This window comes from Streptomyces phaeolivaceus (assembly GCF_009184865.1).
Taxonomy (GTDB): domain Bacteria; phylum Actinomycetota; class Actinomycetes; order Streptomycetales; family Streptomycetaceae; genus Streptomyces; species Streptomyces phaeolivaceus.
Genome location: NZ_CP045096.1, coordinates 4,357,627 through 4,413,357, shown reverse-complemented (window position 1 = coordinate 4,413,357; position 55,731 = coordinate 4,357,627). Strand labels below are relative to the sequence as shown.

Sequence of the window (55,731 nt, the reverse complement as noted above, 5' to 3'; positions counted from 1 at the left end):
GCCCAGCCCGGCGGAGGCCAGCCCGTCGATCGCCGTCCGCTCCAGCCCCGCGTCGGCGAGCGCCCGGCGGGCGGCCTGCGCGTGCAGCGCGTACGGGGTCGAGTACGGGGTCGTGTCGTCCACCCGGCCGCAGTCGGAGAGCGCGGCTCCGACGATCGCCACCTTCCGGCCTCCAGTCATGAATCTGACGGTACATCAGATAGTGCTGCCGGTAACCCTGTTGGTCGCCCACTCGGTCGCCCTGTCGGTCGCCCTGTCGGTCGCCCTGTCGGTCGCCCTGTCGGTCATCCGGTCGGCAGCCCTGTGCTTCCGGTGGCTTCTTGCCTAATATGACGACCCGTCAGATCCCGGAATCGGGAGAGTAGCTGGGGGAGTAGAAGGGGGACCGGTCATGGATGCCCGCTTCACCGCCGAGCAGGAGGTAATTCGGCGCACGGTCAGGGAGTTGCTCGTCAAGCGCTGCGGTCCGGAGGACGTCCGGGCCGCCGTGCGGACCGGGGAGGGATACGACGGCGGGCTGTGGGCCGCCCTCTCCGAACAGCTCGGACTGCCGGGGCTCGCGCTGCCCGAGGCATACGGCGGCGTCGGTTGCTCGGTGACCGAACTCGCCCTGGCGGGAGAGGAGTTGGGGCGTGCCCTCGCCCCCTCCCCGCTGCTGTCCAGCGCCGTCCTCGTCGCCCCCCTGATCCTCGCCCTCGGCACCGAACGGCAGCGGGCCGACCTGCTGCCCCGTCTCGCCTCTGGCCGGCTCACCGCGGCCCTCGCCGTACCGGGCCCCGCCCTCGCCACCGCGCTGGCCCTGACCGGCGACAACGGCGGCGCGTGGGCCGGCGGCGGCCGTGCCGGGGGCGTACAGGCGCGCCGCGTCGGGGACGGGTGGCGGCTCTACGGGGAGGCCGCGCAGGTCCTCGACGGGCACAGTGCGGGGCTGCTGCTGGTCGCCGCGCACGCCGGAGGGTACGCCCGCTCGCGGACACTGCTGTTCCTGGTGCGGGCGGACGCGGGCGCCGGCCGGGGGCTCGTACGGGCACGGCAGACCTCCATCGACGAGACGCGGCCGGTGGGCCGAGTGCAACTACGGGATGTGGAAGGGGAGTTGCTGGGCAAGGAGGGTCAGGCGGGCGGGGTGGGCCAGGTGGGCCAGGTGGGCTCGGTCGACCCGGTGGGCCCGGTGGGCGCCCTCGCCCGTGTCGGGGATCTGGCCGCCGCCGTACTCGCCGCCGAGGCCGTGGGCGCCGCCGACCGGGCGCTGGAGCGGACGGTCGCGTACGCGCGGCAGCGGGAGCAGTTCGGGCGGCCCATCGGGTCGTTCCAGGCGGTGAAGCACCGGCTCGCGGATGTGTACGTGGGGGTGCGGGCGGCGCGGTCGGCGGCGTACTACGCGGCCTGGGCGGCTGCCGCCCCCGCGTCCGGCGGGGACACCGGGGACACCGGGGACGGCGCCGACGGTGGTGAGCGGGTCGGTGAGCGGGTCGGTGGGCTGGCGCTCGCTCAGGCGCTGGAGGCCCTGCGGGTGGCCGCCGGGGAGGCGATCCAGCTGCACGGCGGGATCGGGTTCACCTGGGAGCACGAGGCACAGCTCTACTTCAAGCGGGCGGCGGCCGACGAGGCGCTCTTCGGGCCGGTGCACCGGCTGCGGGGGCGCGCGGCCGACGCGGCGGGGATCTTCAGCGACGGACGACGGGACGTGCGTGGGGAGCGCGGCGATGGTTGAGCGACTGAAGCGCATGGGTGTGCGGCTGGTGCAGAAGGTGTCGTCGGCTCCGGCGTTCGCGCGGGTCGCGCCGCATGTCATTCCCGCGCTGGACCGGGCCGTGCACCGGGTCACCCGGGGGCGCGTGCTGCTCAGCGCGCAACTGCTGCCCGGGGTGGTCCTGACGGCGACCGGCGCGCGGAGCGGGGTGCCCCGGCGTACGCCGCTGGCCTGTATGCCCGAGGAGGGGCAGGGCAGTTGGGTGCTCGTCGGGTCGAACTTCGGCCGCCCCGGGCACCCCGCCTGGAGCGCCAACCTGCTGGCCCACCCCGACGCCGAGATCAACTGGAAGGGCCAGGACATCCCGGTGACCGCGCATCTGCTGGCGGGCGAGGAACGGGCCGCCGCGTGGAAGGAGTTGCTGCGGTTCTGGCCGCCGTACTCGACGTACCAGGGCCGGGTGGACCGGGAGATACGGGTGTTCCGGATCGTACGGCGGTGAGGTGTGCGGTGCGGGCGGCCCCGAGCCCGTTCGCCTCCCCCGAGTCCCCAAGTCCCCCAGTCCCTGAACGCGGCAGGCGGCACGCCTCGGTCGAGGGTGCCGTCTGCGTGACAGGAATCGCGTCCGGGGCGTGCCCGGGGGCTCCTGCGCTACTTCGTGGGTTTCTTGCCGGTGATGCCCAGGTGGACCAACAGGGCCAGATTGGGCTTCAGTTCGGCCTGCTTGACGCCCCAGGTCTGGAAACCCTTCTGGTGTCCGGAGACCGAGGCGAGCATGGCGACGAGGGAACCGGCGACGGCCCCCGGGTTCACGTCCTTGTCGACGCGGCCCTTGGCCTGGAGTTCGGCGACCGTCTCCGAGAGGGAGTTGGTGACCGAGTTCAGGATCTTCATACGGATCTTGTAGAAGCGTTTGTCGCCCTCGGCCGCGCCGAGGTCGACGACGCGGAGGATCGCGTCGTTCTTGCGCCAGAACTCCAGAAAACCGTCGACGAGTTCCTGGGCGGTCTGCCAGCCGGCCTTGCCGACCCAGGAGCGGCCTTCGAGGAGGCTCGTCAAGGTGGCGCCCTCGGCGGCCATTTGGTCGGCGATCTCCAGGACGGCGCCTTCGACGTCCGGGAAGTACTGGTAGAAGGTCGCGGGTGAAGTGCCCGCCTTCCGGGCGACATCAATGACTTTGACGTCCCGGTAGGGCGACGAGCTGAGCATCTCGCTGAGGCAGTCGAGCAGCTTCTGCCGGGTCGCCTGCCCTCGTCGGCCGGCCACGCGGCCGTCGACGGTACGCACTTGTCCTGTCATGCCGTCAGCTTACCGAGGGGTGATCGGAGCGCGATTCGGCCGACTGCAAATGGGGCGTGGGGGCTTCACCAAGGGGTTCGTGGGGTGACCGGTGGATGGCTTGGCGAGATTCTTTCGGCCGGGGGTGGGCTCTGGGTGGGTGCGTTGTCGGGTGCGGCTCCGGTGGGGCTTCTCGCGCAGTTCCCCGCGCCCCTAAAAGATCAGGCCCCTGCGGGCCTGAAAAGCATGGGGCGCAGCCCCTGCTTTTCAGGGGCGCGGGGAACTGCGCGAGCAACCCCCACGCACCCGCACCCGACAACGCACCCCCACCCCCCCGGCACCCCCCCCACCCCCCCGGCACCCCCCCACCCCCCCGGCACCCCCCCACCCCCCCGGCACCCCCCGCACCCTCCCCGACGCGCGCATCCCGGAGGCGCCCCTTAGCTTGGCCCTATGGCCGATGAGACGGGAGCGGACGGCGGGGTGGGGGGCGCCGTGTATGCCGAGGGCGTCCCCTGCTGGGTGGATGCCCAGTTGCCCGACGTGGAGGCGGGGAAGCGGTTCTACGGGGAACTCTTCGGGTGGACCTTCAAGGTCGCCCCCGGCGACGGCGCGCACGAGGTCTGGGCCCACATCGAGGGCGCCCCCGTCGCCGCGCTGGCCCCCAAGCCCGACGGCCGGCTTCCCACGGTGTGGACCGTGCACTTCGCGACCCCGGACGCGTTCGCGCTGACCGCCCGGATCACCGCGGCCGGCGGTCAGGTGATCACCCCGCCCACCCCGGTCGGCACGCTCGGCACGGCCGCGCTGGCCACCGACCCCGAGAACGCCGTCTTCGGCCTCTGGCAGGCCGATACGCACCACGGGTTCGCGCGGCGCCACGAGTCCGGCACGTTCGTATGGGCGGAGCTGTACACGCGGGACACCAAGGCGGCCAACTCCTTCTACGCGCACCTCTTCCACGACGCCCTCTTCGGCCCGGACGCGGCCCCGGACTTCGGCCGGGCCACGCTCACGGACATCTTCCCGGCGGAGATGCCACCGCACTTCCTGGTCCACTTCGGTACGGACGACTGCGAGGCCGCGCTCGGCACCGTCAGCCGGCTGGGGGGCCGGGTGCAGGTGCCGCCGTTCGACACGTCGTACGGAAGTGTGGCGGTCGTCACGGACAATCAAGGGGCGTCGTTCGCGCTGCTCCGACGGAGGGACGGAGACGGCTGGCGGGAGGCGCCGCAGGAGACGGAGCAGGCCGAACAGCGTCCGGAGGAGTTGCGGGAGCAGCGGGACGAGGAGGGGGAGAGCGAGGCCCCGGCCGCCGGTGCACGCGGGGCGCGCGGGGCGGAGGACGACGGCTGACCAGCGGGAAAGCCATGGGTGGCCGGGGGCGGGGGTGTCGGTCCGGCCGTTTTCTTCCGGGGGGCGTGACGGGGGAGTGACGAGGGCGTCGGGCGGGCAGACGTACGGGGTTGTGCGCCGGTGGTACGCGGCCCGCCGCGCTGTCCCACCATCCGGGCTCCCGCTTCCCGAGAGGCGGACAACGTGGTTTTGTCCTGAGACACCCCGATCCGCCCCCGGGTTCGCAACCTGCCCCCGGTACAGGAAGAATCGGGGTGCGTGCCGCCATGGCGGTGCGGTGGTGAGACGCTGCACGGGGTCGCGCGCACAACGTGGGTGACGCGGTCCGTACGGGGAGGTGGCAGGGCAAGTGGTGGATCAGCTGACGCAGCACGATCCGCGGCGGATCGGGCCGTTCGAGGTGCTGGGACGGCTGGGTGCCGGTGGCATGGGGCTGGTCTATCTGGCGCGCTCGGCGTCGGGCCGGCGGGTGGCGATCAAGACGGTGCGCACGGAACTGGCGGAGGACCAGCTCTTCCGGGTCCGTTTCACACGCGAGGTCGAGGCGGCCCGCGCGGTGTCCGGCTTCTACACGGCGGCGGTGGTCGACGCCGACCCCCGGGCCGCCGTGCCGTGGCTGGCGACCGCGTACGTCCCCGCGCCCTCCCTCGAAGAGATAGTGAACGACTGCGGACCGATGCCGGTCCAGGCCGTCCGCTGGTTCGCCGCGGGCGTGGCCGAGGCCCTGCAGTCCATCCACGGCGCCGGACTGGTCCACCGTGACCTGAAGCCGTCCAACGTGCTCGTCGTCGAGGACGGGCCGCGCGTGATCGACTTCGGTATCGCGTCCGGCGTATCGAACACGCGTTTGACGATGACGAATGTCGCCGTCGGGACGCCCGCCTACATGTCGCCCGAGCAGGCGAAGGACTCGCGGAGCGTCACCGGCGCCAGCGACGTCTTCTCGCTCGGCTCGATGCTCGTGTTCGCGGCCACCGGGCACGCGCCGTTCCACGGGGCCAACCCCGTCGAGACCGTGTTCATGCTGCTGCGGGAGGGACCGGACCTCTCCGGGCTCCCGGACGATCTGCGCCCGCTCATCGAGTCCTGTATGCAGATGGACCCGACCGCGCGCCCCAACCCGGCCGATCTCCAGGCCCAGTTGGCGCCGCATCTCTTCGGCTCCGGCTCGGACGACAGCGGTACGGCGTCGGCGTGGCTGCCCGAGAAGGCGGTCAGCCTGATCGAGACCCGCCGCGGCGGGCGCCCGGCGCCCAAACCCCAGCAGACCTCCGGCGGGCGCGGCGGCGGCGGTGTCGGCGTCGGCGTCGGGGCGGGTGCCGGTGTGCGCCCGCCCGCCCCCGTACCGGCGCTCCCGCTCCCGCCCCCGCCCTCGTACGATCCCGCGCCCCTCTCCCTCGGCGCCCCCGACACCGGGCCGGTACGGCTCGCCGGGGGCCAGGTGCCCATCGGGCCCGGCCCGCGGGTCGCCGACGCCCGCGCCGCCGCCGTGAAGGCGCCCCCTCCCGAGGCCGGCCTCGCCGCCTCCTGGTCCCGGCCGCGCGCCGGGGTGAACGGCGCCGACCCCGCGCCCTCCGTGACCGCCCCCGTCGCCCCCGAACCGGCCGCCTCCGGCTGGCGCCCCTGGCGTTTCCGCATGTCGAACGATGTCTGGGGCACCCCGTCCGTCGCCGACGACCTCGTCTACGTCACCTCCTTCGAGGTGCACGCCCTGGACGTGGGCACCGGCAGGCGGCGTTTCAAGACCCGGGACGTCGCCTGGTCGATGGCGGTCGCGGACGGCCGTATCCACGCCTCCGACGGCCCCACCCTCTTCGCGCTCGACGCCCGCGAGGGCGCCGACCTGTGGCGGCTGTCCACGGAGGCCTGGGTGTACTCCCTGCGGGCCGACCGGGGCACGGTCGTCACCGCGACCCGGGGCGGCGGCGTCCAGGGCTGGGAGGCGTCCAACGGGCAGAAGCTCTGGGAGCTGACCGGCGCGCAGACCGACTTCGAGTCCCCGGAGGCCGGGCCGGTCGTCCAGGACGGCACGGTCTACGTCTGGAAGGACGCCCGGCTGCGCGCGCTGGAGGCCCGTACGGGTGACGAGCGCTGGTCGTACCCCATCGGCGACGCGGCCTCCTGCGGCGGCGTCCCGGTCCGCCTGACCCCGGCCTCGGACGGATACGTCTACGTCTCCGCCGGCAGCCGTGTCCTCGCCATCGACATCGCGGGCGGCCATGTCCGCTGGCACTTCGAGGCACCGGCGGTGTTCCTGTCCGCCCCGACGTTCGCGCCGGGCCCGGCGGTCACCGGCGGCGGCGTCTACCTGGCCGACTACCTCGGCACGGTCTACGCCCTCGACGCGACGGACGGCCGCGACCGCTGGCGCATCGCGACGGAGTCCCGCTCCTCCCTGGAACCGGTGCTGGTGGCGGCGGGCCATGTCCACGTCGGCAGCGGCAAGGGGCTCTACACCCTCGACGCGGTCACGGGCACGCCGAAGTGGCGCTTCCAGGCGGGCGGCGAGATCGTCGGCTCGCCCTCGGTGGCCGAGGGCCGCATCCACTTCGGCTCGACGGACCACCTGTTGTACACGCTGAAGGCGGACGACGGCCGGCTCCGCTGGAAGCTCGCCACGGGCGGCGAGATCACCGGTTCCCCCGTCGTCAAGGACGGCGTCGTGTACGCGTGCAGCAAGGACCGGTGCGTGTACGCGCTGGACGCGGAGAAGGGGACGGGGACGGCGCGGACGTCGTAGGGGCGTCCGTGGTCGGCGGTGTTGCGAGCCGAGCGCCGGAACTCGGCTCGCTGGGCGGCGTAGAGCCGAGCAGGCAGTGGATCACACTGGATCACATGCCACCGTGCTTGTCCTCGGCGCGGCGTCGCTGCCGGCCTTCGTGGTCCCACTCCTGGGCGGCGCGGAAGTGCTCGGCCACGGGGCTCGCCCGCTCGTGGCGTTCCGCGTACTCGCGGAGGGCGGCGTTGACCACGTCCTTCTTGGTACCGCCACCGGCGACGCGCATGGCTTTGCTCAAGGGCGATGTCCACCTGTGCAAGCCGTACGTCGACACCGGGCGATCAGAGCCGTTGTCCCCGAGAGCGCGAGGCTCTCGCGGCCACCATGGCCTCGTGGTGCCGGTCGTCCAGTCGTGTCGCGTGGTAGCAGTGGCGGGCCGGGGTGCGGCGGCAGTCGTCGCAGACGAGGACGTGGTCGAGCCAGGCGTCGAAGGTGGCTCTGACCGGGGCCGGACCCGGGGGCGGGGCATGTGCTTCGTTCAGGCCCATTTCGGCGGCCTTTCTCCCAAGTGGGCCGCCACGTACGGCCGTACGAGGTCCCGTTCGGCGTGCTCGGGATGCTCGGCGCGTGGGTTCACGTGTGAACGGGGTGGATTCCAGCAGGGTTCGCGGGGGAGCAGCGGCAACCACCGGCCGTACATGGCCCGGTACCGCTCCGCGCGGGCGGCCCAGCGGCGCCACCGGGCCCGTTCGGGGTTGAGCCGGGGCAGCGTCAGCTGTCGCACGGTGACTGCTCCCCGGCCAGCACGAAGTAGGCCCACACGCACTTGGTGAACGGCCGTACGTCATGGCCCCACCGTTCCGACAGCGCGTCGACGAGTGCGAGGCCGTGCCCGCCGGCGCCCTCCCGGTCGCTGCCCGTGTGCGGCGCCGGAAGCCGCGTCCGGTCCGGGTCCGACACCTCCAGCAGCAGCCCGCAGCCCCGGATCGACACGACCACCTCGATCTCGGCGAGGGCGACTCGGCAGTGCCGTACGGCGTTGGTGACGAGTTCGGTCGCCACGGTCGCGATGTCGTCGGCGAGTTCGGGGTCGACGGCCCAGTCCTTGAGGATGCGCCGGACCGCCGCGCGGGCTTCGGGGACGTGTCGTCTGCGCTTGGGGATGCGGAAGGAGTCGCGGCGTGGGTGGGTGCGGCTGTGGGCGCTGAGTGCGGGCATGGCGAAGGGACCCCCTGACACGTAGTCAAGTCACGCGCTGTAGCGGCGCGTGCTCATGAGGCTACGTCTCAAATCTTGGTATCCACAAGTAGAACGGCCTCATATATGTCGGATTCCCTCCTTGGGGGTGCCGCGCCCTAGAGTGGGATACGCCGAGACCGGCTCTCGCAGGAGAGGGGAAGCGATGCCCGCAGGGGGACGGCCGACCGTGCGCAGCAGGCGACTTGGGGCCGCGCTCAAGCGGTACCGAAGGGCCGCCAAGATCGACCAGTCGCACGCGGCGAGTGTGCTCGGCGTGGATCAGGCGAGGGTCAGCCGCATAGAGAGTGGGCACGTGACCGCGCGCATCCTGGAAATCCGCGTGCTCCTGGACGCGTACGGTGTGAGCGACGCCGAAGTCCTGCGCAAGCTGGAGGACTTGGCGAAGCGCTCCAACCGCCGTGGCTGGTGGCTCGAACATGCCGAGCGGCTGCGGCCCGACTACCTCGACCACATCTCGTTGGAGGACGACGCGGCCCATATCCGGGTGTGGGCGCAGGCATTGGTGCCGGGCTTGTTGCAGACGACGGGCTATGCGGAGTCCGTCATCAGGTCCAGCCCGAGCTACGTTGCCCCGGAACGCGTAGGGCAGATGGTCAAGGTGCGCGAGGCGAGGCAGGCGAAGATCGAGGAGGGCGGCGCGGCGTACACGGCCATTCTCTGGGAGCCCGTGATCATCCACTCTCTGGTGCCTGCGGAGATCCACCAGCCACAGCTCGAACGAATCCTTGAGGTGGCGGAGAGGCCGAACGTGACCATTCAGATTCTTCCCTTGAGCGCGGGCACCATGGCCGGAGAGATCTCCGCCTTCGCGTCCTTCAGCTTCGACGAGGCGGCCATCGTGGAAGCGGTGACGCTGGAGAACCTGCGGGGCACCTCGATCCTTGAGGCGCCCGAGGATCTTGCCGCTTACACCCTTGCCTTCGACCAACTACGATCGGCGGCACTGGCACCGAATGCGAGCGCGCAACTCATCCGGCGTGCACTACAGAGAAGCTAAGGACGATGCGCCGTGACCTCTGAGTTCATAGGCCACTTCCGGAAATCCTCGTACTCCGGGGGGCAGGGCGACTGCGTCGAGGTCGCCCCCCTCTCCACCGGCGCCCGCGCCATCCGCGACAGCAAGGACCCCCACCGCCCCCTCCTCGAACTCGGCCCCGACAGCTGGCGTGCCTTCCTGGACGGGGCCAAGGGAGGCCTGTTCGGGCAGCCTGCGTGAGCTGAGCGCTGAGCTCTCACCGGAACTGGAAGAACGGCGGAGCGCTCACGCAAGGTCCTCCGAGAAGCGGCTGATCGCCGTGGACAGGGCCGTGTCCACGACCTGGTGGATGTCCTCCCACCGGGTCTCCGCGTCGTCCGTGTAGATGAGCGTCACGCTGTCGGGAACGTGCGGGTGCTCGAACACACGGTACAGAGGAGTGGGCGGGCCGTTCTCCGCGTCGGAGGAGAGAACCTCGGCGAACACGGTCAGAGCCAGTACACCGGTCTCGCCACGTCCCACCTTCTGGATGGTGGTGATGAAGCGCAGCAGGTTCCCGCGCAGCCTCAGGTGGAGGCGGACCCACCAGGAGCCTTCGCCGAGATTGGCGTAGAAGTCCGCGAGGCGTGCGGCGTGGACCAGTTGGCCGTGCCAGTACTTCGCTCTCGGGTTGGGCGGGGTCGCGTTGTCGATGTTCGCGAACGCGGAGGAGTCGAACTCCCGGAAGGCTTCCTGTACTTGGTGCGCGGTGTTCTCCATGAAGTGGGTGAGGCGGGTATGGAGAGCGCCGGCGAGCTCAGTCGCCTTCTGCGCCTTGAGCTCCTGGTTCTCCACCTCACGTGCCTTCAGCCGGGAGGCGTAGGCGCGGGCCACGGCGACCGCACCCGCCGACTCCGGCACCGGGGTGAGGGGCGCCTGCAGTTCCGCGCGGAGCGCCTTCTCCTCGATGCGGGCGAAGAACCGTACGAGTGCGCGGAGGTCGCCGTCGTTCGCTTCGTCCAGGGCGGCGATGTACTCCGTGCGCTGGAGGCGGTCGACGGCGATGGGCGCGTACTGACCGCGCTGGAGCGCGAGGAGTGTCAAGGCGCGGGCGACGCGGCCGTTTCCGTCGGGGAACGGGTGGATCTGGATGAACCGATGGTGCAGCCAGGCAGCACGAATCAGTGGGTGCGCTCCCGCCGTCTCCGCGTACAGGGCCACCAGTCGCTGCATCTCGCTGTCCACCTGGACCGGAGGGGTGCACTCGATTACGGCACCGTCCGATCGCGTGATCGTGTTGTCGAGTGTCTTCCAGGCGCCGGGAACCAGGGGGACGCGTACCGTTCTGCCGAACTGGTCGCGAGCCTCGTAGTGCGGCTGATGCCGGACGATCAGCGTGTGCAACTCGCGGATGAAGTGAATCGAGAGTTCCTGATCGGTTCGCGCCCACTCGACGAGGAAGGCAAGCGCTTCGAACTGATCCTTGACGACGGAGAGGGTGGCCTCGGATACCTCCCCCTCGGCCGACGCGACCTCGGTGGTCAGACCTTCGGCTACCAGCGCTTCCGTGACACCCCAGCTCATGTCGTACAGGCGCTCGATGATGCCGGTCTCGATGGCGTGCCGCCGCAACCGTCGCTTGAGAGAGGCTTCGACCTCTTCGGGCGAGGCGGATGCCTGTACCGCCTTCCAGGCAACCTGAAGTGCGTCCACTGAGGCCAGCCGGGTGGCGATCTCGCCGTTGAGGTGCGGGACGGGCTCGACGGGGTGCCATGGAATGCGCTTCTCGGACATGGTTCGGAGTCTAGGGCGGCTGGGTGCCGTGATCGCCCTCTTCTCGTGAGACCCCGCGCGCGGGCCGACACCGGGCGGTGTCGGGGGAGGAGTGCGGGAAGCCGCCCCTGGCTGGTGTGACCCATCGTCACATTCCCCGCACCGGGCAGTTTCTGAGACGAGTTGACTCACACCCCCGCTATGAGGCAGACTGTCTCACAGAGGGCGGGGGCTTCGGTGAAGCGCACGGTCGGTCGCAGTCCCACTGGCCACGCGAGGCCGCCCTCCCCTGAACCATCTCTTTCCGCACGCGAATACAGGGGGACGAAATGACCGTCAGGACAGCGAAGCGTCAGCAGTCGTCGAAGCGTCTGCCGCGAGTGGTGGCCGCGAGCGCGGTGACCGTCGCCGCGTTGATCGGCTTCGCCGCGCCGGCGCAGGCGGCCACGACCACCATCATCATGCCCACTTTCGGCGACGCGATATCAGCATGCACGAATTCGGGCGGGACGGTCGTCAACTCCGGCTTCACCGAGCGCGCGGGCTACACGTCCCTCTGGGCCTGGGTGCAGTGCGAGGTGAAGTAGCCATTGCCGGTCCCGTCGTTGACGGTGTCCGTCGTGCGGGTGTCCCGAGCGGGGGAGCGCGGGGCCGCGCGGTCCACGGCGGGCACAGGGATGTCCGTTCTCATCGCGTCAGGAATCCGCCCCGCCGCCGCGCCGTGAACAACTGGCTCTGCTCCTGCCCTGTCCGGTTGCCCAACGAGACCAGATGCGGGGCGTACGCGAGGGCGTGTGCTCTGGCCGCCTCGCGGGCCGACCAGCAGGCGCGGACCGTGCCCTGGACGGCCTCCGGGGGGTACCCGGCGATCACCTCGGCGCAGCGGAGCGCGGCGGTGACGGACTCGCCGGGTTCCGTCACCTCCGACACGAGGCCCACCTCGTACGCCCGGCGCGCCGACATCCGCTCGGCGGTGCCCATCAGGGCCATCCGCGTGGCCTCCCCGTACGGCATGCGCTGGGCCATGAGGACGGACTCGAAGGCGCTGACCATGCCGTAGGTGGTGTGGGGGTCGAAGAAGGTGGCGGCGGGGTCGGCGACGAGGAAGTCCGACTCGCCGAGGAGGTAGAAGGCGCCGCCGCAGGCCATGCCGTTCACGGCTGCGATCAGTGGTTTCCAGAGGTCGTTCGACTTCGGGCCGATGCGGAGGAGGGGGTCCTCGATCGTGTACGGGGAGTTCGGCTGGGGGACGGCCGTCGCCGCGTCCCGGTCGAGGCCGGTGCAGAACGCGCGGTCCCCGGCGCCGGTCACGACGATCGCCCGTACGGTGTCGTCGTACCTCAACTCCCGCCACATTGTGCTGAGTTGCTCCGCCGTCGGGAGGTCGATCGCGTTGAGGCGGGTCGGGCGGTTCAGTGTGACGAGGGCTACGGCTGTGGCCTTGTCCGTTGTCGTGAGCAGGGTCATGGGCGCTCCAGCACCCATTGGGGGAGGCCGGTGGACGTGAACACCACCCGCACTCTCGCCCCGATCCGGATCCGCTCCACCGGCACCGAGTCCAGCCGGGCGCCCGGGGCGGTCACCAGGTTGCCGACCAGGCGGATGTGCGGCGCGTCGGTGAGTTCGACGAGGACGACGTTGTACGGGGCCTGCTCGGCGTAGTCGGGGAGAAGGGGCGGGTGCGGGAGGACGTACGACCAGACGCGGCCCCGGCCGCTCACCCGGCGCCACTCCGTCGCGAAGGAACGGCAGTGGGGGCAGCAGGGGCGGGGCGGGAAGCGGAGTTCGCCGCAGTCCGCGCAGGCCTGGACGCGGAGTTCGCCCTCGGCGGCGTATTTCCAGAAGGGGGCGCCGTCGTCGTCCACGAGTGGCGTCAGCATGTCAGTCAACTCCCCGTTCTCGTCGGCTCGTTCAGTTGCGGAGCAGCAGCGCGGAGGTCGGCACGCCTTCGCCCGCCGTCACCAGGCAGGTCGCCGCGTCCGGCACCTGGGCGGTGCTCGTGCCGCGCAGTTGCCGGACGCCCTCGGTGATCAGGTTGAAGCCGTGGACGTACGCCTCGCTGAGGCCGCCGCCGGAGGTGTTGAGGGGGAGCCGGCCGCCGATCTCCAGGGCGCCGCCCTCGGTGTAGGCGCCGCCCTCGCCGCGCGCGCAGAAGCCGTAGCCCTCCAGGGAGAGCGGGATGAGGGCGGTGAACGCGTCGTAGATCTGGGCCACGTCGATGTCGTCCGGGGTGAGGTCCGCGTGCTTCCAGAGGTGACGGGCGGCGGTCCAGGCGGGGCCGGTCAGCGGGTCGTCGTTCCAGTAGTTGACCATGCCGTGGTGCTGGGCGGGCAGGCCCTGGGCGGCCGAGTGGACGTACACCGGGGTGCGGCGGCAGTCGCGGGCGCGTTCGGCGGAGACCAGGACGCACGCCAACGCCCCGTCCGTTTCCAGGCAGTTGTCGAAGAGGCAGAGAGGTTCGCTGATCCAGCGGGAGTTCATGTACATCTCGCGGGTCAGCGGGCGCTCGTACATCATCGCCGCCGGGTTCTGGTTCGCCCGGTTGCGGCAGGCCAGGGCCACGTTGAAGAGGTGGTCGCGGGTGGTGCCGTACTCGTGCATATGGCGGCGGGCCAGCATGGCTATCTCGTCGGCGGGGCGCAGCAGGCCGTACGGGCGTGTCCACTGGGCGGGCGTGGGGAGTTGGACGGTCGTGTTCTTCCACGGGCGGGGGCCCGAGCCGCGCTTCCGGGACCGCCAGGCGACGCCGACCGTGGCCTGTCCGGTGGCGATCGCGGCGGCGAGATGCGCGACCGTGGCGCACGACCCGCCGCCGCCGTAGCCGACCTTGCTGAAGAAGGTGAGGTCGCCGAGACCGAGGGCCTTCGCCACCTCGACCTCGTCCGTCTCCTCCATCGTGTAGGAGGCGAGCGCGTCCACCTCGTCCGGGGCGAGCCCGGCGTCGTCGAGTGCGGCGAGGATCGCCCGGCACGCCAACATCCGTTCGGTCTCCGGGAGTTGTCTGGCGAAGGGGGTCTGGCCGATGCCGACGATCGCCGTCGCGTCCTTGAGCACGGTCATGGGAGCCATGGGAGCCATGGGAGCCATGAGGGCACACCTCCGCACAGGGGCCGCGGAGCACACACCTCCGCGCAGGGGCATTACGTCTGCTGACAGTCCGTCAGGGTACAGCTAATCTGACGGGTAGTCAGGAAGTCAGGTAGTCAGCTATCGGTGCTCGGTACGGAGGCCTGCGGTGAGCGGTGACGTGGAGGGGCGCGGAGATCTGGTGTGGGGGACCGTCCCGGGGCTGGTCCGGTCGGCGGCCGAGCGGTTCGGCGGGGCCGAGGCCGTCGTCGACGGGCGTACGCGGGTGTCGTACGCGGAGTTGGGCGCGCGGGTGGAACGCGCGGCGGCGGCGTGCGTCGCGAACGGGGTCCGGGTCGGCGACCGGGTCGCGCTCTGGGCGCCCAACTCCCTCGACTGGATCGTCTCCGCGCTCGGCGCGGTCTCGGCGGGCGCGGTGCTCGTCCCCCTCAACACCCGTTTCAAGGGCGGCGAGGCGGCGGACGTGCTGGCGCGCAGCCGGGCGAGACTGCTGTTCATCACCGGGACGTTCCTCGGGACGTCGTACGTGGCCTCGCTGCGGCGGGCCGCCGGCGCGGACGGCGGGCGGCTGCGGGCGCCGGGCGCCGGGAGCGTGTGCGAGCGGCCGGGCCCGCTGCCTCAACTCCCCTATCTGGAACAGGTGGTGGTGCTCTCGGACGACGCCCCCGCCGACTTCCGCACCTGGAAGGACTTCCTCGCGAGCGGCGACGGCGTGGGGGCGGGCGAGGTACGGGCGCGCTCGGAGGCGCTGACCGGGGAGTCGCCGTCCGACATCATCTTCACTTCCGGCACCACCGGCCGTCCCAAGGGCGCGGTGATCACCCACGCGCAGACGCTGCGGGCGTACGAGGTCTGGTGCGACCTCGCCGGACTCCGGCAGGGCGACCGCTATCTCATCGTGAACCCGTTCTTCCACACCTTCGGCTACAAGGCGGGCGTGATCGCCTGTCTGATGCGGGGCGCGACGATGATCCCGCAGCCGGTGTTCAACGTGGAGACGGCGATGGCGAACGTGGCGGCCGAGCGGGTCTCCGTCCTCCCCGGCCCGCCGACCCTCCACCAGTCCCTCCTGGACCACCCCGCCCGCGACGACTACGACCTCAGCGCCCTGCGGCTGGTGGTGACGGGCGCGGCGGTGGTGCCGCTGCGGCTGGTCGAACAACTGCGGGCGGAACTGCGGGTGGAGACCGTGCTGACGGCGTACGGGCTGTCCGAGGCGTCCGGCATCGTGACGATGTGCCGGCGCGGCGACGAACCGTCGGTGATCGCGTCGACGTCCGGGCGGGCGATCCCGGGGACGGAGGTGCGGGTCGTCGGCCCGCTGGGGTCCGCGCTGCCGCCCGGCACCCCCGGGGAGGTCCTCGTCCGCGGCTTCAACGTCCTGCGCGGCTACTTCGAGGACCCCGCCGAGACCGCCCGCGCGCTCACCGCCGACGGCTGGCTGCGCACGGGGGATGTGGGGGTGCTCGACGAGGACGGCAACCTCCGGATCACCGACCGGATCAAGGACATGTTCATCGTCGGCGGGTTCAACGCGTATCCGGCCGAGATCGAGCAACTCCTCGGCCTGCACCCGGATGTCGCGGACGTGGCCGTCATCGGCGTACCCGACGCGCGTCTCGGCGAGGTAGGCAAGGCGTACGTCGTACGGCGGCGGGACTCCCTGCTCACCTCCGACGATCTCATCGCCTGGTCGCGGCGCGAGATGGCCAACTACAAGGTGCCGAGGGCGGTGGAATTCGTGGGCGAGCTGCCGCGGAACGCGAGCGGGAAGGTGGTGAAGGGGGAGCTGCGGGGGAGGTGACCCAGGGCCTGTCGTCACCTTCCCGTCGTCGCCCGGAGGGCGGCCTCGCGGCGTCGTGGGGGTACCTCCCGGTCGAGCGAAGCCGAGAGTGGGGAGCGTGACGGGCGTCGTGGGGCAGACGGGAATGTGACGACAGGCCCGAGGGTCCTTGGCCCCGGTCAGGCGTGGGCGAGTGATGCGCGGGCGGTCGTGTGGAGGGTGTGGATCTCGTCCATGGCCTCGCGCCAGGCGGGGTCGTCGTGGTCGACGGTGCGGGCGGTGTGCTCGGCGGCGCGCAGACGGGTGGCGGTGGCCGGGATCCGGGCGATCTCGATGGCCACGGCCCAGGTCTCCAGGAACCGGGTGATCGGGCCGAGGCTGTCCGTGCGGGCGGCCAGGGTGATCGCCTCGTCCTTCTGGCGTTCCATCTCGGGGAGGCGGTGCGGGGCCACCCGCTCCAGGGCGGCGCGCAGCGCCGGTGGGGTCCGCTCCGGCCTCGGGGCGACGGGGACGCCGGGCCCGGCCTCCGTTGCGACCATCCTGGTCCCTTCCTCGATCACACCGTTCCGGTCCCCGGACACACCTCGGCCGCGGTGGCTCCCCCTCCGCGCCACCGCGGCCGATCCCCGTGGGTACGGACGTCCGGTGTGCCTACTTGCCGCCGTCGAGGTCGAGGGCGGGCGGGGCGGGCATCGCGTTGTCCAGCGTGCGGACGTCCTCGGTCTTGGTGGGCTCGCTCGGCATGGCGTTGTCGAGCGTGGTGATGCCCGACTTCTCCGCCGGAGGGGTGGGCATGGCGTTGTCGAGCGTGGTGACCGTCTTGTCCTTGGCCGGCGGCGCGGGCATCGCGTTGTCCTGCGTGGTGGCGTCCGCCGCCGTCTTCTTGTCGCTCATGTCCTGAATTCCTCTGCTGTGGTGACGAGTCAGCAAGGCCCGTCCGGTAACTCCCCCGAGGGCTGCCGGACGGGCCGTTCGGAGTCGCACCCTGATCGGTGGAACTCCTGGTCAGACCGCCTGCCCCCCGACGCGACGGTGTGACAGGTACGAGAGTGCAGGACGGCGATAAACGAATGCTGAACGCCCTTGACGGCCCCGTACCGCTCACGCCGCCCGGGGGGTCGCGAGGAGCGTGCGGACCTCGTTCGCCTCGATCGCGCCGCCGGTCTGCTCGTAGAGGCCCAGCGCGTCGCGCCAGCAGGCCCTGGCACGGTCGGCCTGGCCCAGGACGAAGAGGGCACGGCCCAGGAGGGTCAGCACATTCCCGCGCATCCGGTCGCCGCCGATGACCCCCAGGGCGAGGGCCTGTTCGGAGTACTGGGCCGCCTGCGCGGGGCGCCGGGCGGCCAGATGGGCTTCGGCGATACGGAAGTTGGTCACGCCCTCCCAGAGCCGCTGCCGGTGGTCGCCGAAGATGCCCAGCGCGTCGGAGAACTGGCTGAGTGCCTCGGTGTGCCGCCCCGCCCGGGTCAGCGCGATCCCCAGGGTGAAGTGGCCGTTGGCCAGACGCATCGTCCGGCCGATCTCCAACTGGGCCGCGAGGCCCTGCTCGGCGATCTCGACCGCCTTGGTGATGCTGCCCATGCCCAGGTGGGCGCGGGAGAGGTTGCACAGACTGAGTGCCACACCGGGGCGGTTGCCCGCCTTGCGATAGCCCTCGATGGCCTGCTCCAGGAACGTCTTGCCGTCCGCGTACCGGCCCTGGTGCAGGGAGATGATCCCCCGGTCGTTGGAGACCCAGCTGATGGCGCGGTCGTCCTGCGCCGAGGCCGCGAGGCCCATGGCGAGCCGTGCCTGTTCCTCGGCCTGCTGGATGCGCCCGGACACCAGTAAAACGTTGGTCAGCATCATCCGCGCCCGCCCCTCGGCCCGCGCGTCCCCCGCCGCCCGTGTCGCGTCGCACATCGCTCGTGCCGTCGCCTCGTACTGGTGGGAGTTGGCGCCCGACTCCGTCAGGTCCTTCGCGGCCCACAGGAGATCGACCGCGCGGCGGAGCCGGTCCGTGCCGGCGGACTGGCGGACGCGGGCCAGCAGGCACGCCGCCTCGTTGTAGAGCCAGTCGAGCGCGGCGGAGCCCTCGGTGAAGCGCAGGCCCGGGTAGTCGGTGGGCTCCAGATGGTCCACGAGCCGGTCGCCGGGGCGCTCGATCGCGTATACCTGGGACGCCGTCGCCAGATAGAAGTCCAGCAGCCGCGACATCGCCGACTCCCTTTCCGTCCGCGGCTGTTCGTCGCGTTCCGCGCATGCACGCGCGTAGAGGCGGACCAGGTCGTGGAAGCGGTAGCGGCCCGGGGCCGCGGACTCCAGCAAGGAGGTGTCGACGAGGATTTCGAGGACGTCCTCGGTGTCCTCGGGCGGCAGGTCGAGGACGGCCGCCGCGGCGGCCAGGGAGATGTCGGGGCCGTCCGCGAGCCCGAGGAGACGGAAGGCGCGGGCCTGGGCCGGCTCCAACTGGCCGTAGCCCAGTTCGAAGGTGGCCTTGACCGCCAGGTCACCGGCCTGGAGTTCGTCCAGGCGGCGGCGCTCGTCGGCGAGCTTGGCGGCCAGGACGGAGACCGTCCAGGTTCGGCGGGCCGCCAGGCGGGAGGCCGCGATACGGATGGCGAGCGGCAGGAAGCCACAGGCCGCGACGACATCGAGCGCGGCCTTGCGCTCCGCCGCGACCCGCTCCTCACCGACGATCTTCGTGAAGAGCTGGAGCGCCTCGTCGGGCGACATCACATCGAGGTCGACGAGATGCGCCCCGGCCAGGTCCACCATGCGCACCCGGGCGGTGACGAGGGCCGCGCAGCCCGCCGTACCGGGCAGCAGGGGCCGTACCTGGGCGGCGTCCCGCGCGTTGTCGAGCAGCACCAGCACCCGGCGGCCGTCCAGGACGGACCGGTACAGCGCGGCCCGCTCCTCCAGGGAGTCGGGGATCGCCGAGTCGGCCGTGCCGAGCGCGCGGAGGAAGGAGCCGAGGACCGTCTCCGGCTCGGCGGGCCGGGAACCGGCGCCCTGGAGGTCGACGTACAGCTGCCCGTCCGGGAAGTCCGGTCTCGCCCGATGGGCCACACGCACCGCGAGGGTCGTCTTGCCGACGCCGCCGATGCCCGCCAGCGCGGACACGGCCATCACCTGACCCTCGGCGCCGGACGCCTCCGCCAGCGCCCGGCTCAGATCGCCCACGAACGCGGCCCTGCCGGTGAAGTCCGGCACGGTTGCCGGGAGTTGGGCCGGGCGTACGGGGCCGGCGGTGGGTTCGGGGGCGAGCGGCGCGGACGGTTCCGCGAGGCCCGGGTCCGCTCGCAGGATGCGCTGCTGCAACTCCCGCAGCCCCGGACGCGGGTCCACGCCCAGCTCGTCGGCCAGCAGCCGGCGCGTGTCGGCGTACACCGCGAGGGCCTCCGCCTGCCGTCCGCTGCGGTACAGCGCCAGCATCAGCAGTTCGCGCAGCCGTTCCCGCAAAGGGTGCGCGGCGGTGAGGGCGGTCAGCTCCGAGACCGCCTCCGCGTGGCAGCCCTGCTCCAGGTCCATGTCCAGCCTGGTCTCGACGAGTTGGAGACGCCACTCGTCGAGACGGGCCCGCTGCGTCTCCGCGTACGGCCCCGGAAGGCTCGCCAGGACCTCCCCGTCCCACAGCCCCAACGCCTTGTTCAGTAGATGGCGGGCATGGCACAGGTCCCCGGAGTTCTTGGCCTTCTCCGCGTCCGTCGCCAACTCCTGGGCCACGGCCAGGTCCAGCGCGCCGCCGGACAGCGCGCGGACCGCGTACCCGCCGGACTCGCTGACCAGCACGCCCGGGGAGAGCACCTTGCGCAGCCGCGAGGCGTACGTCCGTACGGCGGCCAGCGCCTGCGACGGCGGATCGTCGCCCCACAGCGCGTCGATCAGCTCGTTCGCGGTGGCCGTGCGGCCCTCGCGTAGCAACAGCGCGGCCAGCAGGGCGCGTTGCTGGGGCGAACCGGTGGCCAGGGGCTCGGCCCCGCGCCAGGCCCGTACGGGGCCGAGCACGCTGAAGCGCAGCTCCGTCGAGTCCTGGGGGTCCGGTTCCGGAATCTCAGCGTCCACGGCAACCCTTTGCTCCGGCACTCGCGGCCCACCGACCTCCGGCACTCCCGGTTCACCGCCCATCGACAGCCCCCTAAGGCCTTCTGATACCCAGGCCAGTTTGCCTTGTTCATGGCAGATCCGTCAGCCGTGGGAGAGGTCGATCACTGGGAGGCGTGCGGGATATCACGAGGTCCACGCAGACTCTCCGCACACCTGCGCGCCCCGATGTCGTATCCGGTGCCCGGCGTGTCCCGCGGCGGGGTTCGTTCGGCGGCCGGGTGCGACACGGCGGCCGGGTGCGACCCGACGGCCGGGTGCGGCGCCTGGGTGAGTTCCGGTCGCCGTACGGGCGTCCTGACCGCGACCGGCTTGCTGACGGACTTACTGACGGACCGTCAGATCGGCGCTACCGTGACGGACATGGACACCATGGAGACGAGCGCCACGGATTCCGCCACCGCCCCCGACCCCACTCCCGCCCCCGCCGCCGCAGGCACCCCCGCCGCCGACCCGCCCTTCCCGAAGATCATCTCCGTCGACGACCACACGGTGGAGCCGCCGAACGTCTGGCAGGACCGGCTCCCCAAGAAGTACCTGGACATCGGGCCCCGCGTGGTCCGCGCGCCGCTGAAGGAGATGACGTTCCTCGGTGGCCGCTTCAAGCCCGTGATGGGCGCCCCCGGCGACGACGGCCCGATCGGCGACTGGTGGGTCTACGAGGACCTGCACCGCCCGCTGACCCGCCTGGACACGGCGGTGGGCTACAGCCGGGACGAGATCAAGTTGGAGATCATCACCTACGAGCAGATGCGCCCCGGCTCGTACGACGTCCCGCGGCGCCTCGCGGACATGGACGTCAACCACGTGCAGTCGGCGCTGTGTTTCCCTACCTTCCCGCGTTTCTGCGGGCAGACGTTCACCGAGGCCGCCGACCATGAGCTGGGGCTGCTCGGAGTGCGGGCCTACAACGACTGGATGGTGGAGGAGTGGTGCGGGCCGGAGGCGCGGGGCCGGCTGATCCCCCTCACCCTCATCCCGCTCTGGGACGCCGAGTTGGCGGCGGCGGAGGTGCGTCGCAACGCGGCCCGGGGGGTCCGGGCGGTGGCCTTCTCCGAGATACCCCCGCATCTGGGTCTCCCGTCCGTCCACACCGACGAGTGGGACCCCTTCTTCGCGGCCTGCGACGAGACCGGCACGGTGGTGGCGATGCACATCGGGTCGTCGAGCCGGATGCCGTCCACGTCCGCCGACGCGCCGCCCGCCGTGGGGTCGACCATCACCTTCGCCAACTGCTGCTTCTCGATGGTCGACTGGCTGATGAGCGGCAAGTTCGAGCGCTTCCCCCACCTCAAGGTCATGTACGCGGAGGGCCAGATCGGCTGGATCCCGTACATCCTGGAGCGCGCGGACGTCGTCTGGGAGGAGAACCGGGGCTGGGGCGGCGTCGCGGACAAGGTCCACCGGCCGCCGTCGGAGCTGTTCGCGGAACATGTCTACGGGTGCTTCTTCGACGACGCGTTCGGGCTCCGCAATCTGGACGCGATCGGTGTCGGCAACGTGTTGTACGAGACCGACTACCCGCACTCCGACTCCACCTGGCCCGAGTCGCGGCAGGTCGGTGAGGCGCAGATGGGGCACCTGGACGCGGACGTCGTCGACCGCATCGTCCGACGGAACGCGATCGAGTTGCTCGGGTTGACGGAGGACGGACTCTGGGCGGGGTAGGGGGTAGGGGGCGGGGGGTTGGGGTGCGTGGCCGGGTGCGGGTCCGGTGGGGGCTGGTCGCGCAGTTCCCCGCGCCCCTGAGAAGCAGGGGCCGCGCCCCATGCTTCTCCGACCCGCCGCCGGTCGCCTTCCAGGCCCGCGGGGGCGAAGGCTATGCGCGGAGGAAGTACAGCAGGGTCATCGTCGCCGCCGTGCCCAGGACGACCGCCCGGAGCGCGCGGGCGGGGAGGTGGAGGGCGAGGCGCGCTCCGGCGGCGCCGCCGGCGACGGCGCCCGTGAGCATGGAGACGAGCAGCCACGGCGTGGCGAGCGCGTCCGAGGCGACGAGGAACAGCCCGGCGGCGCTGAGGTAGACCGCGGTGACCTGGGCGATCCGCATGGGATTGGCCGTGGCGGGGTCCAGCCCGAGCCCGAGACTCCACAGGGCCAGCATCAGGATGCCCACGGCCCCGCCGAAGTATCCGCCGTAGACGGAGAGCAGGAACTGACCGGTCAGCAGCGCCCCGCTCCCCAGCCCGCCCAGCCGTTCCGGCCCCGCCCCGAGCAGCCGCAGCACAGGACGCCCGAAGGCGAGCACGACCGTGGCGAAGGCCAGCAGCCAGGGCACGGCGACGTCGAACGACGACGACGGCAGCACCAGCAGAAGGACCGCGCCGAGGCCGCCGCCCAGCACACTGGTCAGCGTCAGCGCCCGCGTGGACGCCGCCCCGACCTGGGTGATCTCATGCCGGGAGACCCACGCGCCGGCCACCGAACCGGGCAGCAGCGCGATGGTGGACGCCGCGTTCGCCGTCACCGGCGGCAGCCCCGCCGCGACCAGCGCGGGCAGCGCCACGAACGTGCCCCCGCCGCCGACGGCGTTCAGCGTGCCGGCGACGAGACCAGCCAGCAGCACGAGGAGGATCTCCGACGTCTCCGACATCCGCCGAGCATCGCGCCGGGGCGAGAAGACCGCAACGGTCCCACCCTGTGTGATCCACGCATCGTGTCTCAAGGCCCTGCCATGGGCTGACGCGGTGCGCCACGACCTCTGGGCCCGCCGTCACCACCTGCTGGCCTGGGGCGCCGAGGCCCGCACCCTCGCTCCGCCGGACCCGCCGCCGCCCGGACCGCACAACACCCTTCTCCCACCCCTTGTCTGACGGTTCGTCAGCTACGACGATGGGGGCGGCCGAGTCGTTCACGGGCACCGCGGGCGCCGGCCGGCGCAGCGCGCGTGACTGACGGACACCGAGGACCCAACAGCCGGGGAGCGGCCGTGCGAACACCTCAGGAGAGCGAATCGGACGACCGCGGCGGGCTCGCCTACGGGATGCAGCTCCCCGTCCAGTCGCAGAGCACCCTCTACGCCGAGCCCTGGGAGGCGGAGGCCGGGCCGGAGGATCTGGCGGAGATCGCGCGCGCCGCCGACCGGTCGGGCTTCGCGTACATCGCCGGCTGCGACCACGTGGCCATCCCACGCCGTCTCGCCCCCGCGATGAGCACGGTCTGGTACGACCCGGTCGCCACGCTCGCCTACCTGGCCGCCGTCACCGAACGGGTCCGGCTGCTCAGCCATGTCGCGGTGGTCGGCCTGCGCCACCCGCTGCTCACCGCCAAGCAGTACGCCACCCTCGACCACCTCTCCGGCGGCCGGCTGATCCTCGGCGTGGGCGCCGGTCACGTACGGGAGGAGTTCGAGGCGCTCGGCGTCGACTTCGGGCGCCGGGGGCCCGTCCTGGACGAGTGCGTGGACGCGCTGCGGGCCGCGCTGGGCCCGGACGAATTCCCGTCCCACCACGGCAAGTTGTACGACTTCGAGGGCCTGGGCCAGCGCCCCCGCCCGGCCCAGGACCGTATCCCGGTATGGGTCGGCGGCTCGTCCCCCGCCGCCGTACGCCGGGCCGCCGTACGGGGTGACGGCTGGCTCCCGCAGGGCGACCCCCGCGACCGCCTGCCCGACCAGATCGCCCGCCTCCGTCATCTGCGCGAGGAGGCCGGCGTCACCGACCCCCTCACCATCGGCGCGATCGCCGAGCCCCTCTACCTCGGCGCCCCGACCTGGAACGTCGGCCGCCGCACCCTCACCGGCCCGCCGTCCGCCGTCGCGGAGTCCCTGCGGGCGTACAAGGCGATGGGCGTGCACCAGATCCAAGTGCGCTTCCGCAGCCGTAGCCGGGACGAACTCACAGACCAGATGCGGGAGTTCGGGGAGCGGGTGGCCCCGTTGCTGTGAGGAGCGCGGGGGTCGGGTGAGCGGCGTCGTGGGGTGGGTGACCGGCGCCGCGCGACGGAAAACGGGTTGTCGTCGAAGATCGTGACGCTGATGCTTCCCCCATGGAGATGCACGCCGACCAGCTGACGGTGTCGCCCGAGACGGTGCGTGTTCTGGTGGAGCGGCAGTTTCCCGAGTGGCGGGGGCTGTCGGTCAGGGGCATCGCGGCGCAGGGGACGGTCAACGCCGTCTTCCGTATCGGCGATCGGTTCGCGGCCCGGTTCCCCCTGGAGCCCGCGGGCGTCGAGGCGACGCGGCACTGGCTGGAGTCCGAGGCGGAAGCGGCTCGCGAGCTGGCGGGCCGCACGCGTTTCCCCACGCCCGAGCCGGTCGCGCTCGGTGAACCCGGGGCGGGCTACCCGCTGCCGTGGTCGGTGCAGACGTGGCTGCCCGGTGTCGTGGCCGCCGACGAGGACCCGGGCGAATCGGTCGCGTTCGCCCGCGACCTGGCCGATCTCATCGGCGAACTGCGCGCGATCGACGCCCGTGGCCGCACGTTCACCGGCACCGGTCGCGGAGGCGATCTGCGGTCCCATGACGCGTGGATGGAGACCTGCTTCGGACACAGCGAACACCTCCTGGACGTCTCCCGGCTGCGCCGCCTCTGGGCGACCCTGCGTGAACTGCCGCGAGGCACGGCCGAGGACACCATGGCCCATCGCGATCTGATCCCCGGCAACGTGCTCGTGTCCGGCGGCCGGCTCACGGGGCTTCTCGACGTCGGCGGCTTCGGACCGGCCGACCCCTCGCTGGATCTGGTGAGCGCGTGGCATCTGCTCGAAGCCGGGCCGCGCAAGGTGCTCCGCGACCACCTCGGCAGCGACGACCTCGAATGGGAGCGGGGCAAGGCGTGGGCCTTCGAGCAGGCGATGGGACTGGTCTGGTACTACGTCGACAGCAACCCCGTCATGAGCCGGACGGGCCGCCGAACCCTGAACCGCATCCTGACGGACGAGCCGCCCGCCGCCCGCCGCTAGCACGGTCGCATCAGGTGCAGGTCCTCTCCCCGCGCGTCCAGGAGGGCGGGGGTGTCCCAGCCGGGCAGGGGGACAAGGTCGAGTTCCGGGGTGCGGTACCCCGCGAACCGGGCGAGTCCGGTCGTCGCGTCATCGGCGAGGACGACGTACAGGTCATGGTCCGAGTGGGCGGTGGGCATGCCCTCGTGGGCCTGCGAGCCCTTGAGGACCAGGCCGACGACCGCCGGGTCCGCGGCGGCGCGCCCGACGAACTCGTCGTAGGAAGCGGTGAGTTGATGTGAACTCATGGCGGGGCCTCCGTGACCTCCGTGACCTCCGTGATCTCCGTGATCTCTGCGATCTTCGTGAGCACCGTGACTCCTGAGAACGGCGGACCCGGTCTTGGTTATTGAAACTTCGAACAACTTACGCCGGAGTCACGTATGTAAGGGAGTCATGGCTTCGGCGGAAGGACCCACGAGGTGCGATCCCCCCGGCACGTCAGAACGTCCCAGCACGCAGGCACCACCGTTTCGGCTGTTCCCGCACGTCCCTCCCGTGTCCCCGCGCACCAGCCCCGCGTACCGGCGCAGTCCCGTCAGAGCCAGGCTCAGGGGCTGTCCGTCGCGCTCGCCTGCCCCGAGGGGCAGTGGCCGCACGACGACTGGCCGACCCCCGACGACCAGTACGTCGGCAGCGCCCTGCACGTCCCGCCGCCGTACCGCACGCTCCCCGAGACCGAGGTGGACGTCGTGGTCCTGCGCTGCGAGGACCCGTCGGTGTCCTTCGCGGCGCTGCTGAAGTCCATGGGTTCCATGAGCGCCCCGGTGATCGTCGTCAGCCCCCGGCGGGACACCGAGACGGTGGTGGAGGTGTTCCGGGGCGGGGCGGGCTACCTGGTCGAGGGCGACTACTGCACCTGCATGCTCTCCTCGGCGGTCGTGGCCGCCACGGTCGGCCACACCTATCTCTCGCCCGCCGCCTGCGCCGCCCTCCGGGACGCGGCCAGATCGATGCCGGGCGAGGAGGAGGCGAGAGAGCGGCTGCGCTCCCTGCTCTCCCCGCGTGAACGCCAGATCATGGAACTGCTCTCCACCGGCCTCGGCGCCCAGGAGATCGGACTGCGGCTGCGGCTCAGCGAGAAGACCGTCCGCAACAACCTCAGCAACATCTACGCCAAGCTCGACGCCCGCGGAGGCACGGAGGCCGTCCTGCGCTGGCTCGGGGCGACAACCCCCGGGGTTCGCGTCTGATCGCGGTATTAATCCTACGGAGGAGTGCGACGGAGGAATGTGACGGAGGAGTGCGACGGAGGAATGTGACGGAGTAATCCGACGGTAAATCGGGCAGTGGCTGAAAAGCCTCCACGCAAATGCGAGGGGGCTTATTCGGTGTTGCTTTTCCATGTGCGCTCGGTGGCGGGCTGCAGGGGAAGATGTGGACGTCGATGGCGAATCAATGCAGCTCAGACTGCTGATGAGGGAGTGGGATCTACCGGAGGGATTCATGAGCCGGGATATTTGACCCTGTCGGCATGCCGTCATTCCTGGTGAGAATGGGGTAAGAAAATGATCCCCCCGACCTCCAAGGAGGGCGAGCTCGTGCCCGCAGGACATGGCCGTAATAAGAAGCGTTCCAGGGTCGTCGCGATCAGCCTCGGTTCGGTAATCGCTGTCGCGGGCGGCGTGATCGCCGTTCCGGCCGCGATGGCAGCCCTCGTACCCGCACCGGCTTCCACGCCGTTCCAACTCAAGGGCGCCGAGACCTTCGACACCGACAAGCTGATGGCGGCCATCTGCCCGGGGCCGACCTCGGACAGGCCCTTCCAGGACGTCGGCAATTTCTTCATCAACCTGGACACCGGCGAGGTGTCGCCGGACGAGACGAACGGTGTCGGCGATCCGGGCAAGACCCCCGCGGGCACGCCGCCGCTCGCCCGCGTCGCCGCGCACTGCGAGTACCCGGCGACCTCCGTGAAGGACTCGGTGGGCGCCGCCACCGACGCCTCCGATCTGATCATCAACTGCGGTGACTCCGTCCAGGCCGGTCAGGAGATCACCCACAGCCTCACGACCAGCAGCAGCGTGACCCACAGTGTCACCGTCGGTGTCGGCTTCAACCTCAGCATCGTCAAGGACGTCTTCTCGATCGGCGGCGGAGCCGAACTGACCACCGAATGGTCCTTCGGCGAGGAGGTCACCAAGAGCAAGCTGGACAAGATCGACGTACCGCCGCGTACCGTCGGGTTCCTCGAACGGCTACCGGCGCTGCGCACCGTCACCAGCACCCCGGTCGCGGTCCTGGAGAACGTCACCCTCATCACCCCCGACGGGGTCACGGATCAGAACGGTTGGCGGGACAACGGCAGCACCCGCATCACCTCGTCCGGTTTCACCATGACCGCGACGGCCGACGTGCTGGACAAGAACGGAGTCCCCGCCGGTGCGATCCGTGCGGACGACCGGCCCGTCACGGACGAGGACTGCGCCTGAGCGGACCGCCGACGGCCATCGGTGTCCGCGGCAGGTCGGACATCCGTGGCAGTGCGTCCCGGACGCGGACGCGAGTGCGGCAGCTCTCCCCGCCGCGGGTGGTGAGCGGGTCCGTCGACTGTGGGGGTCCTCGCTGAGGACCCCCACAGTCGGATCACGGCTCCGCGCCGCCGAGCGATGCGGAGCACCGCCGGGCCGCGGCCACGCCGCGACCGAGGATCGCGCAGACCGGCCTCGTGCCCCTCGCCGCCGGCCTTCTGCCCCTCGCCGCCGGTCTTCTGCCCTTGCCCCCCCGGCCCTTGCCCCCCGGCCCTTGCCCCCTGGCCCCTTCCCTCCCGCCTCTTGCGTCCCTTCCCTCGCCCCCACCTCTCTCCTCTCTCCTCTCTCCTCTCTCTCCTCTCTCCTCCCGTCCCTCGCTTTTCGGCTCCCTTCGCGTCGCAGGCGCGGATGCCAAGTCGTGGAGAGCACCTATCTGACGATCCATCAGATACGGCGTTACGCTTGCCTCGGCCAACGCACCGCGAAGGGAGTCCACATGGGCAAGCTCGACGGACGTGTCGTCCTCGTCACAGGCGCCGCGCGCGGCCAGGGGGAGCAGGAGGCCCGCCTGTTCCGGGCGGAGGGGGCCGAGGTCGTCGTCGCCGATGTCCTCGACGACCTGGGGGAGGCCCTCGCCAAGGAGATCGGCGCGCTCTACGTCCATCTGGACGTGAGCCGCGAGGAGGACTGGACCGCCGCCGTGGCCGCCGCCAAGAACGCGTACGGCCGGGTCGACGGCCTCGTCAACAACGCGGGCGTGCTGCGCTTCAACTCCCTTGTCGACACCCCGCTCGACGAGTTCATGCAGGTGGTGCGGGTCAACCAGGTCGGCGTCTTCCTCGGCGTCAAGACCCTCGCCCCCGAGATCGAGGCGGCCGGCGGCGGCACCATCGTCAACACCGCCTCGTACACGGGGATGACGGGGATGGCGTACGTCGGCGCGTACGCCGCCACCAAGCACGCGATCGTCGGGCTCACCCGGGTCGCCGCGCTGGAGCTGGCCCGCAAGGGCATCCGGGTCAACGCGGTCTGCCCCGGCTCCATCGACACCGCGATGACCGACCCGGGCGACGAGGCGACCGCCGAGGCCGTCGCCAAGCTCTACCGCAAGCGCGTCCCGCTCGGCCGGATCGGCCGCGCCGAGGAGGTCGCCCGGCTCGCCCTCTTCCTCTCCTGCGAGGACTCCTCCTACATCACCGGGCAGCCGTTCGTGATCGACGGGGGCTGGCTGGCCGGGGTGAGTCTCTGAGAGTACTGATCTGACGGCACGTCAGCTATTGACGCTCCACGGGGCCGGTGGAACAGTCGGCCGTATCGAGATCTGACGGACAGTCAGAGAATCAGAGGACCTGACCGTGGGACGGTGAACCTCCTTGGAATTCGGGCTCTTTGTACAGGGATACGTGGGTAAGCGGGCCGAGACCGACCCGCTCGCGGAGCACAAGGCGCTGATGGAGGAGACCGAGTACGTCATCCAGGCGGACAAGTCCGGCTTCAAGTACGCGTGGGCCTCCGAGCACCACTTCCTGGAGGAGTACTCCCATCTGTCGGCCAACGACGTGTTCCTGGGGTACTTGGCGCACGCCACCGACCGGATCCATCTAGGCTCCGGCATCTTCAACCCGCTCGCCCAGGTCAACCACCCCGTGAAGGTCGCCGAGAAGGTGACCATGCTCGACCATCTCACCGAGGGCCGCTTCGAGTTCGGCAGCGGGCGCGGGGCCGGTTCGCACGAGATCCTCGGCTTCATCCCCGGGGTGACCGACATGAACCACACCAAGGAGATCTGGGAAGAGACCATCGCCGAGTTCCCCAAGATGTGGCTCCAGGACGAGTACGTCGGCTTCCAGGGCAAGCACTGGTCCCTGCCGCCCCGCAAGATCCTGCCCAAGCCGTACGGGAAGTCGCACCCCGCGATGTGGTACGCCGCCGGGTCGCCGCCGTCGTACTCCATGGCCGCGCGCAAGGGGCTCGGGGTCCTCGGCTTCAGTGTGCAGAAGGTCTCCGACATGGAATGGGTGCTGGAGAAGTACAAGACGGCGATCGTCGACGCCGAGCCCATCGGTGACTTCGTCAACGACAACGTGATGGTGACGACGACCGCGATCTGCGCGCCCACCCACGACGAGGCGATCCGGATCGCGGTCAACGGCGGGCTGCACTACCTGCCGTCGCTCGTCTTCCGCTACCACGACACGTTCCCCCGGCCGGACGGGTTCCCCGTGTGGCCCGAGACGCTGCCCGAGTACAACGAGGAGTTCATCGAACTGCTCATCGAGGAAGAGCTGTTGATCTGCGGGGACCCCGACGAGGTGGTCCGGCAGTGCAAGCGGTGGGAGCAGGCCGGGGCGGACCAGCTGAGCTTCGGGCTGCCGGTGGGCGTGCCGAAGGAGGAGACCCTGCAGACGATCCGGCTCGTCGGGGAGCACGTGATTCCGAAGATCGATACGGATCCTGTGCATCGGACTTCGCGGTTCCGGGCGGCGGGGTGAGGTTCGGTCGGCGGCTGCGGGTTCGTCGTGGTTGCTCGCGCCCACGCGGCGGAGCCGCGAAGTGACACAGCCCCGCGCCCCCAAAAAAGGCGTCCGGGCACCCCAATGCCACCAGGCACTCGGAAGGAGCGAGTCGTGCTCGACCACGTCATCAAAGGTGTGACGGTCGTTGATGGGACAGGTGCGCCCGCGTACACGGCCGACGTCGGGATACGGGACGGACGGATCGCCGTCATCGGGACCGTCACCGAAGAGGCGCGTACGTCCGAGGACGCGGCCGGGCTCGTCCTCGCGCCCGGCTTCGTGGACCCCCACACCCACTACGACGCCCAGCTGTTCTGGGACCCGTACGCGACGCCGTCCCTCAATCACGGGGTGACGACCGTCGCCGGCGGGAACTGTGGTTTCACGCTCGCGCCGCTCAACCCCGACCGTCCCGAGGACGCGGACTACACGCGGCGGATGATGTCCAAGGTCGAGGGGATGTCGCTGGTCGCGCTGGAGGAGGGGGCGCCCTGGAGCTGGAACGGCTTCGGGGAGTATCTGGACGCCCTCGAAGGCCGGATAGCCGTCAACGCGGGCTTCATGGTGGGGCATTGCGCGCTCCGGCGGTACGTCATGGGCCCGGACGCCATCGGCGGGCAGCCGACCGGGGAGCAACTCGACGCGATGCTCCGGCTGTTCCACGAGGCGATGGAGGCGGGGGCGTGGGGGTTGTCCACCACTCAGTCCTCGACACACAGCGACGGCGACGGTCGGCCGGTCGCGTCCCGGCACGCCGAGCCCGCCGAACTGATCGCGCTGTCAAGGGCGGTGGGCGAGCACGAGGGCACCCAGATCGAGGCGATCGTGGCCGGGTGCCTGGACCAGTTCAGTGACGACGAGATCGATCTCTTCGTCGAGATGAGCGCGGTGGCCGGGCGCCCCCTGAACTGGAACGTCCTCACCATCGACTCCGCCGTGCCCGAGCGTGTGCCGAGGCAGCTGGAGGCGAGCGAGCGGGCACGGAAGGCCGGGGGCCGGGTCGTCGCCCTGACGATGCCGATCCTCACGCCGATGAACATGTCCCTGGGGACGTTCTGCGCGCTGAACCTGATCCCGGGCTGGGGCCCGATCCTGGGCCTGCCCGTACCCGAGCGGATCGAGCGCCTGCGCGACCCGGACGTACGGGCCGAGATGCTGCGCCGCGCGGACTCCAAGGAGGCGGGCGTCTTCCGGCGGCTCGCCAACTTCGGCCGGTACGTCATCGGCGACACCTACAGCGAGGCGAACGAGGGCCTCACCGGGCGGGTCGTCAAGGACATCGCGGCCGAGCGCGGGCAGGAACCGTTCGAGTGCCTGGTGGAGATCTGCGCCGCCGACAACCTCCGTACGGTCCTGTGGCCCATGCCGACCGACAACGACCCCGGCTCCTGGACCCTGCGCGCCGAGACCTGGCGGCACGAGGACGTCCTCCTCGGCGGCTCCGACGCGGGCGCCCATCTGGACCGGATGTGCGGCGCCCCGTACACCACCCGGTTCCTCGGGGACTGTCTGCGCGGCCGGAAGCTGGTCGGGCTCGAACAGGCCGTGAAGATGCTGACCGACGACCCGGCCCGCCTCTTCGGGCTGCGGGAACGCGGGCAGGTGCGGGAGGGCTGGCATGCCGACCTCGTCCTCCTCGACCCGGAGCGCGTCGACGCCGGCAAGGCCACCCTGGTGCACGACCTGCCGGGCGACAGTCCGCGCCTGGACTCCCGCGCGATCGGCGTACGGGCCGTCTGGGTCAACGGCGTCGAGGCGATCCGCGACGACGTGGTGACCGGGGCCGTGCCCGGGAAGGTGCTGCGCAGCGGGCGGGACACGCGGACGGTGAGCACGAGGTGAGCCGTGCGGGGTCCGAGGACGGGGGGCGGCTGTTCATCGGCGGCTCCTGGGTCGAGCCCGACGGCGGGCACTACGAGGTGATCGACCCGGCGACCGAGGGTGTCGTCGGGCGGGCGCCGGAGGCCTCGCGGGACCAGGTGCACGAGGCCGCCGCCGCCGCACGCGAGGCCTTCGGCCCGTGGTCGCGGACCCCGGCCGCCGAACGGGCGGCCGTCCTGGCCCGCACGGCGGAGCTGATCCGCCGCGACCTCGTCCCGTACGCCGAACTCGCCCAGGCCGAGAGCGGGGCGACGACCGGTACGGCGCGGGGGATGCAGGTGGGGGTGGGCGCGGCCCGTTTCCAGCGGTACGCCCGGGTGGAGCCGGTGGAGGAGCCGATCGCACCCCAGATCAACGAGGCGGGCCCCTTCGGCAAAGCCGCCGTGATGGGCGCCCTGGCCGTCCGTCAGCCCGTCGGCGTGGTCACCTGCGTCACCTCGTACAACAACCCCTGGGCCAACCCGGCGGGCAAGATCGCCCCCGCGCTGGCCATGGGCAACACGGTGGTCGTGAAACCGGCCCCGCAGGACCCGCTCTCCGTCTACCGCATGGCGGAGGCCCTGGAGGCCGCCGGTGTTCCGCCGGGTGTGGTGAACGTGGTGAGCGGGTCGGGCGCGGCCGTCGGCGAGGCGGCCGTCGACTCCCCGGACGTCGACATGGTGAGCTTCACCGGTTCGACGGCGGTCGGCCGGCGGATCGCGGAGGTGTGCGGGCGCGGCATGAAGCGCCAGCTGATGGAACTGGGCGGGAAGGGCGCGGCGATCGTCTTCGACGACGCGGACGTGGGCGCGGCGGTGGCCGGCATCGCCACCACGTTCACCTTCTACAGCGGACAGATCTGCACGGCCCCGACCCGGGTCGTCGCGCAACGGGGCGTCTACGACCGCCTGGTGACCCAACTGGCCGCGTACGCCGCCCGGTTGACCGTGGGCGACCCCCGGGACCGGGGCACCGTGGTGGGCCCGGTGATCTCGGCGGCCCACCGGGACCGCGTCGAGTCGTACGTCCAACTGGGCCGCAAGGAAGGGGCGCGGGTGGTGACCGGCGGTGAACGGCCGCCGTACGAACGGGGTTTCTACGTCGCCCCCACCCTGCTGGCGGACTGCACCCCCGACATGCGGGTCGTCCGCGAGGAGATCTTCGGCCCGGTCGTCGTCGTCCTCCCCTTCGACGACGAGGACGAGGCCGTCACCCTCGCCAACGACAGCGACTACGGCCTCATCGACTACGTCTGGTCCGGGGACGTGGCCAGAGCGTTCCGCGTCGCCCGCCGCCTCCGGGCCGGGGGTGTGGGCGTGAACACGGTCGGCCGCAACATGGAGGCCCCGTTCGGCGGCTTCAAACAGAGCGGGGTGGGCCGGGACGTGGGCTCGTACGCGCTGCACGCGTACAGCGAGGTACAGGCGATCGTCTGGCCGGGGTGAGGGGGCGGGGCGAGGGACGGGGGTGAGGAGGCGGGGCGGTCCCATCGTCCTCTCGGCGGGTTCCGCCGAGAGCGACGTGATCCCGGCCTCGGCCCGCACCTGGGCGGACCTCTCCAACTCCTCGGCGAGCATCTGCCGGCGCGGTATCCGGGCAGTGCCGCTCGCAGCATCCGGGCAGTGCCGCTCGCCTCAACCCGCCCGCTCGTACAACTCCTCGATGAACTCCCGTACGGCGTCGGGGTCCCGGAGGGTCGGGAAGTGGTCGCAGGACGGGAGGCGGACGAGGTGGCAGCCGGGGATGCGGGAGGCGATCTCCTCGTTGGACCTGACGACCTCGGGCTGGTCCTTCTCGCCGAGGAGGAGGGCGGTGGGGAGGGCGATCTCGCCGAGGCGGTCGAAGGCCGGGGGCGGCGGGGTGTCGTGGCCGTACGTCGTGAACCACGCGGGGATCGCCGCCCGCAGCGCCTCCTCGGCCTCGGTGTCGGGGGACGGCCCCGCCGCGCCCCACATGCCCAGGGCGAGAGCGACCAGGCCGTCCATGTCACCCGCCTTCGCGAGCTGCCCGATCCGTTCCGTCAACTCCGCCGAATCCAGGCCCGGATAGCCGCTGACCCCCGGTACGACCAGCCCGAGCGCCGCCACCCGCGCGGGTTCCTCCAGGGTGAAGCCGATCGCGGTCGAGCCGCCCATGCTCGATCCGACGAGCACCGCGCGGGGGACGCCGAAGTGGTCCAGGACCGCCCGGAGGTCGCGGGTCTGGGTGTACGACGTCCCCGGCTTCGGTGATCTGCCGAAGCCCCGGGCGTCGTACCGGATCACCCGGTACCGGGCGTCCAGACCGCCGGACACCACCCGGTCCCAGATGCGCGAGTCGCCGACGCCCGGGTGCAACAGCACCAACGGCGGCCCCTCCGCCCCCGGCCCCGGCACCACGCCCGTGTCGTCCGCCCAGACCTCGCCGCCCTCGACCCGCACCATGCACTCCATGGCGCTGACTCTGCCCGCCGCACGGAGGCGGCGAAAAGGGCTGAACAGGTCAAAACGCCGATGGCCGACACGCCACGAAGACGAACTCCCGCCCCGGGCGGTCGGGGGCGTCCCGGACGTCCTCCAGTACGTACCCCCGCGCGCGCAGATCCGCCTCGATCTCCTCCCGCCCACGGAATCTGAGGGTGGAGTCGGAGGTGAGCGCGCCGTCCTGCCGGCCCTCGAAGGCGTAGTGCCAGCGGAACGTCACCAACTGGCCTGTGACGTCGATCAGTTCGACCCAGCTCTCGACCGTGCCGACCCCGGGTACGTCGGTGGTGACCGTGTACGAGTCCTCCCGGTTCCACGCCTCCCAGGCCCGCCGGGCCGGGTCGCGGGTCTCGAAGACCAGGTGGCCGCCCGGCCGCAGGGCCTCGTAGGCACCCGCGAGCGTCCGCCGCCACACCTCGGGGTCCACGATCGCCTGCGCCACGTTGGCCGTCATGGTGACGAGGTCGGTCCGGAGCGGTGGCAGGGCCGTCGCGTCGCCGTGGATCCAACGGACCCGGTCCGCCCCCGGTCTGCCCCGCGCGACGTCGAGGGAGGCGCCGGCCGGGTCGACCCCGACGACCTCCACCCCGCGCTCCGCCAGCAGCAGCGCGAACACGCCCGTACCGCACCCGATGTCCAGCACACTCCGCGCGCCGAACTCCTCCACGAGCAGGAGGTAGGCGTCCAGGTCGCCACGGTCGGGGTCGAGCGGGTCGTACAACTCGGCCAGCCGCCGGTCACGGAAGATCTCGTCAGCCATACGGCCAAGGTAGACGCGGCGGCACTCCCCGCCCATCCCGCACCCGTCCCTCTCCGCCCTCCCCCCCCGCCAGGAATTCAGGCGACACGACACAAGTCGTCTGGAAACGTGTCCATCGACCACCGCCTGCTGTCCACCGCCTGCTGTCCACCGCCCGATGACCGATGCCCGATGCCCGATGACCGCTGACCGAGGAACTCGAACCCATGCCCTCCCGGCCCTCCCGGCCCTCCCGGCCTTCTCCGCCGCCTCGCCCGACGACCGTATCCATCACGGAGTTCACCGTCTCCGACGCCGAGGCCGGGCCGTACGGGATCACCGCCGGGCCGGACGGCGCGCTGTGGTTCACGCTGGTCCACGCCGGGCGCATCGGCAGGCTCACGCCCGACGGTGAGACCACCTCGTACGCACTCCCCTCGACCACCGGCGGACCGTCGGTCATCACGGCCGGGCCGGACGACGCCCTCTGGTTCACGGAGTTCCGGGGGCATCGGATCGGGCGGATCGATACGGCCGGGGAGGTCACGTCCTTCGGGCTGCCGACGCCGGACGCGGGGCCGTTCGGGATCACGGCCGGGCCGGACGGCGCGCTGTGGTTCACGGAGGCGCGGGCGGACCGGATCGGGCGGATCACGGTGGACGGGGAGATCGACGAGTTCCCGCTCCCGCTCCCGCTCCCGGTCGCCGGGGCGTTCCCGTCGGCGATCGCCGCCGGACCGGACGGCCGGCTGTGGTTCACGATGAACCAGGCGGACGCGATCGGCGCCGTCACGCCGGCTGGGGAGGTCACGGTCCACGCGCTGCCGACGCCGGGGGCCGCGCCCGTGGGCATCACGGCCGGTGGTGACGGGGCCTTGTGGTTCGTCGAGATCGGGGCGGGCCGGATCGGGCGGATCACGGTGGACGGGAGGATCGACGAGTTCTCCCTCCCGGACCGGGAGTGCCGCCCGCACGCCATCACGGCCGACGCGGAGGCGGACGGCGGTTGTTGGTTCACCGAGTGGGGTGCGAATCGCGTGGGCCGTATCACCTTCGACGGCCGTCACCACACCCTCCACGAACACGATCTCCCGACCCCGTCCTCCGAGCCCCACGGCATCACCCTGGGCCCGGACGGTTCACTGTGGACGGCCCTGGAGCGCGGGTCGGTGGCCCGCGTGACGGCCGTGACCACCGGCCGCGCGGAGGGGTGAGCCGTCTGCCGTCTGCCGTCTGCCGTCTGTCTTCTGCCGTCTGCGGGTCGCCAACCTCAGATCATCCTCTGAACCCGCGTTCTCGCCTTGTCGCCGTTCTCGCCCCGGTGCCACGATCACGATCTCGCCCGCCACCAACGGGCCGACTGACGGGGGTCGTTCATGTCACGCATCTCGCTGGCCTCACCCAGGTCACGCCGCACGCTCACCGCCCTGACGCTGCTGTCCGCGGCCGTGCTCCTCTCCACGACCGCGTGCTCGTCCGAGCCCGGCGGTGACACGAGCGCGCAGACGCGCCACCCCGAACGACCGGCGAAGGCGACCCCGGCGGCGGAGACGGACGACACGGAGAACACCACCGACACCGAGGACGAGACGGACACGCCTCGTGAGCTGGCGAAGCGTGCCCCAGATCCCTTTGCCGACCGTGTCGTTCTGCGCCAGGACCGGACGCGGAACAGCGCGCACCTGGAGTTCGACGCGGCGAGGAAGGGGGACGGCAAGACCCTCAGCGTCGCGGTGAGCTGTGAGGGCGAGGGCACGATCGAGGTCGCCCTCCGTCCGCTCGCCGCCTCCTTCCCCATGGACTGCCTGGACGGCGAAGTGACCAGCATCAACAACGAGTTCACCATGGACGGCACGGAGCGCGCGGGCACCGTCTCCGTCACCGCCTCCACGGGTGTCCAGTGGTCCCTGTCGATCGGCCGCGGCGAGCCGAGCGAGCAGGACCCCGACGACTAGGCGCCGACGCCGGACGGCTCACGCCGTCACCTTGCCACCTGCCGTCACCCGCCGCCGCACCGCCTCCGCCAGCTCACCCGGCCCCGTCTCGCCGTCCAGGAACACCGTGTCGGCGGGCAGGGTGTCGACCGCGGCCGTGCACGCCGCGACGCGCTCCTTGCACCACCGGCGGACCCGCGCGTCCCGCTCGGGGTCGTCCGGGGTGAAGCTACGGGCGTCGATGCGGGCGGTCAGTACGTCCTCGGGGACCTTCAGGAAGAAGTGGTGGAGCGGAATACCGGCGGCGCCGATTGCGCCGAACACCTCAGCCACATAGGCGGGGTTCACCAGGGTCATCGGCACGAGCACCGGCCGCCGGTACTCCTCCACCAGGCCCACCAGCATCTCGGCCACCTGCCGCCGCCACAGCCGCAGATCCTGGAAGTCCCCGGTCCAGCGCCAGCAGTTGGCGCCCATGGTCCGGGTTGAGCCAGACCCGCAACGGCTTGACGTACGCGGCGGGCTGTCCCGGATGCTGGGCGATCCACCCCCGCGGCTTCATCCGGTGCGTCGTGCAACCGTCCGGCCGCCGCGTCGGCTTCGCGGCGTACGGGTTCAACGGCCCGTCCACGTCGAGGTAGAGAAGAGGGCGGCTCATCCCGATGCCTGCCCGACGACATGTTCGATGCGCTCAATGCGCCCAATGCGCTCAATGCGCTCAATGCTCCCAACGCACCCAACACGCCATCCATCCCGCATCCCGACATCATCGCGTGACCGGTGAGCCCAGGGGAAGGCACCGGCTGCGGAACCGTAGCGGAGTGAGGCAACCCCTCCAGGGGGCGCCGCAGTCTTACCGGGCGTCACCGACCTACCGGAAGGGCGCAGTCCATGGAACTCGACCCCGATCTCTGCCTGGCCGTCCCGAAGGGCTTCGACGACTCGGACGCCGAGAGTCAGGTGCACCCCATGGCCAGAAAGCTCTTCCCGGCCACCACCGCCGCGGAGGCCTTCAGGAAGGCCCATGAGTGGGTGGGGGAGCACGATGTCTTCCTGGTGGACGTGTCCTGGGACTTCGCGCACGACGAGGATGAGCCGTACACGCTGAGCATCTACTTCACGTTCGAGCCGGCGCCCTAGGTCCTGCCGTGAAATTCCCGTCTGCCTAGCCGCGCAGATCCACCCGCACCGTCAGCAGCCGTGACCCCAGTACCCGTACCGCCGTGCTGTTCATGCGGGGCAGGGTGCGCAGGCGGGCCATCGGGTCGTCGTCGGGGAGGAGGTGGGCCGTGCCCTCGTGCCAGCGGCCCCGGATGCGGACGCGGACCGAGGGGTCGGCCTTGATGTTGCGGATGTAGTGGGACCTCTCGCCGTACTCGGACACCAGCCAGAACGTGTCGCCCACGCGGCGCCCGCCGATGGGCGTGCGCCGGGGCAGGCCGGAGGTGCGGCCGGTGGTCTCCAGAACCGTCTGGAACGGCACGCGGCGGAGCACCGGGTTGGCGACATGGCGCTGGAAGGCCGTGACGACACGTTGTTTGAGGTCCATGGGGCCGGCGGGGTCCGCATCACGGGACATCGGCTTGGTTCTCCTCGGGGTGTGGGAGGTACGGGTTACAGGATCGGGTACGCGGTGAGGGTGGTGGTCGACCGGTGCGGGTCGTGACGTGGAACCTGTGGTGGCGGTTCGGACCGTGGCAGGAGCGGCAGAAGGCGATCCTCGCCGTACTGCGTGAACTGCGGCCCGACGTGGTCGGGTTGCAGGAGGTCTGGGAGCGCGACGGCGAGAACGGGGGCGGCCGGGAGGGCGCGGGAAACCTCGCCGGGTGGCTCGCCGGAGAGCTGGGAATGTGCTGGGCCTGGGGCGAGTACGGCGACGCCGCGCGCTGGTGGCGGCGGATCGGCGACCCGGGGGTGGGGATAGGCAGCGCCGTACTGAGCCGGTGGCCCGTACTGGAGCGGGACGCCATCGGGCTGCCCACGGAGGAGGATGGCGGACCGCCCACGGCGGAGAGCGGCGGCAGCACACGCGGCGCCCTCTACGCCCTCCTCGACGCGCCCGGTGCGCCCGTCCCCTTCTTCACCACCCACCTCAGCTCCGCCCCCGACGCCTCCGCGCTGCGCTGCCGCCAGGTCACCGCGCTGGCCGGGTTCGTCGCCCGCCACCGGGGCCGAAGCGCCCACCCACCCGTGATCACCGGGGACTTCAACGCCTGGCCCGACTCCGACGAGGTCCGGCTGTTCGGCGGGTACAAGACCGCGCCCGCCGTACCCGGGCAGTGCTTCCTCGATGCCTGGGAGTACGCCGAACCGGGCGCCCCCTCGGCCACCTGGGACCCCGCGAACCCGTACGTCGCCGAGTCGTTCGGGCCGAGGGCGCGCATCGACTACATCCACGTCGGGCCGCCGGGCCCCGGCGGACTCGGCCACGTACGCGCCGTCCACAGGGCGGGAGACGCCCCCGTCGACGGCGTGTGGCCCTCCGACCACATGGCGGTCGTGGCCGACCTGGCAGACGGGATGGACGGGATGGATGGGATGGATGGGAAGGAAGAGGTGGAAGGGATGGACAGGGTGAATAGGGCGGATGGGATATGTGAGGCGGACGAGGCCGGTGGGGGGACCGAGGCTCACTGAAACCCTGGTCCCCCGGCACCCTTGCCCTACGGCTTCCTGCCCAACCCCCCGTGCTGCCCGATCGGCTTCGGCTTCGGCTCGCCCGGGTCCGTCGGGTCCGGGCGCCACAGCGGTACGGAGACGATGCCGGGGTCGACCAGGTCGAGGCCGTCGAAGTAGCCGGTGATCTGGTCGATGGGGCGGAGGAAGTACGGGACGGCGCCGGTCTCGTTGTAGGCGTCCTGGGCGCGCTCGTAGTCCGGGTCGGTGCCCCGGGAGCCCTCGTTGACGTTGAGGTAGCTGCCGGAGGGGAGACCGGCGAGGAGGCGGCGGACGATGTCACGGGCCTCCTCGTAGTCGCCGACATGCCCCAGGATGCCGCTGAGGATCAGCGCGGTCGGCCGCGACAGGTCCAGGGTGCCGGCCGCCGCCTCCAGGATGCGCTCCGGGTCGTAGAGGCTGGCGTCGACGTACGCGGTGGCGCCCTCGGGGGCGGAGTAGAGCAGCGCGCGGGCGTGCGCGAGGACCATCGGGTCGTTGTCGACGTAGACGATCCGTGCCTCCGGCGCGCTGCGCTGGGCGACCTGGTGGGTGTTGTCGGCCGTGGGCAGCCCGGTGCCGACGTCCAGGAACTGCCGGACGCCCTCCACCTCCACCAGATGCCGGATGCTGCGCCGCAGATACGCGCGGCTGCCGCGGGCGATGGTGACGATGCCGGGGAAGGCGCCGGCGTACGCGTCGCCGGCCGCCTCGTCCACCGGGTAGTTGTCCTTGCCGCCCAGCCAGTAGTTCCAGATGCGGGCGGAGGCGGGCACCGAAGTGTCGACCTTCTCCTTCGCCGCAGAAGCCGCCGCCGGGTCGGGTGCGGTCGCGTTGTCGGTCATGGGCGCGGTCTCCTCCGCCGTGCAGGTGCGCCGTCACACATACAGACGCACGTACTGTGTCGAGCCAAACCTAAGGCCCAACACAGTTATTTCGTACGCGGGTTCCCCTACGGGCATCAAGGTCACTACTGTCTACTGTCTACTGTCGCCCGAGGAAGATCGGGTTCGTGAAGGCCGCCAGCGGGCCCGGGAAACCCGGGACGATCGGGGGCCGGCGGACCTCCGCGCGGACGTACGCCGCGTACGAGGCCGTCGTACGCCACTCGGCCGCGCCGGTGCCCGACGCCGGGATCTCCGCCGAGGTGAACAGGACACCCTGGTCGGTGACGAAGCGGATGACGCAGCCGGCGGAACCCGTCGCCTCCAGACGGACGGTGACGGCGGCGTCCGCGTCCACCTGCAGCCGCTCCCCGATGCCCGCGTGCTCGCCGCGCGCCCCGGACGCCGTGAACGACACCGACACGTCCTTGGACTCGGCGACGTACGAACGGCCCGCCCGCAACCCCTCCTGGATGGCCTCCCGGGTCAGATCGTCGGCGAGGACGACCGTCTGGGGGCGGCCCACGGGGTCGGGGTCGCGATGCGCGTCGCTGTTGCCCATCGCCGGAATCCAGTCCGCGCGGCCCGTACGGCCCTCCCGGCCTTCGCGGCCCTCGCGCACGGCCGCGACGAGCATGCCGTCCCAGTCGGCGAGCGCCACCTCGTCCTCCGGCGAGTACGCCCCGTTCCACACCTCCACCGCGTCCGCCTCGCCGAAGCCGAACTTCCAGTTGCAGCCGATGCAGGTGGCGTGCGGATGGGCCGGGACGACCAGGCCCCCGGCGCGCCGGATCTCCCGCGCGTACTTGCCGAACCGGTTGTCCCGCGCCCGGTACCGCCAGTCGACGAACGTCCCCGGATCGACCCCGAGCGCCAGCACATGACCGTTGCGGGTGGTGACCTCCTCGCCCAGCATGATCAGCAGGTCGTCGCCGGCGTGCTCGGCCCAATGGGCGTGCGCGGACTGGGTGTTGTGCTCCGAGCTGTTGATGAAGTCCAGCCCCGCCGCGCGGGCCAGCGCCGCCAGCTCGGCGAGCGTACGGCGGCCGTCGGAGTACCAGGAGTGCAGATGGCAGTCGCCCCGGTACCAGGCCCGGCCCCGCCCCTTGGCCCGCTCCGGCGGATACACCGGCTTCACCGCCGTGGCCGGGCGACCGTAGGTGAGAGTGATCGTGATCTCGTACGGCAGTCCGTCCGGCGCCACCGTGTACGGGCCCAGCGCGATGTGCCAGGTGCCGGGGCGCACCGGGCCCGGGATGTAACCCGGCGTCGCCTCGTCCGCGCGGAGGAAGAACTCCGTGCGCGCGCCGCCCGACCAGCCGCGGAAGCCCTTGCCGCCGAGTTCCGTGCCGCGTTCGTCGAAGACACCGATGTCGAGCGCGTTGCCCGCGGTGCCGGCCGGGACGGTCGGTCTTCCATAGCTGTACGAGACCTTCAACTCCCGTACCCCTGACGGTACTTCGACCGGCAGATAGACGAAATCGGGGGAGCCGGTGGGGAGGGTCCCCCGGATGGTCTTGGTCTCCTGGTCGCCGTGCGCGGCCTCGGCGCCGCTCGTCCCAAAGGTCACGCTTCCCAACGTAAGCGCCGCCGTCGCCGACGTCACGAACAGCGCCCGCCTTCCGAGTCCGTTCCTGTTCCCGTTCCTGTTCCCGTCACCGTGATCGTCGTCGCACATGCTGCTGCTCCCCAGGTCGGTCGTGAGTGACATGGCGTGGGTGGTGCGCGGGTGGTGTGAGGGTGGTGCTGAGGTGGTGGTGCGTGCCACCTTCCTATGGGGTGGTGAACTGAGGGACAAGGGAAGGAAATCGCCGGTTTTCCTTACGACGTGCAGACGTCGGTCGGTTCGTCGGCCGCCGCGTCGATCCGGCTGGTGTCGGGGTCGGTGTCGCCGTTCAGGATCGACCGGTCGTAGTCCTTGACGGCCTCGGCGAGGTCGTCCACTGCCTTGTCGACGTCGCCGCGCTCGTCGGCCGCCTCGTCGCCGATCTCGTCGAGGTTCTTCTCGATCGTGTCGGTGATGTCGGTCGACTCGCCGGTCCGGTGGATGTCCCTGAGGCTCTCGGCGATGGTGTCCGCGTTCGGGACACAGTCCAGGGAGTCACCGAACTCGCGGCCGGTGAGCAGCCCGGCGGAGAGGGCGAGGGCGGCGAGGCCGGTGGCGAGGGTGGCGATACGGCGGCGGGGGCGATGACGGGGAGCCCGCCGGAAGGGCGGCGCCTGGTGCCGCGCGACCTGTTCGGCAGGCCGTGCCCCCTGTGGACGCTGACCGGTGCGATCCTGCCGGCCGGTGGACTGTGGTCCAGCTGCCGGACGCTGGCGGATCTCGTGGTCGCGCTGCTCGTGGAACGCCGGTTCGGCGAACCGGCGCCCTCCTGGCGGCGAGGCCCCTCGCTCCGCCGGCACGACGGTGCCACCCGTGGCTCGTCCGTCGTGGCAGCCGCGTACGACGACGGCCGCTGGGCCCTCGTCCACCGCCTCGGCGAGGTGTCCCGCACGGGGGAACTGGCGAAGCGCGCCCTGCTCGCGGCGGGCGCGCCGCGGGCTGTGGGCGGGGGCGACCGACCTTCCCCGGGCCCGACCGGTCGGCTCCCCTAAGTGCCGACCGGTCGGTATGGACATCCCTGTCCCGAGCGGCTAGAGATGACACATGCGCATCTCCGTGACGATCTTCCTCACCGACGAGACGATCTCTCCGACCCGGCTCGCCCGTGAGTTGGAGCAACGCGGCTTCGCGGGGCTCTACCTCCCCGAGCACACCCACATCCCCGTCGAGCGGACGACGCCGTACCCGGCGGGCGGGGAGCTGCCGCGTGAGTACGGCCGCACCCTGGACCCCTTCGTGGCGCTCGGCCAGGCCGCCGCCGTCACCGAGCGGCTGGGGCTCGGCACCGGGATCACGCTGGTCGCGCAGCACGACCCGATCGACCTCGCGAAGCAGATCGCGACCGTCGACCACCTGTCCGGCGGGCGCCTCACCCTCGGCCTCGGCTACGGCTGGAACGTCGAGGAGGCCGCCGACCACGGGGTCGCCTGGCGCACCCGGCGGGAACTGGTACGGGACCGGATGGCGCTGATGAGGGCGCTGTGGGCGGAGGAGCCGACGGCGTACGAGGGGGAGTTCGGGAGCGTGCGGGCGAGTTCCGCGTATCCGAAGCCGGTGCAGAAGGCGCGGGGGCCGGTCGTGGGGCCGCGCACGCTGATCGGCGGGGCCGCGGGGCCGAAGCTGTTCGCGCACATCGCCGAGTACGCGGACGGGTGGCTGCCGATCGGGGGGCGGGGGCTGGGGGAGGCGTTGCCGGTGCTGCGGCGGGTGTGGGCCGACGCGGGGCGCGATGCGGCGGGGTTGCAGGTGGTGCCGTACGCGGTGCGGCCGAGTGCGGGGAAGCTGGCGTACTACGCGGAGTCGGGCATCGAGGAGGCGGTCGTGCAGCTGCCTCCGGCGGGGGAGGCCGAGGTGTTGGGGCTGTTGGACGAGTACGGGGTGTTCTTGGGGGAGGGGGCCTGATGGCTCGGGGGAGTGGGGTCGGTCGGCGGGTGCGTTGTCGGGTGCGGGTCCGGTGGGGCTTCTCGCGCAGTTCCCCGCGCCCCTGAAAAGCCGGGGCTGCGCCCCACGCTTTTCACCCCACCCGCCCGACGCCCTCCAGAACCACCCCCGAGCCGCCTTCCGCCCCACCACACCGCCACCACCCGGATCCTCAGACCCGTCACCTCCCGGATCCGCCGAGCCGTCACCTCCCGGATCCGCGGGGCCGCACCTCTCGGATCCGCGGGGCCGCACCTCTCGGATCCGCGGGGCCGCACCTCTCGGATCCGCGGGGCCGTCACCTCTCGGATCCGCGGGGCCGCACCTCCCGGATCCCCAGACCCGCCGCCACCCGGATCCGCAGGGCCGCCGCCACCCGGATCCGCAGGGCCGTCACCCCTCAGGCCCGCCATCCGGCCATCCGGCCATCCGGCCATCCGGCCATCCCGCCGTCATCAGTCCCGCAGGCCCGTCGCGTTTCAGGTCGACGGGGCCTGGGCTTTTTTGGGGGCGCGGGGAACTGCGCGAGAAGCCCCACCGAACCCGCACCCGCCCACCGAACCCGCACCCGCACCCGAACCCGCACCCGCCCACCGAACCCGCACCCGCCAAACCCAACCCGCACCCCCGAGCCATGAGGCGCCCACCCCGTTCGCGGAGCCAACCCGCTCGTATGCTCGAAGGATGACAACTTCCGCGACCTCTGGAACCGGACCCACCGACGACCGCACAGGGCCCACCGGCCCCACGGGCCCCACCGGCTCCGCAGGGCCGACCGCCCCCACCGGCCCCACCGAGAACTCGATGCGGCGTGCGCTCAAACGGGCCCGGGACGGCGTGGCGCTGGACGCGACCGAGGCGGCGGTGCTGCTGCAGGCGCGCGGCGCGGCGCTGGAGGACCTGGCCGCGTCGGCGGCCCGCGTGCGGAACGCCGGCCTGGAGGCGGCCGGCCGTCCCGGCGTCATCACGTACTCGAAGAGCGTCTTCATCCCGCTCACCCGCCTCTGCCGGGACAAATGCCACTACTGCACCTTCGTCACCGTCCCCGGCAAGCTGCGCCGCGCCGGGCACGGGATGTTCATGTCGCCGGACGAGGTGCTGGACGTGGCCCGCAAGGGCGCCGCCCTCGGCTGCAAGGAAGCCCTGATCACGCTCGGCGACAAGCCGGAGGACCGCTGGCCGGAGGCGCGCGAGTGGCTCGACGCGCACGGCTACGACGACACGATCGCGTACGTCCGGGCCATCTCCATCCGCATCCTGGAGGAGACGGGCCTGCTCCCGCACCTCAACCCGGGCGTGATGTCGTGGACGGACTTCCAGCGCCTCAAGCCCGTCGCCCCCTCCATGGGCATGATGCTGGAGACGACCGCGACCCGCCTGTGGTCCGAGCCCGGCGGCCCCCACCACGGCTCGCCCGACAAGGAACCGGCGGTCCGGCTGCGCGCCCTGGAGGACGCCGGCCGCTCCTCCGTCCCCTTCACCTCCGGCGTCCTGATCGGCATCGGCGAGACGTACGAGGAACGCGCCGACTCCCTCTTCGCGCTCCGCAAGGTCTCCCGCGCCTACCACGGCGTCCAGGAGCTGATCATCCAGAACTTCCGCGCCAAGCCGGACACCGCGATGCGCGGCATGCCGGACGCGGAACTCGACGAACTCGTCGCCGCGGTCGCCGTCGCCCGCCTCCTCATGGGCCCGTCGGGCTGCATCCAGGCCCCGCCGAACCTCGTCGACAGCGAGTACGAGCGACTGATCGGCGCCGGCATCGACGACTGGGGCGGGGTCTCCCCCCTCACGATCGATCACGTCAACCCCGAACGCCCCTGGCCGCAGATCGAAGAACTCGCGGCCAGGTCCGCGGCCGCCGGCTTCGAACTGCGCGAACGCCTCTGCGTCTACCCGGAGTTCGTGTCACGCGGCGAACCCTGGCTCGACCCGCGCCTCCTGCCGCACGTACGCGCGCTGGCCGACCCGGAGACCGGCCTCGCCCGCCCGGACGCGGTCGTCGAGGGCCACCCGTGGCAGGAGCCGGAGGAGGTCTTCGTGGCGACCGGCCGTACGGACCTGCACACCGCCATCGACACCGAGGGCCGTACGTCCGACCGCCGCGACGACTTCGACTCCGTGTACGGCGACTGGGGCGCCCTGCGCGAGGCGGCGGCCCCCGGCATGGCCCCCGAACGCATCGACACGGACGTACGCGCGGCGCTGGCGACGGCGGCGGACGATCCCACCAAGCTCTCCGACGCCGAGGCCCTGGCCCTCCTGCACGCGGACGGCCCGGCGCTTGACGTGCTCACCCGGATCGCGGACGACGTCCGCAAGGCGGCCGTCGGCGACGACGTCACCTACATCGTCACGCGGAACATCAACTTCACGAACGTCTGCTACACCGGCTGCCGCTTCTGCGCCTTCGCGCAACGCCGCACCGACGCCGACGCGTACACGCTCTCCCTCGACCAGGTCGCCGACCGCGCCCGACAGGCCTGGGACCTCGGCGCGGTGGAGGTCTGCATGCAGGGCGGCATCCACCCCGACCTGCCCGGCACGGCGTACTTCGACATCGCGAAGGCCGTGAAGACCCGCGTCCCCGGCATGCACGTCCACGCCTTCTCCCCGATGGAGGTGGTGAACGGCGCGACCCGTACGGGGATGCCGATCCGCGAGTGGCTGACGGCCGCGAAGGAGGCCGGCCTCGACTCCGTCCCCGGCACCGCCGCCGAGATCCTCGACGACGAGGTCCGCTGGATCCTCACCAAGGGCAAACTCCCCACCGCCACCTGGATCGAGGTCATCTCCACCGCCCACGAACTGGGCATCCGCTCCTCCTCGACCATGATGTACGGCCATGTCGACCAGCCCCGCCACTGGCTCGGCCACCTGCGCACCCTGGCCCGTATCCAGCAACGGACCGGCGGCTTCACGGAGTTCGTGACCCTCCCCTTCATCCACACCAACGCCCCGGTCTACCTGGCCGGCATCTCCCGCCCAGGCCCGACCACGCGCGACAACCGCGCCGTCACCGCCATGGCCCGCCTCCTCCTGCACCCCCACATCCCCAACATCCAGACCAGCTGGGTGAAGTTGGGCACGGAGGGCGCGGCGGAGATGCTCCGTTCCGGCGCCAACGACCTCGGCGGCACCCTCATGGAGGAGACCATCTCCCGCATGGCGGGCTCCTCCTACGGCTCCTACAAGTCCGTCAAGGACCTCATCGCCGTGGCCGACGCGGCGGGCCGCCCGGCCAAGCCCCGCACGACGTTGTACGGCGAGGTCCCGGACGAACGCCAACGCGCGGCAGCGGCCTCGGACGGCCATCTCCCGGAGCTGCTGCCGGTGTTGGAGTGAGAGCTGCTCCGGTGGGCGCCGTAGCCCGTGGATGAGCGGTCACCCGGTACCGTCTGAGGGACCGGGCACTGGGGCGGGGACCGAGGGGACCGATGAGGCCGACACGGCTGTCGATGCAGGAGCTGATCGGGCGCCGGAAGCGGGCCGGGTTCGTGGGACGTCGTAGCGAACTCGACCTGTTCCGGGGGAACTTCGACACCGCGCCGGAGGACGAGCGGCATACGTTCGTCTTCCACGTCCACGGCACGGCGGGCGTCGGCAAGTCCTCGCTGCTGCGCGAACTGGAGGTCGTAGCGACCCAGCGGAAGGCGCTCACTGCCTGCACCGACGAGACGGTGAACAGCGTGCCGGAGGCGATGGCGGCGATCAGCGCGCAGTTCGCCAGGCAGGGCGCGGAGCTGAAGGCGCTGGACAAGATGCTCGCCGACTACCGCCGACTACCGCCGACGCCGGCACGAGGCGGACACGGCGTCGGCCGCCCTGGAGGTCGGGCCGGACTCCGGCCCGCCCGTACCACCGTCGGCGGGGAGCATGGCGGCGACGCAGGCCGGGCTGATCGGGCTGGGCCTGGTTCCGGTCGTGGGGGCCTTCGCCGGGGCGATCGACCCGGCCCAGGTAGCCCACGGAACAGAGAGGTTGAGGGCGGCGCTGAGCGCGCGCTTCCGCAACCACGACGACGTACAGCTGGTCCTGGAGCCGCTCAAGGTCCTGACCCCGGTCCTGGTCTCGGAACTGGACCGGGTGGCGGCCGACGCCCCCTGGATCACCCTGTTCTTCGACACCTACGAACGCACCGCGCCCTTCCTCGACGCCTGGCTCCTCGACCTCGTCACCACGGACCGGTACGGCGCCCTCCCCCCGAACGTGATCCTCACCCTGGCGGGTCAGCACGGCCCCGACCCCGCCCGCTGGGGCGACTACGCCGGCTTCGTCACCGAACTGGCCCTGGAGCCGTTCACGGATTCCGAGGCACGTCAGCTCCTCGCGGCGCGGCAGGTGCTGGACGAAAGCGTGGTGAGGGAGGTGCTGCGGCTCTCGGGCGGGCTTCCGGTGCTCGTGTCGACGCTGGCCAAGGACGCTGGCGGTGCGCCGGGCACGGTGGACGACCCCGCCGCCACCGCCGTGGAGCGCTTCCTGAAGTGGGAACGGGATCCGGCACGCCGCGCGACCGCGCTTGCGTGCGCGCTGCCGCGATGGCTGGACGAGGACACGCTGACGGAGGATCACGATTGGGAGGATTTGGCCAACCTGGTTGTTTTCCTGTCCCTGCTGTCCCGCGGCCCCGGTGCCGACCCGGCACTCTTCGGCCCCCGCATAGCCAGGGCCACCGAGGCCCGCGACGCTTTCCAGGCCCGCTATGCGCCGGAGTAGGAGCCGATGAACACAGCCCACGAGCGTGCCGCGAAGGCGAGTTGTGCGCCCTGCTGGTCCTTGGAGTCGCGGACGTGGACGGTGGGGGCGGTGAGGGGTATCGCGACCTCGACGCAGTCGGGCCCGTCGTTGCCGCTGTAGCTGCGCGGTGCTGCGCGGGCGGGTACGGGGACGGGACTTCCGGTTGAGGCTCAGGCTCGACCCCGGCCCCGGCGGCAGCCCCCGTATCGAGGTGGCCGACGCCAGGGGTGACCGAATCCCGCGCGTCCCCGACCCGGTCGCGACGGACGCGGAGTCCGGCAGAGGCCTGCTGGTGATCGTGGCCTGCGCGGACCGCTGGGGCGTCGGCGGTTGCTCAGTCGAGGGCGCGGTCGTTCGTCGGCAGGTAGGTCACCAGGAGGACCACGGCGCTCAGCACGAACACGCGGAGGGCGGCGTCGAGGCCGTTCCAGTCGCCGGACTGCCACATGACGAAGTACTCGCCGCCGATGGCGATGAAGCCGGCGCCGAAGAGGAGGAGGACCATGAGGAGGCCAAGGGTGCTGTAGCGGCGGGCGGTGTGGAAGACGCGGCTGCCCAGGCCGCGGGCCCAGAAGTAGGTGGCCGCGATCAGGACCAGGGCCGAGACGGTCTCCCAGATGATGATGAGGACGTACGCCGCGTCCTGGACGCCCTTCGACTCGATGGCCCGCCACATCAGGTCCTCGTCCTTGAACGTGGTGTCCATGGCGAAGACATGGCGGACGAACTGCTGGTTCGTGCCGAAGTCGGTGATGTTGCTGAACGCCACGAGCGCCATGTAGAGGGCGACCGTGCCGACGAGCAGCGTCGAGGCCAGCGGGAGAAGTGAGCCGCGGGGGGTTTGGGGCTGCTGGCGCTGGAGTGCGTTCAAGAGTGTTCTGGTACGCGGGAGCGAGTGTGGGTGATCCGTGTCGTGTCGCGTGGAGCCGGTCGTGGTGTCGGGTTCAGCGGTGAACTGACGTTCTTGCATCGAATGTGTGACCTTCCTGGGCGGTGCTCGTTCGTCATGGTGACGGGATCTTCGGGTGGGGCCGGGCGGGGGTGAGTGAGCTGCGAAGTGTGGCGGAGTCGTTCGTCGTGTCGTGTCCGGTCCGGGTGGTGTGGCCGTGCGGACCCGCCTGAAGCAGCTGACGCCTGGTGACGAGGAGGTGCTGCGGCTGGTGGGCGCGCATCTGGGGGCGCTGGCCTCGAAGGACCTCAAGGCGCGCTGCCGGGACGGCCTGGAGCACTCCGGGGCGATGTGGGCGGTACGGAAGCGGGAGCTGACGCCGCTGTCGTCGTCGCGGTGGGCGGGGGCGATCACCAAAGCCACGCAGGACCAGTGGGCGCCGGCCCGCCGCTGCCGGCTCGCGCACATTCAGAACCCGGAAGCGGGCATCCGCACCATCGAGCACCGGCTGTCCCTGCCGGTCGGCCAGAAGGGGACGAGGAAGGCACCCGGGGGTTACCGGTCCCAGCGGGAGTGGCACGCGAAGTCGCGGCGCCCGCGAGTACCGGAAGACCGGCTGACCGCCGCCCGGGTCGATCGCGCGGCCGGCATCGTGCATGTGGTGCGCGGCGGGAAAAGTCTGGCACGCACCCGCCACAACCTGGACACCGCCCAGCTCACCGAGTCGGCGTGGCGCGGGCGTTGGGAGTCGGAGCGCTGGTTCTGCCAGGCGGACGGTGAGTCGGGCAAGCGCTACGGCAACGAGACCATCCGCATCAGCCCGGACGGCGAGGTGAGCCTCAAACTCCCCGTCCCGCTGGCTCATCTGGCCAACGCCCCGCACGGCCGCTACGTCCTGGCCTGCCGGGTGGCGTTCGCGCACCGGGGCAGTGAGTGGGCGGATCGAGTCGCGGCCGACCGGGCGATCGCCTACCGCATCCACTACGACACCGGCCGGGACCGCTGGTATGTGACCGCGTCCTGGCAGATCCCGCCCGCCCCTGCCCTCCCGATCGAAGCAGTTCTCGCCCATGGCGTGGTCGGCGTCGACATGAACGCCGATCACCTCGCTGCCTGGCGCCTGGACATTCACGGCAACCCCACCGGCGCCCCGCGCCGCTTCTTCTACGACCTCACTGGCACCGCCGAACACCGTGATGCCCAGGTGCGCCACGCCCTCACCCGCCTCCCGCACTGGGCCCGAACCTGCGGCGTGAAAGCGATCGCGGTCGAGGGCTTGGACTTCGCCGCGGAGAAGACCCGCGAGAAGCACGGCCGCAAGAAGCGGTTCAGGCAGTTGATCTCCGGCATGCCCACCGGCGGACTCCGTGCCCGGCTGGCCTCGATGGCCGACGCCACGGGCATCGCGGTCATCGCCGTCGACCCCGCCCAGGGACACCCGATCCGGCGACGGACGGCACCGCCCCCACAGCACCGGAGTGATGCGGTGGGGCATCGGACCGTCCAGGCCGGACCGGAGGTCTCCGGGCGTGAGGGAACCCGCCCTCGCATCCCCGGACCACGGACACGATCCGTGCCGCCCGGACGCGGAGCGAACGCGGGCAACCAGAACGCCCGACACCGTCCGGGGCGTTCGGTCGAGCACGAGACCTGGCAACAGGACTCACTCCCGCTCAGTCTCTAGGAACGGTCTGGGATCCAGCCATGGTCCCACTATGTGCGAGGCCCTAGATCACCCCTAGGCGCTTTTCGGCGCGATCGATCAAGGCCCTCGCAAGGGGCGGCGACGTGAACCGACCGGCCACGGATGTTGCGTGGGCGCACCGATTCTCCGAGAGTTGGACTCTGGTACGCCATCTGTTCAGTTCTGTCGGCTCGTCGGCCGAAGCGTTGGATCGGGGTGTCGTGAGAGACGTTTGGCGGTCTCCAAGAGCCCTGAACGGACGGTTCCTGTTCGATTACAGTGCTGGACTGTCGAGCCGTACGGGCGTACGGATGTACGGACGTATTGACGTACGGGTCGGGTCAGGGGCCGTGAGGAGGCCGGGGTGGGTGCGACATCCGGTGCCGTCTGGGGGCGGGTCGAGCAGCAGGACTTCCGCAGCCGGGTGCGCGGGACGCTGCTGGGCGCGGCCGTCGGCGACGCGCTGGGCGCGCCGGTCGACCAGCTCACCCTGGCGCAGATCGGCGAGGCGTACGGCCCGGAGTGGCTGACCGATCTGGCCTCCGCGTACGGCAGACGCGGCGCGATCACCGACCTCACGCAGCTCACGCTCTTCACCGTGGACGGCCTGATCCGCGCCCAGGTCCGGCGCGACACCGGTGTCTGGCACCCGCCGACCGATCTGCACCGGGCGTATCTGCGCTGGGCCGCGACCCAGCGGGACTGGGGCCCGGACGAACGCCGCAAGGACGACGGCTGGCTCGCCCGCGAGGAGTGGCTCTACGCGCGCCGCGACCCCTCGCTCATCTGCCTCCTCGGCTTCGCCGACGGCACCATGGGCACGCTCGACGCCCCCAAGAACCCCGGCGCGTCCGGCGCCGAGGCCGCCGCCCGCTCCGCGCCCTTCGGTCTCCTGGTGGGCTGGGAACCCCAACTGGTCTTCCAACTGGCCGTGGAGTGCGCCGCCCAGACGCACGGCGCGCCCACCGCCTACCTGGCCGCCGGCTCGTACGCCGTCATCGTGCACGCCCTCGCGCGCGGGGAGAGCCTCGACGCCGCCGTCCAGAAGACCCTGGTGCTGCTGGCCGCCCGCCCCGGCCACCAGCCCGTCGCCGACGCCCTCCAGCAGGCCGTCGGCGCCGTACGCCAGGGGCCGCCGTCGCCCGCCGTCGTCGAGCAGCTCGCCGGCGACGGCGCGGCGGCGGGCCTGCTGGCCGTCGCCGTCTACTGCACCCTGGTCGGCGAGGACATTCGCCACGGCCTGTGCCTCGCCGTCAACCACGGGGGGCCTTCGGGAGCCGCCGGCGCCCTGACGGGCGGCCTCCTCGGCGCCCTCCACGGCGAGACCGCCCTGCCCCCCGCCTGGCTCGCGGAACTGGAGGGCCGCCCCACGATCCTCGTCCTCGCCGACGACTTCGCCCTCGAAATGACCCAGGGCCCCTCCCTCCACGCCCCCGGCGGAGCGGTACCGGGCTGGCTGACCCGCTATCCACGGGCCTGAGACGCGGTGGCATCCGAAGCCGGACGGTGGAACCCCCGCACCGCGGGCGTGATCCGCGCCCGGGACAGCGTGCCGATCATGGCTGACTGGAACATACGTCCGGCCCTGGCGGTGGACGTCGAGCCCATCGCCGAGCTGCGTGCCGTGGTCATGCGCCCCGATCTCGAACGCCTCGGCCGCTACGACCCCCACCGCGTCCGCCAACGCCTGCGCGACGGCTTCGACCCGGCCCACACCTGGATCATCGAGGTCGGCGGCACCTTCGCCGGCTGTGTCGCCCTCCGCCCGGCCCCGGACGCCCACTGGCTGGAGCACTTCTACCTGGCCCCCCACCTCCAGGGCTCCGGCATCGGCACAGCCGTACTCCACCACCTCCTCACCCACCACGCCCCCACCGACCTCCCCATCCGCCTCGACGTCCTCCAGGGAAGCCCGGCCAGACACCTCTACGAACGCCACGGCCTCCACCTGGAGACCGAGAACCCACTGGACGCCTTCATGATCCGAGCACCGGGCGCAGATACATAGGGGTATGTTTTATGTAGGTGTACTTCTCTATCTGGGATGAGGCGTGGACAAGCCGGCCGAGATGTTCGATCGGGATCACGAGTGGTCGGCGCTGAGCCGGTTCATCACCGATCCGCAGCCCGGCGCGACCCTGGGTGTGGTCTCCGGGCGCCGCCGCCAGGGCAAGACGTTCCTGTTGGACGCGGCCTGCCGCGCGGCAGGAGGGTTCTACTTCGGTGCCACGGAGGCCGCCGACGCCGAGTCGCTGCGCAGACTCGGCTCCTCCCTGACGGCCCATGTCCGCCCCGCCAGCCCGTTCCACTTCGCCGACTGGTCGGAAGCGGTCGACGCGTTGCTCGCCCTCGGTGACGAGCGCCCCGTCCCCGTGGTGATCGACGAGTTTCCGTATCTCGCCAAGGGCAACCCGGAGCTGCCCTCGATCATTCAGGAGGCGCTACGACCTCTGCGTGAGCAGCGCACCCGCTCCCGCGCCCGGCTGTTGCTGTGCGGCTCGGCGCTGTCCTTCATGGGGCGGCTGCTGTCGGGCAACGCTCCGCTGCGCGGCAGGGCGGGGCTGGAGTTGGTCGTCCGCCCCCTCGACCACCGCCTGGCCGCCGAGTTCTGGGACATCGGCGACCCCCACCTGGCCATGAAGGTGAACGCGATCGTCGGTGGTACCCCCGCCTACCGGCGCGAGTTCGCCCGGGGTGACAGTCCGGCGGGTCCGGAGGACTTCGACGACTGGGTCGTGCGCACCGTCCTCAACCCCGAGACCCCGCTCTTCCGCGAGGCCCGCTATCTGCTCGCCGAGGAACCCGACCTTCGTGACACCGCCCTGTACCTGTCGGTGCTGGCCGCCGTGGCCGACGGCAACTCCACCCGGGGCGGTATGGCCGGATACCTGGAACGCAAGGCGACCGACATCGCCCACCCGATCAACGTTCTGGAGGACGCGGGTCTGCTGCACCGGGACGCGGACGTCTTCCGCGACAACCGGCCCGCGTACCGCATCGCCGAGCCGCTGATCGGCTTCTATCACGCGATCATGCGCCCGGTCTGGGACCAGCTCGAACGCCCCGGCAGCGCGACACGGGTCTGGCAGGCCAGCCGCCGCCGCTTCGTCAGCAACGTCCTGGGGCCCCACTTCGAACAGGTGTGCCGTGACTGGGCCTTGCATCACGCCGACCCCGAGCTGTTCGGCGGACTGCCGGCCCGGGTGGGGCACGGTGTGGTCCACGACCCCAGGACCCGAACCTCGCGCGAGGTCGACGTGGCCGTCATCGGCATCGCGGACGGGGCCAAGCCGCCCCTCCTGGCCATCGGGGAGGCCAAGTGGAACGACACCATGGGAGCCGCCCACATCGAACGCCTGAGGCACGTCCGCGATCTCATCACCCGGGCCGGCCGCTACGACACCACCGGTACCCGGCTCATCTGCTTCAGCGGAGCGGGTTTCAACGACAAGGCACGCGCCGCGGCGGAAGCGGACGACGACATCCGGCTCGTCGACCTGGCGGCCCTGTACGGGTAGAGGCGCCCGAAGCCGGAGAAATGCGTTTCGTGTCGTGTGCGGAGTGTTCTACCGTGGCGCGGTGGCGACTCGGATGATCATTCTCAATGGCGGTTCCAGTGCGGGCAAGTCCGGGATCGTGCGGTGTCTGCAGGCCGAACTGCCGGAGCAGTGGCTGGCGTTCGGGGCCGATTCCCTGATCGAGGCGATGCCCGCGCGGATGCGGACGGCGGACGGCGGTGACGGGGGTATCGGGATCTCCGCCGACGGTGAGGTCACCATCGGGGCGGACTTCCGTGCTCTGGAACAGGCCTGGGCCCAGGGCGTCGTGGCGATGGCGCGGGCGGGCGCCCGTATCGTCATCGACGACCTCTTCCTCGGCGGGGCCGCGTCCCAGCGGCGCTGGGAGAGGCTCCTCGACGGTGTGGACGTGCTCTGGGTCGGTGTCCGTTGCGACAGTGCCGTCGCCGCCGGCCGGGAGATCGCCCGCGGTGACCGGGTCCCGGGCATGGCCGCCGCCCAGGCGGACCTCGTCCACGAGGGCGTCCACTACGACCTGGAAGTGGACACCACCCACACCGAGTCCCTGACCTGCGCTCGCGCCATCGCCGCCCGGGTCGGCAGGCCGATGCCGTCCGCCGCCACCGCTCAGGTCCCGAACAGCGGGTCGTAGGGCTCGTTCTCCGGTGTGAAGGCGAGGGTGTGGTCCTTGCCGAGGCCGAGGCCGAGCGCGGCGGCGGCACGGTCGCGGCGGGCCGCGCCGCCCACCGACAGTGCCCGTCCAGCCGCTTCAGCCCGGGGTCAAGGCCGTGGCCAGTGCGTCCAGTCGTTCCGACACCGGGCCCAGGGTGAGCAGACCGCTGCCCGCTCCGGCCAGTTCGGCGGTGGCCGGCTCCAGCTGGGTGTGGGCGCGCCGCATCGCCGTACGGTCGCCGACCTGGATCGCCGC

Annotated in this window: 54 protein-coding genes and 3 pseudogenes (2 of these 57 cut by a window edge); 31 read left to right on the top strand and 26 right to left on the bottom strand. The window is 71.5% G+C overall.

Features of this window, described 5'->3' with window-relative positions; translation table 11 throughout:
• Positions 1-180: the start of a thiolase C-terminal domain-containing protein gene (locus tag F9278_RS20650; protein WP_193241560.1), read on the bottom strand. 1,002 nt of this gene lie to the left of the window's left edge; 180 of the gene's 1,182 nt are visible here — the first part of the coding sequence; its start codon is at positions 178-180; the stop codon falls past the left edge of the window.
• Here F9278_RS20650 and F9278_RS49040 point away from each other — a divergent pair.
• From F9278_RS49040 to F9278_RS20635, 3 genes are all read left to right on the top strand, one after another.
• Positions 179-328: a hypothetical protein gene (locus F9278_RS49040; protein ID WP_264300173.1), complete on the top strand. Its 150-nt coding sequence runs from the start codon at positions 179-181 to the stop codon at positions 326-328. The genes F9278_RS20650 and F9278_RS49040 overlap by 2 nt on opposite strands.
• A 63-nt stretch (positions 329-391) precedes the next feature.
• On the top strand, positions 392-1,714 hold the full coding sequence (locus F9278_RS20640) for an acyl-CoA dehydrogenase family protein (protein WP_152169684.1): 1,323 nt from the start codon (positions 392-394) through the stop codon (positions 1,712-1,714).
• Entirely contained in the window at positions 1,707-2,195 is a 489-nt protein-coding gene (locus F9278_RS20635) for a nitroreductase/quinone reductase family protein (RefSeq protein ID WP_152169683.1), read from the top strand. The genes F9278_RS20640 and F9278_RS20635 overlap by 8 nt, the downstream gene beginning before the upstream one ends.
• 149 nt (positions 2,196-2,344) lie before the next feature.
• On the opposite strand, the gene F9278_RS20630 is transcribed toward F9278_RS20635, so the two are convergent.
• Positions 2,345-2,992: a TetR family transcriptional regulator gene (locus F9278_RS20630; RefSeq protein WP_152169682.1), complete on the bottom strand. Its 648-nt coding sequence runs from the start codon at positions 2,990-2,992 to the stop codon at positions 2,345-2,347.
• A 432-nt stretch (positions 2,993-3,424) separates the two neighbouring features.
• Here F9278_RS20630 and F9278_RS20620 point away from each other — a divergent pair, with 432 nt between their 5' ends.
• Together F9278_RS20620 and F9278_RS20615 are read left to right on the top strand one after the other, a co-directional pair.
• On the top strand, positions 3,425-4,327 hold the full coding sequence (locus F9278_RS20620) for a VOC family protein (protein ID WP_193241559.1): 903 nt from the start codon (positions 3,425-3,427) through the stop codon (positions 4,325-4,327).
• A 349-nt stretch (positions 4,328-4,676) separates the two neighbouring features.
• The gene (locus tag F9278_RS20615) at positions 4,677-7,067 is read left to right on the top strand and encodes an outer membrane protein assembly factor BamB family protein (protein WP_152169680.1); all 2,391 of its coding nucleotides are present in this window, start codon (positions 4,677-4,679) and stop codon (positions 7,065-7,067) included.
• Positions 7,068-7,158: 91 nt separating this feature from the next.
• On the opposite strand, the gene F9278_RS20610 is transcribed toward F9278_RS20615, so the two are convergent.
• Genes F9278_RS20610 through F9278_RS20595 form a run of 4 tightly spaced genes read right to left on the bottom strand, consistent with a single transcriptional unit; the run spans position 7,159 to position 8,264 of the window.
• Positions 7,159-7,344 (bottom strand): type II toxin-antitoxin system VapB family antitoxin, encoded by a 186-nt coding sequence (locus F9278_RS20610; RefSeq protein WP_226966829.1) that lies wholly within the window; start codon positions 7,342-7,344, stop codon positions 7,159-7,161.
• 43 nt (positions 7,345-7,387) lie between these two features.
• Entirely contained in the window at positions 7,388-7,594 is a 207-nt protein-coding gene (locus tag F9278_RS20605; RefSeq protein ID WP_152169679.1) for a hypothetical protein, read from the bottom strand.
• The gene (locus tag F9278_RS20600) at positions 7,585-7,830 is read right to left on the bottom strand and encodes a hypothetical protein (RefSeq protein ID WP_152169678.1); all 246 of its coding nucleotides are present in this window, start codon (positions 7,828-7,830) and stop codon (positions 7,585-7,587) included. The genes F9278_RS20605 and F9278_RS20600 overlap by 10 nt, the downstream gene beginning before the upstream one ends.
• On the bottom strand, positions 7,818-8,264 hold the full coding sequence (locus tag F9278_RS20595) for an ATP-binding protein (RefSeq protein WP_152169677.1): 447 nt from the start codon (positions 8,262-8,264) through the stop codon (positions 7,818-7,820). The genes F9278_RS20600 and F9278_RS20595 overlap by 13 nt, the downstream gene beginning before the upstream one ends.
• Before the next feature lie 184 nt (positions 8,265-8,448).
• On the opposite strand from F9278_RS20595, the gene F9278_RS20590 reads away from it, so the two are divergent.
• Together F9278_RS20590 and F9278_RS20585 are read left to right on the top strand one after the other, a co-directional pair.
• On the top strand, positions 8,449-9,303 hold the full coding sequence (locus F9278_RS20590; protein WP_152169676.1) for a helix-turn-helix domain-containing protein: 855 nt from the start codon (positions 8,449-8,451) through the stop codon (positions 9,301-9,303).
• A gap of 12 nt (positions 9,304-9,315) precedes the next feature.
• Positions 9,316-9,522, top strand: a complete 207-nt coding sequence (locus F9278_RS20585; RefSeq protein ID WP_152169675.1) for a DUF397 domain-containing protein — start codon at positions 9,316-9,318, stop codon at positions 9,520-9,522.
• A gap of 45 nt (positions 9,523-9,567) precedes the next feature.
• Here the strand turns inward: F9278_RS20585 and F9278_RS20580 are convergent, their stop codons facing one another.
• Positions 9,568-11,055, bottom strand: coding sequence for a Fic family protein (locus F9278_RS20580; RefSeq protein ID WP_152169674.1), 1,488 nt, complete (start codon positions 11,053-11,055; stop codon positions 9,568-9,570).
• Between the two features lie 308 nt (positions 11,056-11,363).
• Here F9278_RS20580 and F9278_RS20575 point away from each other — a divergent pair, with 308 nt between their 5' ends.
• Positions 11,364-11,621 (top strand): hypothetical protein, encoded by a 258-nt coding sequence (locus tag F9278_RS20575; protein WP_152169673.1) that lies wholly within the window; start codon positions 11,364-11,366, stop codon positions 11,619-11,621.
• A 100-nt stretch (positions 11,622-11,721) separates the two neighbouring features.
• Here F9278_RS20575 and F9278_RS20570 read toward each other — a convergent pair whose 3' ends face one another.
• Genes F9278_RS20570 through F9278_RS20560 form a run of 3 tightly spaced genes read right to left on the bottom strand, consistent with a single transcriptional unit; the run spans position 11,722 to position 14,094 of the window.
• Complete coding sequence (locus F9278_RS20570; RefSeq protein WP_152169672.1) at positions 11,722-12,501, bottom strand: enoyl-CoA hydratase/isomerase family protein; 780 nt, start codon at positions 12,499-12,501, stop codon at positions 11,722-11,724.
• Positions 12,498-12,914, bottom strand: coding sequence for a Zn-ribbon domain-containing OB-fold protein (locus tag F9278_RS20565; protein WP_152169671.1), 417 nt, complete (start codon positions 12,912-12,914; stop codon positions 12,498-12,500). The genes F9278_RS20570 and F9278_RS20565 overlap by 4 nt, the downstream gene beginning before the upstream one ends.
• A 31-nt stretch (positions 12,915-12,945) precedes the next feature.
• On the bottom strand, positions 12,946-14,094 hold the full coding sequence (locus F9278_RS20560) for a lipid-transfer protein (RefSeq protein WP_152173981.1): 1,149 nt from the start codon (positions 14,092-14,094) through the stop codon (positions 12,946-12,948).
• Positions 14,095-14,269: 175 nt separating this feature from the next.
• On the opposite strand from F9278_RS20560, the gene F9278_RS20555 reads away from it, so the two are divergent.
• Positions 14,270-15,925: a fatty acid--CoA ligase family protein gene (locus F9278_RS20555; RefSeq protein ID WP_152169670.1), complete on the top strand. Its 1,656-nt coding sequence runs from the start codon at positions 14,270-14,272 to the stop codon at positions 15,923-15,925.
• A 158-nt stretch (positions 15,926-16,083) separates the two neighbouring features.
• On the opposite strand, the gene F9278_RS20550 is transcribed toward F9278_RS20555, so the two are convergent.
• From F9278_RS20550 to F9278_RS20540, 3 genes are all read right to left on the bottom strand, one after another.
• Entirely contained in the window at positions 16,084-16,443 is a 360-nt protein-coding gene (locus tag F9278_RS20550) for a hypothetical protein (RefSeq protein ID WP_152169669.1), read from the bottom strand.
• A 112-nt stretch (positions 16,444-16,555) separates the two neighbouring features.
• Positions 16,556-16,798, bottom strand: coding sequence for a hypothetical protein (locus tag F9278_RS20545; RefSeq protein ID WP_152169668.1), 243 nt, complete (start codon positions 16,796-16,798; stop codon positions 16,556-16,558).
• A gap of 207 nt (positions 16,799-17,005) precedes the next feature.
• Positions 17,006-20,014 carry an AfsR/SARP family transcriptional regulator gene (locus tag F9278_RS20540; RefSeq protein ID WP_152169667.1) on the bottom strand — a complete coding sequence of 1,003 codons (3,009 nt, stop codon included), beginning with the start codon at positions 20,012-20,014 and terminating at the stop codon, positions 17,006-17,008.
• 339 nt (positions 20,015-20,353) lie between these two features.
• Here F9278_RS20540 and F9278_RS20535 point away from each other — a divergent pair, with 339 nt between their 5' ends.
• Complete coding sequence (locus F9278_RS20535; RefSeq protein ID WP_193241558.1) at positions 20,354-21,658, top strand: amidohydrolase family protein; 1,305 nt, start codon at positions 20,354-20,356, stop codon at positions 21,656-21,658.
• A gap of 151 nt (positions 21,659-21,809) precedes the next feature.
• On the opposite strand, the gene F9278_RS20530 is transcribed toward F9278_RS20535, so the two are convergent.
• On the bottom strand, positions 21,810-22,580 hold the full coding sequence (locus F9278_RS20530) for a sulfite exporter TauE/SafE family protein (RefSeq protein WP_152169666.1): 771 nt from the start codon (positions 22,578-22,580) through the stop codon (positions 21,810-21,812).
• A 94-nt stretch (positions 22,581-22,674) separates the two neighbouring features.
• Between F9278_RS20530 and F9278_RS48190 the strand changes: the two genes are divergently transcribed.
• The 3 genes from F9278_RS48190 to F9278_RS20520 all read left to right on the top strand — a co-directional run bounded on the left by F9278_RS48190 (position 22,675) and on the right by F9278_RS20520 (position 24,889).
• Positions 22,675-22,800 carry a hypothetical protein gene (locus F9278_RS48190; protein WP_264300172.1) on the top strand — a complete coding sequence of 42 codons (126 nt, stop codon included), beginning with the start codon at positions 22,675-22,677 and terminating at the stop codon, positions 22,798-22,800.
• Between the two features lie 170 nt (positions 22,801-22,970).
• Positions 22,971-23,873 carry an LLM class F420-dependent oxidoreductase gene (locus F9278_RS20525; RefSeq protein WP_152173979.1) on the top strand — a complete coding sequence of 301 codons (903 nt, stop codon included), beginning with the start codon at positions 22,971-22,973 and terminating at the stop codon, positions 23,871-23,873.
• Between the two features lie 101 nt (positions 23,874-23,974).
• Positions 23,975-24,889: an aminoglycoside phosphotransferase family protein gene (locus F9278_RS20520; protein ID WP_152169665.1), complete on the top strand. Its 915-nt coding sequence runs from the start codon at positions 23,975-23,977 to the stop codon at positions 24,887-24,889.
• A 29-nt stretch (positions 24,890-24,918) separates the two neighbouring features.
• Here the strand turns inward: F9278_RS20520 and F9278_RS20515 are convergent.
• Positions 24,919-25,176, bottom strand: a pseudogene (locus F9278_RS20515) (hypothetical protein); the annotation flags it as partial.
• A 309-nt stretch (positions 25,177-25,485) separates the two neighbouring features.
• Between F9278_RS20515 and F9278_RS20510 the strand changes: the two are divergent.
• The 6 genes from F9278_RS20510 (at position 25,486) to F9278_RS20485 (ending at position 33,220) form a co-directional block, all read left to right on the top strand.
• Positions 25,486-26,121: a response regulator transcription factor gene (locus F9278_RS20510; protein ID WP_404819019.1), complete on the top strand. Its 636-nt coding sequence runs from the start codon at positions 25,486-25,488 to the stop codon at positions 26,119-26,121.
• 348 nt (positions 26,122-26,469) lie between these two features.
• Positions 26,470-27,360, top strand: coding sequence for a hypothetical protein (locus tag F9278_RS20505; RefSeq protein WP_152169663.1), 891 nt, complete (start codon positions 26,470-26,472; stop codon positions 27,358-27,360).
• 535 nt (positions 27,361-27,895) lie between these two features.
• Positions 27,896-28,648 (top strand): SDR family NAD(P)-dependent oxidoreductase, encoded by a 753-nt coding sequence (locus F9278_RS20500; protein WP_152169662.1) that lies wholly within the window; start codon positions 27,896-27,898, stop codon positions 28,646-28,648.
• A 124-nt stretch (positions 28,649-28,772) separates the two neighbouring features.
• Entirely contained in the window at positions 28,773-29,891 is a 1,119-nt protein-coding gene (locus tag F9278_RS20495) for an LLM class flavin-dependent oxidoreductase (RefSeq protein ID WP_152169661.1), read from the top strand.
• Positions 29,892-29,996: 105 nt separating this feature from the next.
• Positions 29,997-31,757, top strand: a complete 1,761-nt coding sequence (locus F9278_RS20490) for an N-acyl-D-amino-acid deacylase family protein (RefSeq protein WP_404818928.1) — start codon at positions 29,997-29,999, stop codon at positions 31,755-31,757.
• Entirely contained in the window at positions 31,754-33,220 is a 1,467-nt protein-coding gene (locus F9278_RS20485) for an aldehyde dehydrogenase family protein (protein WP_152169659.1), read from the top strand. The genes F9278_RS20490 and F9278_RS20485 overlap by 4 nt, the downstream gene beginning before the upstream one ends.
• Before the next feature lie 189 nt (positions 33,221-33,409).
• On the opposite strand, the gene F9278_RS20480 is transcribed toward F9278_RS20485, so the two are convergent.
• Together F9278_RS20480 and F9278_RS20475 are read right to left on the bottom strand one after the other, a co-directional pair.
• Positions 33,410-34,207, bottom strand: coding sequence for an alpha/beta fold hydrolase (locus F9278_RS20480; protein ID WP_152169658.1), 798 nt, complete (start codon positions 34,205-34,207; stop codon positions 33,410-33,412).
• Positions 34,208-34,256: 49 nt separating this feature from the next.
• Positions 34,257-34,997, bottom strand: coding sequence for a class I SAM-dependent methyltransferase (locus F9278_RS20475; RefSeq protein ID WP_152169657.1), 741 nt, complete (start codon positions 34,995-34,997; stop codon positions 34,257-34,259).
• Between the two features lie 206 nt (positions 34,998-35,203).
• Here F9278_RS20475 and F9278_RS20470 point away from each other — a divergent pair, with 206 nt between their 5' ends.
• The gene (locus tag F9278_RS20470) at positions 35,204-36,190 is read left to right on the top strand and encodes a Vgb family protein (protein ID WP_152169656.1); all 987 of its coding nucleotides are present in this window, start codon (positions 35,204-35,206) and stop codon (positions 36,188-36,190) included.
• A gap of 162 nt (positions 36,191-36,352) precedes the next feature.
• Positions 36,353-36,931, top strand: a complete 579-nt coding sequence (locus tag F9278_RS20465) for a hypothetical protein (protein WP_152169655.1) — start codon at positions 36,353-36,355, stop codon at positions 36,929-36,931.
• A gap of 18 nt (positions 36,932-36,949) precedes the next feature.
• On the opposite strand, the gene F9278_RS20460 is transcribed toward F9278_RS20465, so the two are convergent.
• Complete coding sequence (locus tag F9278_RS20460) at positions 36,950-37,387, bottom strand: AAA family ATPase (protein WP_226966827.1); 438 nt, start codon at positions 37,385-37,387, stop codon at positions 36,950-36,952.
• A pseudogene (locus F9278_RS47190) lies at positions 37,365-37,568 on the bottom strand (hypothetical protein); the annotation flags it as partial. The gene F9278_RS20460 and the pseudogene F9278_RS47190, both read right to left, overlap by 23 nt.
• A gap of 233 nt (positions 37,569-37,801) precedes the next feature.
• On the opposite strand from F9278_RS47190, the gene F9278_RS20450 reads away from it, so the two are divergent.
• Positions 37,802-38,050 carry a hypothetical protein gene (locus F9278_RS20450; protein ID WP_152169654.1) on the top strand — a complete coding sequence of 83 codons (249 nt, stop codon included), beginning with the start codon at positions 37,802-37,804 and terminating at the stop codon, positions 38,048-38,050.
• Between the two features lie 25 nt (positions 38,051-38,075).
• On the opposite strand, the gene F9278_RS20445 is transcribed toward F9278_RS20450, so the two are convergent.
• Positions 38,076-38,489, bottom strand: coding sequence for a nitroreductase/quinone reductase family protein (locus tag F9278_RS20445; RefSeq protein ID WP_152169653.1), 414 nt, complete (start codon positions 38,487-38,489; stop codon positions 38,076-38,078).
• A 74-nt stretch (positions 38,490-38,563) separates the two neighbouring features.
• Between F9278_RS20445 and F9278_RS20440 the strand changes: the two genes are divergently transcribed.
• Positions 38,564-39,547 (top strand): endonuclease/exonuclease/phosphatase family protein, encoded by a 984-nt coding sequence (locus F9278_RS20440; RefSeq protein ID WP_152169652.1) that lies wholly within the window; start codon positions 38,564-38,566, stop codon positions 39,545-39,547.
• A gap of 26 nt (positions 39,548-39,573) precedes the next feature.
• Here the strand turns inward: F9278_RS20440 and F9278_RS20435 are convergent, their stop codons facing one another.
• The 3 genes from F9278_RS20435 to F9278_RS47185 all read right to left on the bottom strand — a co-directional run bounded on the left by F9278_RS20435 (position 39,574) and on the right by F9278_RS47185 (position 43,071).
• The gene (locus tag F9278_RS20435; RefSeq protein ID WP_152169651.1) at positions 39,574-40,410 is read right to left on the bottom strand and encodes an SAM-dependent methyltransferase; all 837 of its coding nucleotides are present in this window, start codon (positions 40,408-40,410) and stop codon (positions 39,574-39,576) included.
• A gap of 139 nt (positions 40,411-40,549) precedes the next feature.
• Positions 40,550-42,127 (bottom strand): CehA/McbA family metallohydrolase, encoded by a 1,578-nt coding sequence (locus tag F9278_RS20430; RefSeq protein WP_193242011.1) that lies wholly within the window; start codon positions 42,125-42,127, stop codon positions 40,550-40,552.
• A 143-nt stretch (positions 42,128-42,270) separates the two neighbouring features.
• Positions 42,271-43,071 carry a hypothetical protein gene (locus F9278_RS47185; protein ID WP_226966826.1) on the bottom strand — a complete coding sequence of 267 codons (801 nt, stop codon included), beginning with the start codon at positions 43,069-43,071 and terminating at the stop codon, positions 42,271-42,273.
• A 28-nt stretch (positions 43,072-43,099) separates the two neighbouring features.
• Here F9278_RS47185 and F9278_RS20415 point away from each other — a divergent pair, with 28 nt between their 5' ends.
• The 3 genes from F9278_RS20415 (at position 43,100) to F9278_RS48485 (ending at position 48,691) form a co-directional block, all read left to right on the top strand.
• Positions 43,100-43,957, top strand: coding sequence for an LLM class F420-dependent oxidoreductase (locus F9278_RS20415; RefSeq protein ID WP_152169649.1), 858 nt, complete (start codon positions 43,100-43,102; stop codon positions 43,955-43,957).
• A gap of 702 nt (positions 43,958-44,659) precedes the next feature.
• On the top strand, positions 44,660-47,320 hold the full coding sequence (locus F9278_RS20410; protein WP_152169648.1) for a bifunctional FO biosynthesis protein CofGH: 2,661 nt from the start codon (positions 44,660-44,662) through the stop codon (positions 47,318-47,320).
• A gap of 531 nt (positions 47,321-47,851) precedes the next feature.
• Positions 47,852-48,691, top strand: a complete 840-nt coding sequence (locus F9278_RS48485; protein ID WP_152169647.1) for a hypothetical protein — start codon at positions 47,852-47,854, stop codon at positions 48,689-48,691.
• On the opposite strand, the gene F9278_RS20400 is transcribed toward F9278_RS48485, so the two are convergent.
• Positions 48,676-48,792 carry a DUF397 domain-containing protein gene (locus tag F9278_RS20400; protein ID WP_152173977.1) on the bottom strand — a complete coding sequence of 39 codons (117 nt, stop codon included), beginning with the start codon at positions 48,790-48,792 and terminating at the stop codon, positions 48,676-48,678. The genes F9278_RS48485 and F9278_RS20400 overlap by 16 nt on opposite strands.
• A gap of 254 nt (positions 48,793-49,046) precedes the next feature.
• Positions 49,047-49,583, bottom strand: a complete 537-nt coding sequence (locus tag F9278_RS20390; RefSeq protein WP_226966825.1) for a DUF2165 domain-containing protein — start codon at positions 49,581-49,583, stop codon at positions 49,047-49,049.
• 211 nt (positions 49,584-49,794) lie between these two features.
• Here F9278_RS20390 and F9278_RS20385 point away from each other — a divergent pair.
• The 5 genes and pseudogenes from F9278_RS20385 (at position 49,795) to cpt (ending at position 55,455) form a co-directional block, all read left to right on the top strand.
• Positions 49,795-51,285, top strand: a pseudogene (locus F9278_RS20385) (IS200/IS605 family accessory protein TnpB-related protein).
• Positions 51,286-51,649: 364 nt separating this feature from the next.
• Positions 51,650-52,765, top strand: coding sequence for an ADP-ribosylglycohydrolase family protein (locus tag F9278_RS20380; RefSeq protein WP_152169645.1), 1,116 nt, complete (start codon positions 51,650-51,652; stop codon positions 52,763-52,765).
• 78 nt (positions 52,766-52,843) lie between these two features.
• Positions 52,844-53,293, top strand: coding sequence for a GNAT family N-acetyltransferase (locus tag F9278_RS20375; RefSeq protein WP_152169644.1), 450 nt, complete (start codon positions 52,844-52,846; stop codon positions 53,291-53,293).
• Between the two features lie 43 nt (positions 53,294-53,336).
• Positions 53,337-54,803 carry an AAA family ATPase gene (locus tag F9278_RS20370; protein ID WP_152169643.1) on the top strand — a complete coding sequence of 489 codons (1,467 nt, stop codon included), beginning with the start codon at positions 53,337-53,339 and terminating at the stop codon, positions 54,801-54,803.
• A gap of 73 nt (positions 54,804-54,876) precedes the next feature.
• Positions 54,877-55,455, top strand: a complete 579-nt coding sequence (gene cpt / locus F9278_RS20365) for a chloramphenicol phosphotransferase CPT (protein WP_152173976.1) — start codon at positions 54,877-54,879, stop codon at positions 55,453-55,455.
• 117 nt (positions 55,456-55,572) lie between these two features.
• Here cpt and F9278_RS20360 read toward each other — a convergent pair whose 3' ends face one another.
• Positions 55,573-55,731, bottom strand: partial view of a BTAD domain-containing putative transcriptional regulator gene (locus F9278_RS20360; RefSeq protein ID WP_404819018.1) — the end only. The gene runs 183 nt beyond the window's last position; only the last 159 of its 342 coding nucleotides appear in the window; its start codon lies beyond the right edge, outside the window — the gene reads right to left on this strand; it ends in the stop codon at positions 55,573-55,575.

Coding starts and splice junctions, on each gene's coding strand:
- F9278_RS20475 (WP_152169657.1), bottom strand. CDS start 34,997: ATGGCTGACGAGATCTTCCGTGACCGGCGGCTGGCCGAGTTGTACGAC.
- F9278_RS20450 (WP_152169654.1), top strand. CDS start 37,802: ATGGAACTCGACCCCGATCTCTGCCTGGCCGTCCCGAAGGGCTTCGAC.
- F9278_RS20540 (WP_152169667.1), bottom strand. CDS start 20,014: ATGGGCGGTGAACCGGGAGTGCCGGAGGTCGGTGGGCCGCGAGTGCCG.
- F9278_RS20590 (WP_152169676.1), top strand. CDS start 8,449: ATGCCCGCAGGGGGACGGCCGACCGTGCGCAGCAGGCGACTTGGGGCC.
- F9278_RS20430 (WP_193242011.1), bottom strand. CDS start 42,127: ATGTGCGACGACGATCACGGTGACGGGAACAGGAACGGGAACAGGAAC.
- F9278_RS20560 (WP_152173981.1), bottom strand. CDS start 14,094: ATGACCGTGCTCAAGGACGCGACGGCGATCGTCGGCATCGGCCAGACC.
- F9278_RS47185 (WP_226966826.1), bottom strand. CDS start 43,071: ATGTCCATACCGACCGGTCGGCACTTAGGGGAGCCGACCGGTCGGGCC.
- F9278_RS20520 (WP_152169665.1), top strand. CDS start 23,975: ATGGAGATGCACGCCGACCAGCTGACGGTGTCGCCCGAGACGGTGCGT.
- F9278_RS20530 (WP_152169666.1), bottom strand. CDS start 22,580: ATGTCGGAGACGTCGGAGATCCTCCTCGTGCTGCTGGCTGGTCTCGTC.
- F9278_RS20375 (WP_152169644.1), top strand. CDS start 52,844: ATGGCTGACTGGAACATACGTCCGGCCCTGGCGGTGGACGTCGAGCCC.
- F9278_RS20500 (WP_152169662.1), top strand. CDS start 27,896: ATGGGCAAGCTCGACGGACGTGTCGTCCTCGTCACAGGCGCCGCGCGC.
- F9278_RS20550 (WP_152169669.1), bottom strand. CDS start 16,443: ATGGTCGCAACGGAGGCCGGGCCCGGCGTCCCCGTCGCCCCGAGGCCG.
- cpt (WP_152173976.1), top strand. CDS start 54,877: ATGATCATTCTCAATGGCGGTTCCAGTGCGGGCAAGTCCGGGATCGTG.
- F9278_RS20575 (WP_152169673.1), top strand. CDS start 11,364: ATGACCGTCAGGACAGCGAAGCGTCAGCAGTCGTCGAAGCGTCTGCCG.
- F9278_RS20580 (WP_152169674.1), bottom strand. CDS start 11,055: ATGTCCGAGAAGCGCATTCCATGGCACCCCGTCGAGCCCGTCCCGCAC.
- F9278_RS20545 (WP_152169668.1), bottom strand. CDS start 16,798: ATGAGCGACAAGAAGACGGCGGCGGACGCCACCACGCAGGACAACGCG.
- F9278_RS20605 (WP_152169679.1), bottom strand. CDS start 7,594: ATGGGCCTGAACGAAGCACATGCCCCGCCCCCGGGTCCGGCCCCGGTC.
- F9278_RS49040 (WP_264300173.1), top strand. CDS start 179: ATGAATCTGACGGTACATCAGATAGTGCTGCCGGTAACCCTGTTGGTC.
- F9278_RS20535 (WP_193241558.1), top strand. CDS start 20,354: ATGGACACCATGGAGACGAGCGCCACGGATTCCGCCACCGCCCCCGAC.
- F9278_RS20525 (WP_152173979.1), top strand. CDS start 22,971: ATGCAGCTCCCCGTCCAGTCGCAGAGCACCCTCTACGCCGAGCCCTGG.
- F9278_RS20460 (WP_226966827.1), bottom strand. CDS start 37,387: ATGGGCGCCAACTGCTGGCGCTGGACCGGGGACTTCCAGGATCTGCGG.
- F9278_RS20470 (WP_152169656.1), top strand. CDS start 35,204: ATGCCCTCCCGGCCCTCCCGGCCCTCCCGGCCTTCTCCGCCGCCTCGC.
- F9278_RS20595 (WP_152169677.1), bottom strand. CDS start 8,264: ATGCCCGCACTCAGCGCCCACAGCCGCACCCACCCACGCCGCGACTCC.
- F9278_RS20630 (WP_152169682.1), bottom strand. CDS start 2,992: ATGACAGGACAAGTGCGTACCGTCGACGGCCGCGTGGCCGGCCGACGA.
- F9278_RS20640 (WP_152169684.1), top strand. CDS start 392: ATGGATGCCCGCTTCACCGCCGAGCAGGAGGTAATTCGGCGCACGGTC.
- F9278_RS20410 (WP_152169648.1), top strand. CDS start 44,660: ATGACAACTTCCGCGACCTCTGGAACCGGACCCACCGACGACCGCACA.
- F9278_RS20415 (WP_152169649.1), top strand. CDS start 43,100: ATGCGCATCTCCGTGACGATCTTCCTCACCGACGAGACGATCTCTCCG.
- F9278_RS20565 (WP_152169671.1), bottom strand. CDS start 12,914: ATGCTGACGCCACTCGTGGACGACGACGGCGCCCCCTTCTGGAAATAC.
- F9278_RS20465 (WP_152169655.1), top strand. CDS start 36,353: ATGTCACGCATCTCGCTGGCCTCACCCAGGTCACGCCGCACGCTCACC.
- F9278_RS20490 (WP_404818928.1), top strand. CDS start 29,997: ATGCCACCAGGCACTCGGAAGGAGCGAGTCGTGCTCGACCACGTCATC.
- F9278_RS48485 (WP_152169647.1), top strand. CDS start 47,852: ATGGCGGCGACGCAGGCCGGGCTGATCGGGCTGGGCCTGGTTCCGGTC.
- F9278_RS20620 (WP_193241559.1), top strand. CDS start 3,425: ATGGCCGATGAGACGGGAGCGGACGGCGGGGTGGGGGGCGCCGTGTAT.
- F9278_RS20635 (WP_152169683.1), top strand. CDS start 1,707: ATGGTTGAGCGACTGAAGCGCATGGGTGTGCGGCTGGTGCAGAAGGTG.
- F9278_RS20435 (WP_152169651.1), bottom strand. CDS start 40,410: ATGACCGACAACGCGACCGCACCCGACCCGGCGGCGGCTTCTGCGGCG.
- F9278_RS20480 (WP_152169658.1), bottom strand. CDS start 34,207: ATGGAGTGCATGGTGCGGGTCGAGGGCGGCGAGGTCTGGGCGGACGAC.
- F9278_RS20445 (WP_152169653.1), bottom strand. CDS start 38,489: ATGTCCCGTGATGCGGACCCCGCCGGCCCCATGGACCTCAAACAACGT.
- F9278_RS20570 (WP_152169672.1), bottom strand. CDS start 12,501: ATGACCCTGCTCACGACAACGGACAAGGCCACAGCCGTAGCCCTCGTC.